47 protein-coding genes (2 of these 47 cut by a window edge) are annotated in these 57,671 nt (G+C 64.8%); 15 read left to right on the forward strand and 32 right to left on the reverse strand.

Annotated features, from left to right (window positions below):
* A protein-coding gene (locus tag ABD791_RS07145; protein ID WP_345063908.1) for an aminopeptidase P family protein crosses the window boundary here: on the forward strand, nt 1–1,474 show its 3' portion. The gene continues 68 nt to the left of window position 1, outside the view; only the last 1,474 of its 1,542 coding nucleotides appear in the window; its start codon lies beyond the left edge, outside the window; its stop codon occupies nt 1,472–1,474.
* 167 nt (nt 1,475–1,641) lie between these two features.
* Here ABD791_RS07145 and ABD791_RS07150 read toward each other — a convergent pair whose 3' ends face one another.
* From ABD791_RS07150 to ABD791_RS07180, 7 genes are all read right to left on the reverse strand, one after another.
* On the reverse strand, nt 1,642–2,307 hold the full coding sequence (locus tag ABD791_RS07150) for an N-acetylmannosamine-6-phosphate 2-epimerase (protein WP_345063910.1): 666 nt from the start codon (nt 2,305–2,307) through the stop codon (nt 1,642–1,644).
* Nucleotides 2,304–3,245 (reverse strand): ROK family protein, encoded by a 942-nt coding sequence (locus tag ABD791_RS07155; protein WP_345063912.1) that lies wholly within the window; start codon nt 3,243–3,245, stop codon nt 2,304–2,306. The genes ABD791_RS07150 and ABD791_RS07155 overlap by 4 nt, the downstream gene beginning before the upstream one ends.
* Nucleotides 3,242–3,949, reverse strand: a complete 708-nt coding sequence (locus ABD791_RS07160; RefSeq protein WP_345063915.1) for a GntR family transcriptional regulator — start codon at nt 3,947–3,949, stop codon at nt 3,242–3,244. Before ABD791_RS07160 ends, ABD791_RS07155 begins: the two co-directional genes overlap by 4 nt.
* A gap of 27 nt (nt 3,950–3,976) precedes the next feature.
* Entirely contained in the window at nt 3,977–4,882 is a 906-nt protein-coding gene (locus tag ABD791_RS07165; RefSeq protein ID WP_345063918.1) for a carbohydrate ABC transporter permease, read from the reverse strand.
* Complete coding sequence (locus ABD791_RS07170) at nt 4,879–5,766, reverse strand: carbohydrate ABC transporter permease (protein WP_345063921.1); 888 nt, start codon at nt 5,764–5,766, stop codon at nt 4,879–4,881. The genes ABD791_RS07165 and ABD791_RS07170 overlap by 4 nt, the downstream gene beginning before the upstream one ends.
* A 102-nt stretch (nt 5,767–5,868) precedes the next feature.
* Nucleotides 5,869–7,194, reverse strand: a complete 1,326-nt coding sequence (locus ABD791_RS07175) for an ABC transporter substrate-binding protein (RefSeq protein WP_345063924.1) — start codon at nt 7,192–7,194, stop codon at nt 5,869–5,871.
* Between the two features lie 237 nt (nt 7,195–7,431).
* Nucleotides 7,432–8,232 carry a YflT domain-containing protein gene (locus ABD791_RS07180; RefSeq protein WP_345063926.1) on the reverse strand — a complete coding sequence of 267 codons (801 nt, stop codon included), beginning with the start codon at nt 8,230–8,232 and terminating at the stop codon, nt 7,432–7,434.
* 56 nt (nt 8,233–8,288) lie between these two features.
* Here ABD791_RS07180 and ABD791_RS07185 point away from each other — a divergent pair, with 56 nt between their 5' ends.
* From ABD791_RS07185 to ABD791_RS07195, 3 genes are read left to right on the forward strand one after another with little or no spacing between them, the layout of a single operon-like run.
* The gene (locus ABD791_RS07185; RefSeq protein ID WP_345063928.1) at nt 8,289–9,650 is read left to right on the forward strand and encodes a magnesium transporter MgtE N-terminal domain-containing protein; all 1,362 of its coding nucleotides are present in this window, start codon (nt 8,289–8,291) and stop codon (nt 9,648–9,650) included.
* Complete coding sequence (locus ABD791_RS07190; protein ID WP_345063931.1) at nt 9,637–10,236, forward strand: DUF1003 domain-containing protein; 600 nt, start codon at nt 9,637–9,639, stop codon at nt 10,234–10,236. Before ABD791_RS07185 ends, ABD791_RS07190 begins: the two co-directional genes overlap by 14 nt.
* The gene (locus tag ABD791_RS07195; protein ID WP_345063934.1) at nt 10,229–11,380 is read left to right on the forward strand and encodes a P-loop NTPase; all 1,152 of its coding nucleotides are present in this window, start codon (nt 10,229–10,231) and stop codon (nt 11,378–11,380) included. Before ABD791_RS07190 ends, ABD791_RS07195 begins: the two co-directional genes overlap by 8 nt.
* A gap of 561 nt (nt 11,381–11,941) precedes the next feature.
* On the opposite strand, the gene ABD791_RS07200 is transcribed toward ABD791_RS07195, so the two are convergent.
* From ABD791_RS07200 to ABD791_RS07210, 3 genes are all read right to left on the reverse strand, one after another.
* Nucleotides 11,942–12,991: a CU044_5270 family protein gene (locus ABD791_RS07200; protein ID WP_345063936.1), complete on the reverse strand. Its 1,050-nt coding sequence runs from the start codon at nt 12,989–12,991 to the stop codon at nt 11,942–11,944.
* Entirely contained in the window at nt 12,988–13,572 is a 585-nt protein-coding gene (locus ABD791_RS07205; RefSeq protein WP_345063939.1) for an RNA polymerase sigma factor, read from the reverse strand. Before ABD791_RS07205 ends, ABD791_RS07200 begins: the two co-directional genes overlap by 4 nt.
* A 295-nt stretch (nt 13,573–13,867) precedes the next feature.
* Nucleotides 13,868–14,272, reverse strand: coding sequence for a PPOX class F420-dependent oxidoreductase (locus ABD791_RS07210; protein WP_345063944.1), 405 nt, complete (start codon nt 14,270–14,272; stop codon nt 13,868–13,870).
* Between the two features lie 357 nt (nt 14,273–14,629).
* Here ABD791_RS07210 and ABD791_RS07215 point away from each other — a divergent pair, with 357 nt between their 5' ends.
* Nucleotides 14,630–15,115, forward strand: coding sequence for a PGPGW domain-containing protein (locus ABD791_RS07215; protein WP_345063947.1), 486 nt, complete (start codon nt 14,630–14,632; stop codon nt 15,113–15,115).
* Here the strand turns inward: ABD791_RS07215 and ABD791_RS07220 are convergent.
* On the reverse strand, nt 15,085–16,017 hold the full coding sequence (locus ABD791_RS07220) for a cyclase family protein (RefSeq protein ID WP_345063950.1): 933 nt from the start codon (nt 16,015–16,017) through the stop codon (nt 15,085–15,087). The genes ABD791_RS07215 and ABD791_RS07220 overlap by 31 nt on opposite strands.
* A 145-nt stretch (nt 16,018–16,162) precedes the next feature.
* Between ABD791_RS07220 and ABD791_RS07225 the strand changes: the two genes are divergently transcribed.
* Nucleotides 16,163–17,758 carry a succinic semialdehyde dehydrogenase gene (locus tag ABD791_RS07225; RefSeq protein ID WP_345063953.1) on the forward strand — a complete coding sequence of 532 codons (1,596 nt, stop codon included), beginning with the start codon at nt 16,163–16,165 and terminating at the stop codon, nt 17,756–17,758.
* A 233-nt stretch (nt 17,759–17,991) separates the two neighbouring features.
* Here the strand turns inward: ABD791_RS07225 and ABD791_RS07230 are convergent, their stop codons facing one another.
* Nucleotides 17,992–20,517, reverse strand: a complete 2,526-nt coding sequence (locus ABD791_RS07230; RefSeq protein WP_345063956.1) for a hypothetical protein — start codon at nt 20,515–20,517, stop codon at nt 17,992–17,994.
* Between the two features lie 180 nt (nt 20,518–20,697).
* Nucleotides 20,698–21,096 (reverse strand): twin-arginine translocase TatA/TatE family subunit, encoded by a 399-nt coding sequence (locus tag ABD791_RS07235; RefSeq protein WP_345063958.1) that lies wholly within the window; start codon nt 21,094–21,096, stop codon nt 20,698–20,700.
* An 86-nt stretch (nt 21,097–21,182) separates the two neighbouring features.
* Between ABD791_RS07235 and ABD791_RS07240 the strand changes: the two genes are divergently transcribed.
* Entirely contained in the window at nt 21,183–21,815 is a 633-nt protein-coding gene (locus ABD791_RS07240; protein WP_345063960.1) for an O-methyltransferase, read from the forward strand.
* A 227-nt stretch (nt 21,816–22,042) separates the two neighbouring features.
* Here ABD791_RS07240 and ABD791_RS07245 read toward each other — a convergent pair whose 3' ends face one another.
* From ABD791_RS07245 to dapE, 3 genes are read right to left on the reverse strand one after another with little or no spacing between them, the layout of a single operon-like run.
* Entirely contained in the window at nt 22,043–22,219 is a 177-nt protein-coding gene (locus tag ABD791_RS07245) for a DUF3117 domain-containing protein (protein ID WP_345063963.1), read from the reverse strand.
* Between the two features lie 60 nt (nt 22,220–22,279).
* The gene (locus ABD791_RS07250) at nt 22,280–23,572 is read right to left on the reverse strand and encodes a hypothetical protein (RefSeq protein ID WP_345063966.1); all 1,293 of its coding nucleotides are present in this window, start codon (nt 23,570–23,572) and stop codon (nt 22,280–22,282) included.
* Entirely contained in the window at nt 23,548–24,600 is a 1,053-nt protein-coding gene (gene dapE, locus ABD791_RS07255; protein ID WP_345064566.1) for a succinyl-diaminopimelate desuccinylase, read from the reverse strand. The genes ABD791_RS07250 and dapE overlap by 25 nt, the downstream gene beginning before the upstream one ends.
* Nucleotides 24,601–24,713: 113 nt before the next feature.
* Between dapE and dapD the strand changes: the two genes are divergently transcribed.
* Together dapD and ABD791_RS07265 are read left to right on the forward strand one after the other, a co-directional pair.
* Complete coding sequence (dapD, locus tag ABD791_RS07260) at nt 24,714–25,694, forward strand: 2,3,4,5-tetrahydropyridine-2,6-dicarboxylate N-succinyltransferase (protein ID WP_345063969.1); 981 nt, start codon at nt 24,714–24,716, stop codon at nt 25,692–25,694.
* Between the two features lie 281 nt (nt 25,695–25,975).
* A complete protein-coding gene (locus tag ABD791_RS07265) occupies nt 25,976–28,723 on the forward strand; it encodes a penicillin acylase family protein (RefSeq protein WP_345063972.1) in 2,748 nt (915 codons plus the stop codon).
* A 239-nt stretch (nt 28,724–28,962) separates the two neighbouring features.
* Here ABD791_RS07265 and ABD791_RS07270 read toward each other — a convergent pair whose 3' ends face one another.
* From ABD791_RS07270 to ABD791_RS07290, 5 genes are all read right to left on the reverse strand, one after another.
* On the reverse strand, nt 28,963–30,267 hold the full coding sequence (locus ABD791_RS07270) for a citrate synthase (protein ID WP_345063975.1): 1,305 nt from the start codon (nt 30,265–30,267) through the stop codon (nt 28,963–28,965).
* Nucleotides 30,268–30,492: 225 nt separating this feature from the next.
* A complete protein-coding gene (gene dapC, locus ABD791_RS07275; protein WP_345063978.1) occupies nt 30,493–31,593 on the reverse strand; it encodes a succinyldiaminopimelate transaminase in 1,101 nt (366 codons plus the stop codon).
* Between the two features lie 14 nt (nt 31,594–31,607).
* Nucleotides 31,608–31,931 (reverse strand): ferredoxin, encoded by a 324-nt coding sequence (fdxA, locus tag ABD791_RS07280; protein ID WP_345063980.1) that lies wholly within the window; start codon nt 31,929–31,931, stop codon nt 31,608–31,610.
* 132 nt (nt 31,932–32,063) lie between these two features.
* Entirely contained in the window at nt 32,064–33,035 is a 972-nt protein-coding gene (locus ABD791_RS07285; protein WP_345063982.1) for a PIG-L deacetylase family protein, read from the reverse strand.
* Between the two features lie 41 nt (nt 33,036–33,076).
* Nucleotides 33,077–33,790: a M23 family metallopeptidase gene (locus tag ABD791_RS07290; protein ID WP_345063985.1), complete on the reverse strand. Its 714-nt coding sequence runs from the start codon at nt 33,788–33,790 to the stop codon at nt 33,077–33,079.
* A gap of 309 nt (nt 33,791–34,099) precedes the next feature.
* Here ABD791_RS07290 and efeU point away from each other — a divergent pair, with 309 nt between their 5' ends.
* The 3 genes from efeU (at nt 34,100) to efeB (ending at nt 37,602) form a co-directional block, all read left to right on the forward strand.
* A complete protein-coding gene (gene efeU / locus ABD791_RS07295; protein WP_345063988.1) occupies nt 34,100–34,957 on the forward strand; it encodes an iron uptake transporter permease EfeU in 858 nt (285 codons plus the stop codon).
* 132 nt (nt 34,958–35,089) lie between these two features.
* The gene (efeO, locus tag ABD791_RS07300) at nt 35,090–36,271 is read left to right on the forward strand and encodes an iron uptake system protein EfeO (protein WP_345063990.1); all 1,182 of its coding nucleotides are present in this window, start codon (nt 35,090–35,092) and stop codon (nt 36,269–36,271) included.
* Nucleotides 36,272–36,279: 8 nt separating this feature from the next.
* On the forward strand, nt 36,280–37,602 hold the full coding sequence (gene efeB, locus ABD791_RS07305; protein WP_345063992.1) for an iron uptake transporter deferrochelatase/peroxidase subunit: 1,323 nt from the start codon (nt 36,280–36,282) through the stop codon (nt 37,600–37,602).
* Between the two features lie 291 nt (nt 37,603–37,893).
* Here the strand turns inward: efeB and ABD791_RS07310 are convergent, their stop codons facing one another.
* The 3 genes from ABD791_RS07310 to ABD791_RS07320 form a co-directional block, all read right to left on the reverse strand.
* A complete protein-coding gene (locus tag ABD791_RS07310) occupies nt 37,894–38,337 on the reverse strand; it encodes a hypothetical protein (protein WP_345063994.1) in 444 nt (147 codons plus the stop codon).
* Between the two features lie 128 nt (nt 38,338–38,465).
* Nucleotides 38,466–40,376, reverse strand: coding sequence for a translational GTPase TypA (gene typA / locus ABD791_RS07315; protein ID WP_345063997.1), 1,911 nt, complete (start codon nt 40,374–40,376; stop codon nt 38,466–38,468).
* 205 nt (nt 40,377–40,581) lie between these two features.
* Nucleotides 40,582–42,378 carry a dipeptide ABC transporter ATP-binding protein gene (locus ABD791_RS07320; RefSeq protein ID WP_345064000.1) on the reverse strand — a complete coding sequence of 599 codons (1,797 nt, stop codon included), beginning with the start codon at nt 42,376–42,378 and terminating at the stop codon, nt 40,582–40,584.
* Nucleotides 42,379–42,467: 89 nt separating this feature from the next.
* On the opposite strand from ABD791_RS07320, the gene ABD791_RS07325 reads away from it, so the two are divergent.
* Entirely contained in the window at nt 42,468–43,091 is a 624-nt protein-coding gene (locus tag ABD791_RS07325) for a PH domain-containing protein (RefSeq protein WP_345064003.1), read from the forward strand.
* Between the two features lie 17 nt (nt 43,092–43,108).
* Here the strand turns inward: ABD791_RS07325 and ABD791_RS07330 are convergent, their stop codons facing one another.
* The 7 genes from ABD791_RS07330 to ABD791_RS07360 all read right to left on the reverse strand — a co-directional run bounded on the left by ABD791_RS07330 (nt 43,109) and on the right by ABD791_RS07360 (nt 53,243).
* Nucleotides 43,109–44,149, reverse strand: coding sequence for an ABC transporter permease (locus tag ABD791_RS07330; protein ID WP_345064006.1), 1,041 nt, complete (start codon nt 44,147–44,149; stop codon nt 43,109–43,111).
* Nucleotides 44,149–45,687 carry an ABC transporter permease gene (locus ABD791_RS07335; RefSeq protein ID WP_345064009.1) on the reverse strand — a complete coding sequence of 513 codons (1,539 nt, stop codon included), beginning with the start codon at nt 45,685–45,687 and terminating at the stop codon, nt 44,149–44,151. Before ABD791_RS07335 ends, ABD791_RS07330 begins: the two co-directional genes overlap by 1 nt.
* Before the next feature lie 111 nt (nt 45,688–45,798).
* A complete protein-coding gene (locus tag ABD791_RS07340) occupies nt 45,799–47,568 on the reverse strand; it encodes an ABC transporter family substrate-binding protein (protein ID WP_345064569.1) in 1,770 nt (589 codons plus the stop codon).
* 321 nt (nt 47,569–47,889) lie between these two features.
* Complete coding sequence (locus tag ABD791_RS07345) at nt 47,890–49,638, reverse strand: dipeptide ABC transporter ATP-binding protein (protein WP_345064012.1); 1,749 nt, start codon at nt 49,636–49,638, stop codon at nt 47,890–47,892.
* Nucleotides 49,635–50,582, reverse strand: a complete 948-nt coding sequence (locus ABD791_RS07350) for an ABC transporter permease (protein ID WP_345064016.1) — start codon at nt 50,580–50,582, stop codon at nt 49,635–49,637. Before ABD791_RS07350 ends, ABD791_RS07345 begins: the two co-directional genes overlap by 4 nt.
* Nucleotides 50,572–51,501 (reverse strand): ABC transporter permease, encoded by a 930-nt coding sequence (locus ABD791_RS07355; RefSeq protein WP_345064018.1) that lies wholly within the window; start codon nt 51,499–51,501, stop codon nt 50,572–50,574. Before ABD791_RS07355 ends, ABD791_RS07350 begins: the two co-directional genes overlap by 11 nt.
* 128 nt (nt 51,502–51,629) lie before the next feature.
* On the reverse strand, nt 51,630–53,243 hold the full coding sequence (locus ABD791_RS07360; RefSeq protein WP_345064020.1) for a peptide ABC transporter substrate-binding protein: 1,614 nt from the start codon (nt 53,241–53,243) through the stop codon (nt 51,630–51,632).
* A 343-nt stretch (nt 53,244–53,586) separates the two neighbouring features.
* Between ABD791_RS07360 and ABD791_RS07365 the strand changes: the two genes are divergently transcribed.
* Both ABD791_RS07365 and ABD791_RS07370 read left to right on the forward strand, forming a co-directional pair.
* A complete protein-coding gene (locus ABD791_RS07365) occupies nt 53,587–54,249 on the forward strand; it encodes an alpha/beta hydrolase family protein (protein WP_345064023.1) in 663 nt (220 codons plus the stop codon).
* A 37-nt stretch (nt 54,250–54,286) separates the two neighbouring features.
* Nucleotides 54,287–55,087 (forward strand): CPBP family intramembrane glutamic endopeptidase, encoded by an 801-nt coding sequence (locus ABD791_RS07370; protein WP_345064026.1) that lies wholly within the window; start codon nt 54,287–54,289, stop codon nt 55,085–55,087.
* Between the two features lie 292 nt (nt 55,088–55,379).
* Here the strand turns inward: ABD791_RS07370 and gcvP are convergent, their stop codons facing one another.
* On the reverse strand, nt 55,380–57,671 hold the 3' portion of the coding sequence (gene gcvP / locus ABD791_RS07375; RefSeq protein WP_345064029.1) for an aminomethyl-transferring glycine dehydrogenase. The gene runs 672 nt beyond the window's last position; the window shows 2,292 of its 2,964 coding nt (coding positions 673–2,964); its start codon lies beyond the right edge, outside the window; its stop codon occupies nt 55,380–55,382.

The raw sequence follows: 57,671 nt of genomic DNA on the forward strand, positions 1-57,671 counted from the left end.
GAGCTCCGAAGGCTTCAAAGACTTCATCTCCACCGGTTGGGCCGAACGCACCGACGTTCTGCCGTCGGCCAGGGAGCAGGCTTCGTTCGCTGCAACGCGCCGCGCGAAGCTCTCTGCGCTCTACCCGGGAGTCCGGCTGATCATTCCGGCCGGGCGACTCAAGCAGCGCTCGAACGACACGGACTACGCGTTTCGCGCCCACTCCGGCTTCTCCCACCTCACCGGCTGGGGCAGCGATTCAGAGCCGGGTGCTGTGCTCGTTCTCGAACCCGCCGACATGGGTCACACCGCAACTCTCTACTTTCGGGAGCGTGCCGGCCGCGATTCCGATGAGTTCTACGCGAACGCCGAGATCGGTGAGTTCTGGATCGGCCCGCGCCCGTCGATCACCCAGGTCGCCAGCGACCTCGACCTCACGGTGCGCGGCATCGCCGACCTGGCCGAGGTCTTCGCCAGCATCGACAGCTCCACTCTCGTCATCCGCGAATCCGACCCGGCCTTCACCCTCAAGGTCGATGAAGCGCGACTGCGCTACGCCGCCGAGAAGGTGCTGAGCAACAACGCGTCGGACAGCCCGTTCAGCCTCGAGATCAACGGCGAGCACGAGCCAGACGACCAGCTGGCCCGCGACGTGTCGGAGTTGCGCCTCGTCAAGGACTCCTACGAGATCGAACAGATGCGCCTCGCCGTCGCGGCGACCGCGCGCGGCTTCGACGACGTCATCCGTGACCTGCCGCGTTCGAGCACGCACCAGCGCGGTGAGCGTTTGGTCGAGGGCGTGTTCAACACGCGTGCCCGCGTCGACGGAAACACCGTCGGCTATGACACCATCGCCGCCTCCGGCTCGCACGCCTGCATTCTGCACTGGACCCAGAACGACGGACCGGTGAGCCCAGGCGACGTCATCCTGATCGACGCCGGCGTCGAACTCGACAGCTACTACACGGCCGACATCACCCGCACGCTTCCGGTCAACGGCACGTTCAGCGAGGTGCAGCGTCGGGTCTACGACGCGGTCTGTGAAGCAGCGGATGCCGCATTCCTCGCCGCCCGCCCCGGCGCAATCTTTCGTGAGGTGCACGCCGCCGCCATGACTGTGATCGCCCGGCGCACCGCAGAGTGGGGCATGCTGCCCGTCACCGCCGAAGAGGCCTTGGAGCCGAGCAACGGCCACCACCGCCGGTACATGGTGCACGGCACCAGCCACCACCTCGGCATCGACGTGCACGACTGCGCGCAGGCCCGCCGCGACATGTACATGGACGCCGTGATCGAGCCCGGCATGGTCTTCACCATCGAGCCCGGTCTCTACTTTCAGCCAGATGACCTCACGGTTCCGGCCGAGTACCGCGGCATCGGAGTGCGCATTGAAGACGACATCTTGATCACTGCCGATGGCGCCGAGAACCTCTCGGCCGCCATCCCGCGCACCTCAACGGATGTCGAAGCCTGGATCGCGACGCTCTCGAAGTAGCACGAGCACGAGCACGAGCACGCAACACACAACACGCAACAGCAGCGGCAGGGCTGTCGTCGCGAACCGGTGCGGGAACCGGTTCGCGCGCAGTTCTCCGCGAACGCCCCGAGCAGAGCCGGTCACCACTCCACGTTCAGTGGGGTCTCCCGGTGCTCGGCAGCGCCCTAGGCCCGAATTGCCTCAGCGAACCATGAGGTGATCGTCGCGGGGTGCGTGATGGCCGTTCCCACCACCACCGCAAAGGCGCCGGCGTCGATCGCCGCTCTGGCGTGTTCAGGGGTGTGGATGCGCCCCTCGGCGAACACCGGCACGATCAATCGATTCGACAGGGTGGCGACGAGCTCAAGATCGGGCCCGCTGGAGGTGGGCCCTTCGTCGGTGTAGCCCGACAGGGTGGTTCCCACGATGTCGGCCCCGGCATCCTGTGCGGCCAGACCGTCATCGAAACTTCCGGCATCTGCCATGACGAGCGCACCGGTCTGTTCGTGGATCGCCGCAATCGTCTCCGCCAGACTGAGCCCATCGGGGCGCGGCCTGCGCGTGCCGTCAATCGCCACGATTTCGGCACCGGCGGCGACAACGGCCAGCGCGTGCTCGAGCGTGGGGGTGATGAAGACACCGCCGGCGCCCACCTTCCAGAGACCGATCTGCGGCAGCGCGACGGCTTCGTGAATCAGGCGGATGTCGTCGAGGCCCTGTGCCCGGATTCCGACGGCGCCGCCCTCTGCGGCGGATTGGGCGATCAGCGCCATCGCTCGGGGATCCCGCAGGGGTTCGCCGGGGTAGGCCTGGCAGGAGACGATGAGACCCCCGCGTAGCGACTCGATCATTCGTGTGCTCCTTGTAGATCGAAGGCGCGGTGTGCCGCGCCGATGAGTGCCGCATCGTCGCCCAGTTGGGCGCGCACGATGTCGACGTCGTTCAAAATGGGCATGACGTTCTCGCGCACACCGGCATCCATGGAGTCCCACCACAGCGCGCCGGCATTGATCATGCCGCCGGCCAGAATGACCACGCCGGGGTCGACCATGTTGATCACACCGCCGAGTGCCCGGCCGAAGGCCCTCGCCGAGGTGACGACGGATGCGTGTGCGATCGGATCGACATCCGTGCGCGCCACAATCTCCCTAGTGCCCTGCACCGATGGGTCTCCCCCGTTCCGCAGATAGAGCAGGTGGAGCGCCGTGCCAGACGAGATCGCCTCGACGTGCCCGAACTTTCCGCACGGGCAGAGCACGCCGTCGGCTTCGGCGATGGGCACATGACCCAGGTGACCCGCGATGCCGCGGGTGCCCAGCTCCGGCTGCCCGTCGATGACGACTGCCCCGCCGATCCCGGTTCCCACCGCTGCAACGAGCACGGTGCCGTGCCCGCGACCGGCGCCGACGAATGCCTCGCCGACCGCGTGAGCGTGAACGTCGTTGCAGACGAAGACCGGGAGGCGAAACGCGTCAGAGAGGTCGCGGCCGATCTCGGTTCCGGCCCAGTCGCTCAGGTGATCCGTCGCCGACAGCACACGACCGGTGCCTGGATCGATGACGCCGGCGGAACCGACGCCGACGCCGACGACCGTGTGAAAGCCGTGGGGATCCAGTCCGTCACGGAGCGTTTGCCCCAGTTCGGCGGCGGCCTCCAGAATGCGAGCGCCCCCTTCCCGAGCCGGGGTGGCGATTTCGGCGCGGGCGATCACCGTTCCGGCGGCGTTCACCAAACCGGCGGCGATCTTCGTGCCCCCGATATCGATGCCGAGTACAAGTTCAGACGTCATTTTTCGTTGTCCCTGGTGACAGCGATGTGAAAGCTGTAGCGGTCGGACCGGTAGATGGTGCGGGCGAACTCGATGACAAGACCACGCCGTGAGGTGCTCACACGCTCCACGCTCAGAGCGGCAGACCCGTTCGGCACGCCGAGGAGCCTGCTGTCTTCCTCGCTGAGCATGATCGCCTGGATCTCCTGCTCGGCGCGGTGCACCTCATGACCGGCCTCGGTCAGTTGCACATAGAGCGACTGGTCGAGGTGAAGCTGCTCGATCTCCATCACGGTGCGCGGAAGGTAGACATCCTCGATCGCCATCGGGTTGTTGTCGGCGAGCCGGAGACGCCGCAGATGCGTGCACTCGGTGTCGACCGGCACGCCCAGACGACGGGCAATGTCTTCGTCGGCGTCGATCCTGGCCAGGGCGAGGGGTCGTGACGAGGCGACATATCCCCGGCTCGTCATGTCTTCGGTGAACGAGGTCAGCTTGGGCGTCTTCGAGAAGAGGTCGATCGAACCGACATAGGTGCCGGAGCCGTGCACGTTATAGACACGGCCCTCATCGACCAGCTTCGCGATCGCCGCGCGCACCGTCATCCGGCTGACGTCATATCGAGTCATCAAGTCGCGTTCGGACGGCAGCGCATCGTGCGGAGCCAACGACGTGGAAATGATCTCTCGGATGTCCGCTGCGACGGTTTCATATTTATGCGCCATGGGCACTCAATCTAGTGATGAACAACATCAGCCCTTGACCGCCCCGGCGGAGAGTCCGCTCACCAGATATTTCTGGGCGAACACCGCGAACAGCAGGGGTGGGAGTGTCGACAGGAATGACGCGGCCGAGATGTCGCCCCAGCGGATGCCGGTGCTGGTGATGAAGTTGGCGGCGCCCAGGGTGACGGGGGTCGCGTTCGACGTCGAGAGCACGAGAGCGAACAGGTAGTCGTTCCAGCTGAAGATGAAGACGAGCACCGAGACGGCCACGATCGTGGGCGCGAGCATCGGAAGCACGATACGCGTCAGGGTTGCGAAGACGCCGGCACCGTCAATGGCCGCCGCCTCTTCCATCTCCTGCGGAATGTCGCGCAGTCCTGCGGCCAGCAAGATGATCGCGAGCGGCAGGTTCAAGAAGGTGTTGGCGATGATCAGACCCGGAATCGAGTCTTCAAGTCCCATGTTTGAGAACAGGATGAAGAACGGAACGACGAAGAAGATCGCCGGGAGCAAGCGGAGACCCGATGCCCCGTCGATGATCCACCGGCCGCCGAAGCGCAAGCGCACGATGGCGTACGTTCCAGGGATTGCGATCACGAGCACCAGAAGCACCGTGCCGATCGCGATCATTGCCGAGTTGGCGAAGAACTTCGGAAAGTCGTAGCCGGAGGCGTAGAGCACATTGGCGTAGTGGTCGAGCGTGGGGTTGGTGGGCAGGCCCAACGGGTTCTGGGCGATCTCGCCGTCTGGCTTGAAGCTCACGAGAATTGAGTTCAGCAGCGGGATGTTGATGATGATCGCGATGATGCCGATGATGGCGGTGAACAGCCACATCCGGCGAGGCGTCACACGCGTGCGCTTCGCGCGCTTCGTCGTGTTCTCGGTCTGAGCTGCGGCGGGGCGCCTGCGTTCAGTGTGAGTGTCGATGCTCATTTCTTTCCCTCACTTCCGGTCGAGGCGATTCGCTTGACGATGAATGGCACGAACGGGAGCAGGCAGATCAACACGACGAGCGAGGCTGCCGCCGCCTTGCCGAAGTCACCCGACTCGAATGCGGCCTTATAGATGAAGATGCTCAGTGTGGTCGTGCTCGTGCCAGGGCCACCGGCGGTGAGCACATAGATCACGTCGAATGTGCGGATGGCGTCGATGGCTCGCAGGAAGAACGCGGCGAAAAGAATCGGTTTCAACACCGGCAGCACAATGTGCCAGAGCGAGCGAAAGAACCCGGCGCCATCCATCGACGAGGCCTCGAGCAGTTCGGTGGGGAACGACTGGAGTCCGGCGTAGATGATGAGAAAGGTGAACGGGGTCCACTGGAGCACGTCGAGCACGACGAGCAGCGGAACGATGGTGCTCGGTGCGAAGAGCGAGACGCTCATGCCGAGTCCGTCAAGCAGCGCGGGGATGGCGCCGATGTCGCCGTTGAGCAGCAGGCGGAACATGATGCCGAGCAGGGCCGGCGCGACCATGATCGGCAGCAGGATCAGGGTGAAGAAGAGCTTCTTACCCGGAAATTTGCGGTTCATCAACAAGGCCAGGCCGAACCCGAGCACCATCTCGACGCTGACGACGATGGCGGCGAAGGTGAGCGTGAATCCCGCCGACTTCGAGAAGCCGTTGGTGGTGAACAGGCTGATGAAGTTCGAGATTCCGTTGAAACTCGCGTCGGGATCGAGCAGCGTCTTGGATTGGAACGCGGTGAGCACGCCCGACAACAGCGGGTACGCCACGAAAATGAGTGCGAAAACAATGAGGGGAAGACTCAGCATCGTCGCTGCGATGGTGTTCTTGCGTTGTGCGGTGGTCTGAGCCACGACGGGTTCACCTACTTCTGAGGAGCGTTTGGAGCGAGTGGAGTAAGGGGGTGGGTGGGGCGCGGACCTCGTCAGCGCCCCACCCGGGGGAAGACTCGGCGACTAGCCGCCGAGCAATTGCTGCAGTTCGTCGTTTGTTGCCTTCACTGCTTCGTCGACCGGAGTCTGTCCGACCCACGCGCCGCTCAAACCCTCGGCGAGCTTGCTGTAGGCCTGGAAGGTCTGCGGGAAGACGGGCTCGGCGAAGCCGTTCTTGGTGATGGTCTCTGAGACCTGAGCGAACGCGGGGTTGATCGCGGTCTGCGCCTCAAGCACCTGCGGCATGGCGGGGATGCCGCCGGCCTCGGCGTACTGGGTCATCGCTTCGGGCGTGGCCAGGTACTTCAGCCAGGTCTTCGAGGCTTCCTTGTTCTCGCTGTACTTGTTCAGCGAGACGGCGAGGGCGTGCACGTGTGTCTTGCCACCGGGAACCGGTGCGATCGCAATCTTGCCCGCGACATCCGGCGACTGGGCCGGGTCGTTCAGCGCGGCGAAGGCAGCGGACCACTGGATGGCGAATGCCACGTTGCCCGACTGCAGGGCAGCCTGGGTTTCGGGGAATTCGGCCTGAGCGCTGTCGGGCGAGGTCCACTTGTTCTTGTAGATGTCGGCGTAGAGCGCGACGGCCTTCTTGCCGGCCTCTGAGTCGAGCGTCGCGGTGCCGTCCTTGGCCCAGTTTCCGCCGTAGCCCCACAGGACGTCGTCCCAGATCATCGTGTTGTAGAGCAGGTTCTTGGCCTGGAGGATGGTTCCGAAGTCGGTCGGCGAGCTCGGGTTCTCCGACTGGGAGAAGTACGCGGCCATGGCCTTGTAGTCATCCAGGTCCCACTCATTCGGGTCCTTCGGCTCGCGCGCGGTGCCGAGCACCGATTCGCTGACCTTGGCGTAGGCGGCGCGAGCGGCCGGGTCGTTCAGCAGGTTGTCGATGAGGTCCTGACGGTACAGCAAGAAGTGGTTGCTCACGTCAAGCGGCAGAGCGTAGAGCTTGTCCTTGTAGGTGAGCCCGTCGACGGCGACCGGAAAGTAGTTCGAGGTGTCGACGCCGTCCAGCGCATCGAGCGACGGCGAGTACTGCCCGACGTTGTACGACGCTGTCCAGTAGATGTCCATGTCGCTCGACTTCGACGCCATCAGCGCCGTCTCCTTCGAGAAGGTGTCCTGGCGAGAGAGGAGGACCATATCGACAGTGATGCCGTCCTTCTTGCCCTGGTCGGCGTTGTAGGCCTTGACGACCTTCGCCATTGCGTCACCCTCGGGTCCGGGCCAGGACACCATCTTGATGGTGCCCGTTCCGTCGCCCTCGCCTCCCTTGGTCGCGGCAGAGCATCCGGCCAGCAGCGTTGCTGACAGGACGATGGCTCCAATTGCTGTGATGCGCTTGTTCAGCATCGTTCCTCCATAAGTGGTCTATACCAGTTGTGAGTAGAGACTGACATTCTGACTAGCCGATGTCAAGGAGAAGTTTGATTTGGTAACACGCTCGTTACAACTGGTCCGTACCTCACGCCAATTGTTTCCGTTGCGTGACGCAGTGAACGCAACGAAAAACGCGCCCCGAGCGTGATTGCACGGGCAATCAGGCTCGGGGCGCGTATGCGGTGAATTCGCAGCAACGCCGGCAAATGGTTACGAGGAGGCGCCCGGAGCGGAGGGACCGGCGGGGGTGGTGCCCGACGGGGAGGTGCCGGATGCGCCGGCGTCGGTGCCGGTGCCGGTGCCGGCGTCGGTCTCGGTGTCGGTGCCGGCATCGGTACCAGAAGGAGTCGCGCCGGACGGATCGTTGCCCGCCTCGTCTGTCCCCGACGGAGCGGCGCCAGTGTCAGCGTCAGCATCCGGTTCAGCCGATTCCCCGTACGCGCCCTGCTGGTGGCTCGGGGCCACGAAGGCGCGCGGCGGGTCAGACGGATGCGGCACGGCAGCGGTCTCGCTTGATGCCTCGCCCTGCCCGGCGAGCACGTTGCGGGCGCGATTGACGAGGGCGTTCTCAACGATCACCTGATAGTTCGTGGCGATGACCTGCATCGTTGAGGTGAAGTCGCGTCGGCGGCGGTTCAGCGCGTAGCTGACCAGCCCGAACAGCATGCCGAAACCCGCGCCGATCAGCACGGCGGCAAAGACGAATGGCAGGCTGGACCCCGTCGGCGAGAAGATGAAGAAGAGCAGGCCGAAGAAGATTCCGAGCCAGGCGCCGGATGCCGCGCCGCCGAGCGCAACCCGTCCGTAGCTCAGCTTGCCGGTGACCCGCTCGACCGTCTTGAGGTCGTTGCCGACGATCGACAGCTGGCGCACCGGAAAGTCGGCTTTCGCCAACACATCGACGGCTGCTTGCGCCTCAGCGTACGTCGCATAGGTGGCCACGACCTCCCCCGTCGGCATGACAGGGGAAACGAGCGAACGTCGCGAACCGAATTGACCCATATTGCTCATATCGCCATTCTTCCATGGCCGCCGGAGTTCACTGGTGAGTGGCCTAGATTTGTACTGTGAGTGCCTCCAGAGTCTTCGTCGCCCGTTTGGCCGGTTGCACCGTTTTCGACCCCGCCGGAGATCGGGTTGGAAAGGTGCGCGATGTGCTTGTCGTGTACCGAAAAAGCGACCCGCCCCGAGTCGTCGGCCTCATCGTTGAGATTCCCGGCAAGCGTCGTGTCTTTCTGCCGATCGGCCGCGTCACCAGCATCGGCAGCGGCCAGATCATCACCACCGGTCTGATCAATGTGCGTCGGTTTGAGCAGCGCGGCGGAGAAGTGCGCGTGATCGCCGAGATGCTCGGCCGCAAGGTGCTCTTCAACGACGGCTCAGGCCAAGCGAGCGTCGAAGACGTCGCCATCGAAGAGACCGACCAGGGCGAGTGGGCCATCAGCCAGCTGTTCGTGCGCCGTCCGAAGACGGGTGCCTCGCCGTTCGCCAAGGGTGCGACGGTGTTCACGACCTGGGGTGAGGTGCGCGAAACCTCGACGGTGGGCGAGGCCCAGTCAGCCGAGCAGCTCATCGCCACCTATTCAGACCTGAAACCGGCCGACCTCGCCAATACGCTGCGCGACCTGCCGGAAGGGCGCATGTACGAGGTGGCCGGCGAGCTCTCCGATGACCGCCTCGCCGACGTGCTCGAGGAGATGCCGGAAACCGACCAGGTCGGCATCCTCGCCACTCTCGGCGACGCGCGTGCCGCCGATGTGCTCGACCACATGCAGCCCGACGATGCCGCCGACCTGATCGCGCAGTTGCCAGCGGGGCGCGGCGAGCAGTTGCTCGACCTGATGGAGCCCGAGGAGGCAGAAGACGTGCGTTTTCTGCTCTCCTACGCTCCCGACACCGCCGGCGGTCTGATGACCACCGAGCCGATCATCGTCTCTGCCGACGCGACAGTGGCCGAGGGACTCGCTCTCATTCGTCGCCACGATCTGGCGCCCGCTCTCGGCGCCGCGATCTGCGTGACGCTGCCGCCGTATGAAGCGCCGACCGGCCGCTTTCTCGGCATGGTTCACTTTCAGCGGATGCTGCGCTACCCGCCGCACGAACGGCTCGGCACGCTGCTCGACTCGGGTCTCGAGCCCGTGACCGCTGACACGTCGGCCGCCGAGGTTTCACGCATCCTGGCCAGCTACGATTTAGTGTCAGTGCCTGTCGTCGACGACAGCCATCGCCTCGTCGGGGTGGTGACAATTGATGACGTTCTCGACTATCTGCTCCCCGATGACTGGCGAAGTCAGGACGGCAACGACGACGTGAGACGTCGCGCTGCCGCACGCACGATGCTGGCCACCGGCAGCATCCCGCTTCCGGGCGGACAAGACGAGAAGGGCCCAGTTCCGGGCGGAAGTAGGAGTCGACGTGGCACGAGCTAACAAGTCAGACATCCGCCTCGACACGCCCAAGGGGCTGCGTCAGAGCGCATTTCCCACCCGGGGACCGGGCAGCGACAGGTTCGGCCGTTTCACCGAGTCGATCGCGCGCGGCATGGGAACCCCCTGGTTTCTCGTCGGCCTGACTCTCTTCGCCGTCGGCTGGATGCTCTGGAACACGCTGGCGCCCGTTGAATGGCGCTTCGACTCGATTGCCCTCGGCTTCATCGCGTTGACCCTCGTACTCTCGCTGCAGGCGTCGTATGCCGCGCCGATGATTCTGCTCGCGCAGAACCGTCAGGACGACCGCGACCGGGTGCAGATTGAGCAGGACCGCCAGCGGGCCGAGCGCAATCTCGCCGACACCGAGTATCTCGCCCGTGAGGTCGTCGCCCTGCGACTCGCGATCAAGGACATGGCGTCGAAAGACTTCATTCGGGCCGAACTGCGCAGCCTGATCGAACACCTCGATGAGCGCGATCAGGTTGCCCTGGCCGAGGCCGGCGAGGCGGCGGCTCCTTCCGCTGCCTCCGCTGCCTCCGCTGCCTCCGCTGCCTCCGCGCTGACGGAGCGTCCGACGGGTGTCTAACGAACGTGTGCTGGCCGCGCTGGCCGGCGTGATCGACCCCGAGATCCGCAAGCCGATCACCGATCTCGACATGGTGGCCGGTGTGAGCGAGGATGCCGCTGGTCACGTGACCGTCGGCATCCGCTTGACGATTGCCGGTTGCCCGGCGGCGACGCGCATCGAATCGGATGTGCTGAAGGCCGCCGAGTCGGTGGCGGGCGTCGGCAATGCCACCGTCGAGGTGTCGGTGATGACGCGCGAGCAGCGGCAGGCGCTGACCGAGAAGCTGCGCGGCGACAAGGCAGTGCGCAGCAATCCGTTCGGGCCCGCTTCGTTGACCCGCGTCTATGCGGTGACGAGCGGCAAGGGCGGCGTCGGCAAGTCGACGATCACCGCGAACCTCGCCGTCGCACTGGCCAAGCGTGGCCTGGCCGTCGGAATCATCGACGCGGATGTCTACGGGTTCTCGATTCCCGGACTGCTCGGGCTCGTTGACACGTCAGAGGGCGGCTCGAGGCTCTCGGTCAAACCGACACAGGTCGGCGACATGATTCTGCCGCCGGTCGCCCACGACGTGAAGGTCATCTCGATCGGGATGTTCATCGACGATGCCGCCGCGGCCGTCGCCTGGCGCGGGCCGATGCTGCACCGCACGATCACGCAGTTCTTGACGGATGTCTACTTCGGCGATCTCGACATCCTGTTGCTTGATCTGCCGCCCGGCACCGGCGACGTCGCCATCTCGGTCGGCCAGCTGCTCCCCCACGCCGATGTGCTCGTCGTGACGACCCCGCAGCCCGCCGCGGCCGATGTCGCGGAGCGCAGCGGGATCGTTGCGCAGCAGACCGGCCAGACGATTTATGGCGTGATCGAGAACATGTCGGGGCTGGCCCAGGCCGATGGTTCTGTGCTGGAGCTGTTCGGCTCGGGCGGGGGTGAGGAAGTCGCCCGGCGGCTCTCTGCCGGCCAGGACACCCCGGTGCCGCTGCTCGCGCAGGTGCCGCTCAGCGTGGCGCTGCGCACCGGCGGGGATGCGGGCACTCCCGTGGTGCTGGCCGATCCGGCCGATCCGGCTGCGATTGCGATCGAGGCGGTCGCTGCGCAGCTGGCAACTCGTTCGCGGGGCCTTGCCGGCCGCAGTCTGGGTATCAGTCCGCGCTTGTAGCGCATGCTGCGGCTCGAATCGCACCGCATCGCATTGCATCGCATCGCATCGCATCGCATCGCATCGCATCGCATCGCATCGCATCGCATCGCATCGCATCGCATCGCATCGCATCGCATCGCATCGCATCGCATCGCACGATAATGTTCAGCCCTGAGCACCTGCAACCTCCCCGGGGACCTGTATCGCCCCACAGCTGGATCTCGCCGTCGCTCGTCAGCGTCGGGGCGCGACATTGTCGGGCGCAATCTCCGGAACGCATCCGTTTCGTCGACCGTCCATTTGCTCTCACCGCCGATTCGACGGAGATTTCTGTCGACACCAGCGCAAACTCAAGGCTCTTTCTCCCGTACACCTGCCCACAGAGCAGAATCTCCGTCGAATGGGGGCAGCTCGTCGCTACGTTCCACGAGCGGAGAGTGGCGAGTGGCGAGTGTGGAGCGTGCTACGGACTGAGACCCGATTGCATGGTCGGCGTGCTCGACGAACCGGACAGACGTAATCAGCGGCCGGAGGAAAGTTCTCCTCCGACCGCCGACTCCAGTCATGCTCCGTCGTGCCCTATCCGGACGGCTTCTGCTCGCGGTAGGGACCGGCCGGCGCCTCGCCGACGACCGAGGTTTTCACCGCCGTCAGTGTGAGCACAGTGCCGGCGGGGAGAAGCCCCTCCGCTTCGACGAGTTGCGACCGCATTCCGATCAGCAACCCCGTGGTCGGATCGATGATGATCTGGTCTGTGTACGACCGCGACGGGTCTTTTCGGCTGATCGCCACTCCGGTGTGCCCGTCGAGATTCACCTCTGCGTCAGAGAGGTAGACACCCGGAACCTGAGCGATCGCTTTGTACATCGCCGCTCGGAGTGGAGCCGGCACCAAACCGTCTCTCAGCAGATCGGCGACTCTCACGAAGACTGCCTCATCTTTCGACGACGACCCCTGTGCATGCTCGTAGAGGTAGGTCAGAAGTGCGTCGGGATCGGTCGGAAGCGCGGCGAGTTCCGCACCAGAACGATCGCCGAACATGATGAATTTTCCCCCCTGGGCGTCGAAAAGTTTGACGTCCTCTCTTCCGGTCGCGCTCCAGAAGCTGTCGATGTCCGCTTGCGCTCTCTCGGCGTCACCGTAGATCTTTCCCGGTGACAACCACTGTCGTTCCAGAACCCAGTGGCCTGCGCGATCGTGAGGGACGTACATCACCACCCGCTGGCTGTCTTCATAGGCGTAGCCGTCGGAGAAGCTCATCGCCGCCTCGGTCGTTTCCACGGCGAGATACTCGCCAGGGCCCACGACGGGGTCGGCGGATGTGATGGTTGCCGCCGCTGCGCCCCGGAGAAACTCTGCCGCCTCGGCCGTGGCCGCGCGCGGGCCGAGCGCACCGGTCACGACCAGCGTGGTGGTCACTCCGACGACAGCAGCGGCAGCGATCAGGCCGACCCAGCGTCGTCGTTTCGCCCGTTTCGGCAAACGCTTCCGAGACGCGCGGGGCACGACATGCTGCACGATCGGGAATGCTTCTTCTGCGTCGATCCGGTCGAACAGTTGCTGCTGCATCCGTTCGAACGCTGCATCGTCAGGGATGAGTTCGCTGGACAGGTCGGTGTGCGTGTTCATTCGGAATCCTCCTCGTGTGCGAGTTCGTGTCGAAGCTGTGCGCGCGCTCTCGACAGCCGGTTGCGCACCGTCGCGTGGCTGACGCCGAGTTTCTTGGCCGCCTGTTCGTAGCTGAGATTGTTGACGAGACAGAGCTGCACGATCCGCTGTTCGAGCGGGCCGAGCCCGGCGATGATCTCGTCGAGCCGCGCGGTGAGCTGGCGTTCCGCAGCGGTCACATCGGCACCGACCGAGGTGTGGGAGTCGATCTCGTCGTTGAGAGAGATCGCGGCCTCACGGAAGCCTGCACGTCTCCGGTTCAATGATTGATAGCGGGTGGTTGCGATCAACCACGGCAGCGCGGAGCCGTCGATGAATCCGACGGATTCCCTCTTGCGCCAGAGCGTGAGGAAGGTATCGGACAGCACCTCCTCGGCATCCGCCTGATTGCGAACCACCGTGATCGCCACCGCGTAGACCACTCGACTGTGCCGCCGGAAGATCGTGGCGAATGCCCGGCGGTCGCCCTCCGCGCACTGCTCGATCAGCTCGTGGTCGGACGGCGGGCTGGCTGTGGCCTCCCTCACAGTTGCCAGATGCATATGTTCATCACGCCTTCCCCCTTGTTTGTGACCTTTCCAAATAATGTCGGGAATGCCGCATTCGTCTCAGAACTGGTTCACCCGCGGGAGATTCGGTGGCGGTCGGCGGCCACAGCGATTCGTTCGGGCTCTCCGGTTCGTTCGGTGCTGGGATTGGCGGATGCGCCGGAATCAAGTCGTCGAGCTTGACACTTCCGGTCGAGCTTGACCGGCACGCCAGGGAGTTTCGACCGCAAGCGTCAAAGTCGGCGGGGTTCGCACCCCCGCAATGAACGAATTGGTCTGACAGACCGGGCTAGCCCTCCGGCGCGACCGTAATGCGCACCACGACATTGAGCTTGTCGGTACCGCGCAGCTTGCTTGCCGCGCGAATGAGCAAGTGGGGCAGACCGTATTTCTTGCGCAGGCCTGACTCAGCTGCCGCGCGACTCGGGCTGTCCGTAAGGACTTCAGCGGTCGCCGCCAGTGCTACAGCGTCGGTGCCGATGCCGCCGCGCATGTCGCACGGGGTCAGCTCGACTCGCGGGTTGGCGAGAATCCGCTTGACCTTGCCCGATGTGCCTGCCGTGTTGACGAGCAGCCGGCCGTCGCCACTGCCGACGACCCACACCGGGGTGGACACCGGCTCATCGCTCTTTCGAAATGTCGTCAGCAGTACATATTGTGTGCCCGCGAGCGCAGAGATGACGTCGGCACTCATGTGGTCACCAATTCAAACGCTTCATAGTTCCAGCCTAGGGTGCGATGCGCGACCAAACACCATCCGGATGCCGCGGCGAGGCTGACGAGGTCGCCGGCGGTGCGCGGTGGCTCGTTCACGGTGATCGTCGGACCGAATGCCTGAGACATCGTCACGGCGGATCTGGTGCATGACGTCTTCGGCATGCCGTGCCGGGTGATCACTGACCCGGATGACGGCACGCCGATCGTGTTGCCGCGCAGCCTGGTCAGTGGGGGGGGTCGGTCAGATCCACGGGTGACCCGGTTCGGAGTGGCTCTGGGCTCGGAGTGACTCTGGGTTCGGCTCGACCACACCTCCGATGGGTACGATGACGGCATGCAGTCACCTCAGCGTTGGTCGTCAGGCTCAGAATCCGGCGAGCCGCCGGTCGATGGACAGCCGGTCGACGGACTACCGGTCGATGGACAGCCGGTCGATGGACAGCCGGTCACTGACCCCCCGCGGAAAGGCCCGGCCGCGCGGGCCTTCACGAACGTGCGCGCCGGTATCGGGCGCCATCCCACGGCAAATCGTGTCTACCGCACGACGGTCGGAGTCACCGGAGCCGGAACCGTCGTGCTCGGCGTTCTGCTGATTCCGCTGCCCGGTCCCGGTTCTCTGATCGCCCTCGGCGGACTGGCTCTACTCGGCACGGAGTTCAGCGGCGCCAAGAAGGTCAGCACGACCATGAACAAGGCGGCGAAGGCCGCGGTGAAGCGCGCCAAGGAGCACCGGGCGGCGAAGGCCGAGTCCGCACGTGCGGCTGAGTCGACGGACGGCTCCCCCGCGCGCTACCCCTCCTCGACCGGCACCGCCGCATAGGCCCGCACCGGGAAGGTGCCGAAGGCTTCGATCAGCGGCGGGGCGGCAGTGAACGTGGCACCGTATGGCGGCACATCCGCCAGTTTGGTGAGATGTTCGACAATCGGGATGCCCGCGGCGAGCAGTAGGCTGTGCGCCGGTCGCGTGCCGCCGCTGGTGTCGTCGATGTTGACGGAGTCGATGCCGACGAGCGCCGCATGGTGGTCGACGAGCCACTGGGCGCCCGCTTCGGTGAGGTACGGAGCATCGACGGCATAGCTCGGTCTGCCCCAGTCGCGGTCGCCCCCGGTGTGCAGGAGAACGGCGCAGCCGGTGACGTCGAAGGCTGCAAGGTGCCCGACGTCGACGGCCCGACTCCCACTGCCGCCAGCGCGCACGACACGCACGGGCAGATCCACGAGCCGGGTGAGGGACACACCGGCCAGATCCGCGCCGTCGGGATAGCGATGATAGGGGCTGTCGAGATAGGTACCCGTGTTGCCGACCATCGAAATGCGGTCGATCGCAAACTCGGTGCCCTCGGCATAGTGGTCTCGTGACGCCTCCCGCGTCAGGTGCGGAGAGGTTTCCGGAGCGGGAAGACCCGGATAGGTCGTCTCGCCCGCCCGGATGACATGGCTCAGCTCGACGAACCGTTTCTGCGCCGGCGTAGCCGTGTCCGCTGCCGCCTGCGCGCTGGGTCCCCCGCGGGTGCCCTTGTGCGGTTCGGCCACGACCTGAACATTGTGCAGCACGACCGACTCAGCCATCAGCAAACCGAGAGAGGCGACGAAAAGCGCGCCGATCTCATCCGTCGACACGTTCTGAGCGGGAACATCGACTCGAAATCCCTCCGCGCGGAGGCTGCCGCCGTTGGCGAAGGTCACCGTGGCGTCGAAACTGGCTCGGTATTGGGTCGTCATGCTGAAATCATGCCGAACACTCGGTGCGTGCACAATCGACTCGGTCGTCGAAATCCTGCCATTCTTTGCGTCGCTCATCCTGACGCCGTCCGTCGGGCACACACTCTCTGCCGCCCTGTGGGTCAGTTGACCTAGACTGACCGTCATGCCCGCCTCACTGCGCGAAAATACGCTGCCGGAACACACGCTGCCGCAACACCCGTTGCTGGAACACACGCTCACCTCCGAGCTCACCCGCGACGTCACTACCACGTCGGGCGAGACGGTGCCGGTCATCGCTCCGTTCACCGGAACACTGCTGCACGACCTGCCGACGAGCACGGTGACCGATGTGCGGGATGCCTACTCCCGCGCTCGTCTGGCCCAGATCGCCTGGGCGCGGGCCGGCTTTGCCCACCGCCGCGCGGTTCTCCTGCGTGCCCACGATCTGCTGCTGCAGCGCCGCGAGCTGTTTCTCGACACGCTGCAGGCCGAGACCGGCAAGACGCGCGGACAGGCCTTCGAGGAAGTCTTTCAGGCCGCATCCGTCACCCGCTTCAACGCCATTGCCGCGCACGGAGTGCTGCGCGGCGGCCGCCGTCGGGCCGGTATTCCGCTGGTCGTGACCACCCGCGTCCGCTACCGGCCGAAGGGCGTCGCCGGCGTGATCACGCCGTGGAACTACCCGTTCAGCCTCGCCGCGATGGACGTCATTCCCGCCCTCGCCGCCGGCTGCGGCGTCGTGCAGAAGGCCGACAACCAGGGCGCGCTATCGATCCTGGCTCTGCGCCGCGCGTTCATCGACGCCGGCGTGCCCGAACACCTCTGGGCGATCGTCACCGGCGATGGCGCCTCGATCGGCGGTGCCGTCACTCAGGATGCCGACTACATCTGCTTCACCGGGTCCACCGCGACCGGCAAGGTCGTTGCTGCGCAGGCTGCGACGACTCTGACCGGCGTCTCGCTCGAGCTCGGTGGCAAGAACCCGCTGATCATTCTCGATGACGTCAACCCGACGAAGGCGGCCGTCGACGCGACATCCGCCTGCTTCTCGTCGCTCGGCCAGCTCTGCGTCTCGATCGAGCGCATCTATGTCGAGCGTGGCGTTGCCGCCCGGTTTCTCGAGGAGTTCGTGGCGACGACGAAGAATCTCGCGATCGGCTCGGCGTTCGACTACACGGCGGATGTCGGTTCGCTCACCTCGCAGGCCCAGCTCGACCGGGTCACGGCTCACGTGAAGAACGCCGTCGACCAGGGTGCCACCGTGCAGGCCGGCGGCCGGGCCAGGCCAGATCTCGGACCATTCTTCTTCGAACCGACGATTCTCACCGGCGTCACCCCGGCAATGGATTGCTTTGCAGGGGAGACGTTCGGCCCCGTCGTGTCGGTCTCGATCGTCGACTCGGAGCAGGAGGCGATTCTCGCTGCCAACGACAGCAACTATGGCCTCAACGCCTCGGTGTTCTCCGGCTCGGCGCAGCGCGGCCTCCGCGTCGCGACCGCGCTCGAAGCCGGCAGTGTCAACGTGAACGAGGGCTATCGCGGGTCGTTCTCGTCGGTTGCCGCGCCCATGGGCGGGGTCAAGCAGTCGGGTCTCGGCCGCCGCAACGGCGCGGAGGGATTGCTGCGCTTCGTCGACGCCATCACCATCTCGCGTGCGACCGGCTTGCTGCAGCTTCCGCGACTCGGTCACGAGTTCGCGACGCTGGCCGGGCCGATGCTGCTGCTGGCCGGCGTGCTGAAGGCGGTTCGTCGGCGCTAGGCGGAGCTGTTGGATGCCCCTCGATCAGCGAAATGGCTCAGAGCCACTCAGCGTCAGTCGCCGGCGGCAACCGGCGTCGTCGGCAGCGATCGTTCGGTGAAGGTCACAAAACCGTCGAGTTCGCCGGGGCGACGCCGTCGAACGCGACATCCCGCTCGCTCGCTACTGTTGCACTCGAGGAGTGTGCAGATAAGTCTGCGGATTGTCGAGTTCGACGGCCTCATACAGGCTGACTATTCGGTGACGATGAGGTTTCCGGCCCACAGATAGGTTTCGGTGTAGCCGTCGATCACGCCCGTTACCCTGACGACAACGTTCTTGCCGACCAGGTCTGCGGTGAGCAGCAGGCTCGAGTCGGTTGCGCCCTCAATCATGTCGTAGCCGGCGAACCACTGGTAGCTGAAGACCGCCCCGGTCGTCCAGACACCCGGAGTCACCGTCAACGTGGAGCCAACCTTCGGCTCGCCCTCAACGATCGGATCAACCGTCGTCATGTGCTTCATCGCCACTGCTGATTCCAGAGTGGCGGTACCGTAGCCGGCGAGCGTACCGGTCACCTGGGCGGTGACACTCTTGTCGTTCATGTCGTCGCCCAGTGTGATGAAGCGATCGGTCTCGCCCTCAATCTGAACGCCGTCGGCGAACCACTCGTAGGTGAACGTCGTTCCGGGCGTCCACACGGGCACCGGCACGTACATACCGCGGTTCGCCCCGGAGTCACCCACGATGGTGGGCAGCTCGGTGCGCAGCGCCTTCACCGAATGCGTTGCCGTCACCGTCTCCGATTCAAAGCCGTCCTGCGCGCTCGTGACCCTGACCGAAATCGTGGCCTCGGCCTGTTCGCTGGCCAGTGTCACGGTGCGGGAGGTAGCGCCGTCAATCGCAACGTCATCCGAGTACCACTGGTACGTGAAGGTCGTGATGCCCTCGGCCCAGGTGCCCGGGTCGACGCTCAACGTTCCGCCGATCCTGGTGTCGCCCGAAATGGTGGGCGCCGCCGTCGCTTCGACGTTCCCAGTTGCCTGCGACGTCTCGGTGAAGGTGGTGTATCCGGTGCGGCTGCCGGTCACCTTGACCGTAAGAACCATGCCGGCGTACTTCGGGGCGATGACCAGTGTCTCGTTGCGAGCCCCGGCGATCCCGGCGTTGCCGGCGTACCACTGGTAGCTGAGCTTCGTGCCTGTGGTCCACTCACCCGGCGTCGCCGTCAGAGTCTCGCCGACCTTGACCCGCCCGGTGATGGTCGGCACGGATGTCTGCGCCGTCTTCACTGTGAGCGTCGCGTTCGCGCTCACCTGCGCGTAGCCATCCTGTGCACTCTCGAGCCGCACCGCAATGGTCTTCGAAAGCTGCGCTCCGGTCAGCGTCAGGGTGCTCGACGTCGCGTCCTCGATCGGAGTGCCGTTCGCGAACCAGGTGTAGTCAAAGGTCGAAACCCCGCTGGTCCATGCGCCTGGGGTGACCGAGAGCGTTGCGCCGACCTTGGTCTGACCCGTGATCGTGGGCGTAGCCGATGAGACCACCTTCACCGTTGCCTTCGAGGTCTGGGCGACGGTAGCGTAGCCCGTCTGCGAACCGGTGACCGTGACCGTCAACGCCGTTCCCCCATGCTCCTTGGCAATCACCAGAGTGGAGGTCGTTGCACCAGAAATCGCAACGTTGTCGGCAAACCACTGGTAGGCCAGGGTCGCACCCGTTGCCCAGGTGCCCGGTTCTGCCGTCAGAGTGGAGCCGAGAGCGACTTCTCCCGAAATGGTCGGAACCGTCGACGCCACGGGCTTCAACGCTGCGACCGCCGAAGTCGTCTTCGACGTTTCGGTGAACGTCGTGAATCCCGTCAGAGAACCCGTGACCTTCACCGTGATCGCCTGACCCGCCTGCTTGGTCGCAAGCACCAGGGTCGACTTCGTCGCACCGGCGATCGCATCCTTGCCCGCGTACCACTGGTACTTCAACGTTGTACCGGTCGTCCACAGGCCCGGTGCCGCGGTCAGCGTGCTGCCGACCTTGGCGGTTCCGCTGATCGTCGGCACGGATGTGCGTGCCGGCTTCACCGACGTCGTCGACTTCTCGGTCACCTTCGCGAACCCGGCCTGAGCACTGGCGACATTCACCCGGATCGTCTTGGCCGTCTGCGCGCTCTTCACGACGAACGTGCTCTTCGTCGCACCGGAGATCGCGGCACCGTTGGCGGTCCACGTGTAGGCCAGCTTCACGCCGCTGGTCCAGGTGCCCGGCTTCGCCGTGAGCGTCGCGCCGACTTTCGCCGTTCCGCTCACCGTCGGAATCGCGCTCTTCACGATCTTGCTGGTTGCCGCGGAGGCCGTCGTCGCCGAGGTGTATCCGGTCTTCTTTGCGGTCACTTTCACCGTGACGGCCTTACCCGCCTGCGATGAGGTGAGCAGCAGTCGGGATTTGGTGGCCCCGGAGATTTTCGAGCCGGATGCGTACCACTGGTAGCCGAGGGCCGCACCCTTCGTCATGGTCTTCACCGACGCCTGAAGAGTCGCCCCGACCTTCTGCGTGCCGGTGATGGTCGGAGCCGCCAGTGCCACCTTCGGTGCGGCGGCGAATGTGATGCTCTCGACGGCACCCGACGCCGACGCCGCGGCGACCGCCGCAACGTGCATCGGTGCGGCTGTCGCGGCCTGTGCCGGCGCGGCCGCAAGCAGAAGTGAAGCGGCTACAGCTGCCGAGGCCAGGATGGCCGTGACAGTGGCGTGTTTCGTGTGAGTGGCGTGTTTATGGACGCGACGCATTGTTCCCCCAGGGTGCAACCGAACGCGCGCCTCCGATTGAGGCGCATCTGATCGGAAAACTTCCAATATCAATGCACTATCGGCACGAGTCATCGATGCGTCATTCGTTCCGACTTTGCCCGTCGAGGCCGCTGCGAGGCGCGGCTGCTCCACGGCGCGTCTGAGTTGCGACGGAGTGGCTTAGGTCGCCTCAGAGTCGAACGGCGCCGGCTCCGAGGCCGCGAGGGCTGCGTCCTTGGCACGCTTGCGCTGCAGGTAGGCGCCCTCGGGGTTCGGGCTGCGAGTGATGACGGCGGCCTCGGTCGCCGCAGCGGTCACGGCCGGGTCATCCTCGGTCAACGCCTCACGGATGATGCGGCGCGGGTCATATTGACGCGGGTCGAGTTTCTTCCAGTCGAGGTCATCGAACTCGGGGCCCATCTCGTCGCGCATGCGATCTTTGGCGCCGTTGGCCATGTCGCGCAGGCTCCGCACCAGCCGAGCCAATTGGGCCGTATAGTGCGGTAACTTGTCTGGTCCGATCAGGAAGGCGGCGATGACCCCGATGATCAGCACCTTCTCGAACGTCAAACCAAACATGAGTTCAGAATAACCCGCGGCGAGGCCTCCCCGAACCATCGACCCGGCGGCAATAGGCTTGTCCCATACATCTACTGGAGTGCGACGTGTCTGAAAAAGAACTGAACTGGAAATTTTCCGACGACCTGGTCGTCGAATCCGATGCGGTGGCCCGCGCCAGGGCGCAGTCGCTGGAACTCGGAATCGACGCGATCTCACCCGCCGTCGGTGCGCAGACGGCAGTGCTTGCCGCAGCCACCGGCGCCATGAATATCCTCGAGGTCGGAACAGGTGCCGGCGTCTCGGGCATTTGGCTGCTCTCCGGCGCACCGGGCGCCACGCTCACCTCGATCGATACCGAGGTCGACCACCAGCAGCACGCTCGTGCGCATTTTCTCGATGCCGGCATCCCGGCCAAGCGCGTGCGCCTGATCACCGGCAAGGCCGCAGAAGTGCTGCCGCGCATGAACGAGAACTCCTACGACATCGTCTTCATCGACGCCGACCCGCAGTCAGTCATTGAGTACGTCGAGCACGGTTTGCGGCTCGCACGCCCGGGCGGAACTGTGCTCGTGGCCCACGCCCTGTGGCGTGGCCGGGTGTCCGACCCCGCGCAGCGTGATGATGTGGCGACCGGCTTCCGCACACTCGTGACTGAGATCGCGGCGTCGAACGCCGTCGTCAGCGCGCTCTCGCCCGTCGGCGATGGCCTGCTGCAGATCACCAAGATCCGCGCCTGATCCCCGACACGAAAAACGGCTGCGCGTCATCGTGCAGCCGTTTTTCGTGACTCGTGTGTGTCTTTCTGGTGAATTGTGTGAGTTCGCCGCGCCCGGGCACAAAAAAACGGCTGCGCATCCATCGCGCAGCCGTTTTTCGTGAATTGTGTGGCTATGAGTTCGCCGCGCCCGGGCACAAAAAAACGGCTGCGCATCCATCGCGCAGCCGTTTTTCGTGAATTGTGTGGCTAGGAGGCCGGGGTCACAACCCCAGCAAGTGCATCGTGAAGCTCCTTGGCCTCAGCGTCGTTCACAGAGACGACGAGTCGGCCTCCCCCCTCGAGCGGTACACGCACGATGATGAGACGCCCCTCCTTTACAGCCTCCATTGGCCCGTCTCCGGTCCGTGGCTTCATGGCCGCCATGAACTCCCCTTCCATTCGTGTTTGGTTCTATTATCGACCATCCCGGGCGCTAACCGATAATCACGGCGGTGTCCAGTCGGCTCCGTCGACACCCCAGGCGATGAGAAGCCAGCCCCACTGGCCTGCGATTCCGAGTACAACAAGCGAGATTCGATAGGCGAGGTTGCGGGGTACGGCGATCGCCCCGAGCAGCGGAAACATCGGCATGAGCAACCGGAACGTGCTCGACTGAGGAAAGAAGACGGCAAGCAGGTAGAGGGCGTAGCTCGCCACCCAGAAGCGCAGATCGACGCCGAGCCGGCGCACCGGCGGCGAGAACATGAACAGGGCGAACGCCAGAATGAGGGCCACCACCACGATGAAGCCGAGCGGCTCCCCCAGCCACCAGGCCCCGCTTTGAAACCAGGCCGTGAAGGGCACGAGCTCCTGGTAGCCGATGTAGGCCGAGCGCCAGGCGAGCTCCGTGTCGGTGTAGGCCGTCGGCGACCCGGTGACGGCCCAGGCCGCCACCAGCCAGGCCAGGCCCATCACCCCGCTGAAGACGGCGACGGATGCGGCGAGCATCCGTTCGCGCATGGGGAATGGGTCGCGTCGCCGCGTGACGAAACGGTAGATCACGTGCAGGCCGAGCGCCAGGGCGAAGGCGAGGCCGCTTGGCCGCGTCACCGCCATCACGGCGATCACCGGAAAGAGCAGGGCGTAGCGCCGGTCGAGCAGCAGCATCAACGCGAGCGTGAGCAAAAAGAGGTACATCGACTCGGCGTAGCCGAACTGCAGCAGCGGCGACAGCGGGGCGACGCAGAACAGCACCACCGAGAACAGGGCCGTCGATGCGGGCAGAACGCGCAGCATCAGCTTGTAGAACAGCAGCGCGGTGCCGAGGCTGAAGGCCAGCGATACGAACGCGGCGAGCGGAGCCCAGCCGAGCCCGGTGATCAACATCAGCAGGCGCACCAGCATCGGGTAGGCGGGCATGAATGCCCACGCGTTCTCGGCAATGTGGCCGGTTTCGGTGACGGGCAGCACCGACGGATACCCGGAGACGGCCACGATGTTGTACCAGAGGCCGTCCCACATGTTTGCGAATTGCGCGTAGCTGGGGTGCGCACTGGTCCACGGGTTGTCGCCCTGAACGCTGGCCAGAATGAGAATCAGGGTCGTCGTGACGATGCGAGACAACGCCCAGATCGCAATGACCTTGGCCCACCACGGAGTCAGCCGGTAGCGGGCGCGCCAGCGGGCCGGCAGGGCGGACGCCGCGGCCGAGGTCGCCGGCGAGCTCAGGGACGAGGTCACTGGCGAGGTCACTTCTTCGCGCACTGCCTCGGTCACCGGGTAGCGGCGGTCAGCCACGTACGCAGGCCACGCTCGCACTCGTCGATCTGGGCGATCGCCACTCGCTCGTCGTCGGCATGCGCTTTCGACGGGTCGCCTGGACCGTAGTTCACCGCGGGGATGCCCAGTGCGGAGAAACGCGCGACATCCGTCCAGCCGTATTTCGGTCGGGGCTCCGCACCGACGGCGGCCAGAAACTCGAGCGCCAGGGGCGCGTCGAGGCCCGGACGAGCGCCCTCTGACTCGTCGATGACGGTGACCTCGAAGCCGTCGAACAGCTCACGCAAGTGCTCGATGGCTTCCGCGGCGGTGCGGCTCGGCGCGAACCGGTAATTGACGTGCACCATCGCCTCGTCTGGAATCACATTGCCGGCAACCCCGCCGCTGATGCCGACCGCATTCAGACCCTCGCGATAGATGAGGCCCTCGACCTCGACCTCACGCGGCGTGTAGGCGGCCAGGATGTTCAGAACGGGCGCGATCTTGTGGATGGCGTTGTCGCCCATCCAGGCCCGTGCCGAGTGCGCCCGCAGCCCGAAGGCGCGCACCTCGACCCGGAGCGTGCCGTTGCATCCGCCTTCGACCTGGCTGTTGCTCGGTTCGCCGAGAATCGCGAAGTCACCGACGAAGAGGTCTGGCCGGTTGCGCGCGAGCCGGCCGAGACCGTTGAGCGACGAGTCGACCTCCTCGTTGTCGTACCACATCCAGGTCAGGTCGACGGTGGGGTCGCTCAGTTCGACGGCCAGTTTCAGCTGCACGGCGACGCCGGCCTTCATGTCGACGGTGCCACGGCCCCAGAGGTAGTCGACACCGTCGATGACCTCGGTACGGGTGGGCAGGTTGTTGTTCAGCGGCACGGTGTCGATGTGACCGGCGATCACCACCCGCTGAGCGCGGCCGAGGCTCGTGCGCGCGACGATCGTGTCACCGTCTCTGATCACCTCAAGGTGGTCGTAGCCGGTCAGGGCCTGCTCGATGAGATCGGCCAGGAGCGTCTCTTGGCCCGACACCGACTCGATGTCACAGAGCGCCCTGGTGATCTCCACCGATGAAGCGGTGAGGTCGAGGGCGGCCGGGGCGGCCGGGGTCCTGGCGGCTTCGGACGGGGACGCGGAGGCGCTGGGCGCAGTGTTCTGGGGCACTCTACTAATCTAGAGCTATGGTCACAGCTTCCTCTTCAGGTTCCCCCGTTTCGTCGCACGCCTGGGGGTATGGCCTGGCCACGATCGCCCAGGATTCCACCGTTTTGGACACCTGGTTTCCGTCGCCGCAGCTCGGTGAGCTGCCAGCCGGGCGCGACCGGTGGATCGTTCCGGCCGAACTCGAAGAGCATGCCGGCGACGACGCCAGACGCGCCGTGCGCATCGAGGCCATCACCGTCGAGATCGACCTCACCGAGGCACCGCGCAGCACCTCGGATGCCTACCTTCGGTTGCACCTGCTGTCCCACCTGCTCGTCGCGCCCAACAGCATCAACCTCGACGGCATCTTCGGCCACCTGCCGACCGTCGTCTGGACCAACGCCGGCCCGATGCTGCCGGCCGACTTCGACCGTCTGCGTCCGGCGCTCGTGCGCCACGGCATCCAGGCCAGCAGCGTCGACAAGTTTCCGCCGCTGCTCAACTACGTCACCCCCGACCGCGTGCGCATCGCGGACGCCTCGCGCGTGCGCCTCGGCGCCCACCTGGCCCCCGGCACCACGGTCATGCACGAGGGTTTCGTCAACTTCAACGCCGGAACGCTCGGTGCTTCGATGGTCGAGGGCCGCATCTCGCAGGGTGTTGTCGTGGGCGACGGCGCCGACATCGGCGGCGGTGCGTCGATCATGGGCACGCTCTCTGGCGGCGGAACACAGCGCGTGGCCATCGGCGCCCGGGCGCTGCTCGGTGCGAATTCCGGTGTCGGAATTTCGATCGGCGACGACACAGTGGTGGAGGCCGGACTCTACGTGACGGCCGGCACCAAGGTTGTGCTCCCGGCCGAGCCGCGCACCGCCGATGGCGCACTGCGCACGATCAAGGCCGTCGAGCTCTCGGGCGTGCCGAACCTGCTCTTCCGTCGCAACTCGATCAGCGGTGCGGTTGAAGCGCTGCCGCGCTCGGGTGGCGGCATCGAGTTGAACGAGGCGCTGCACGCCTAACCTGCTGCGCCTCCTCGTAGCCTGCTGCGCCTCCTCGAAGCCTGCTGCGCCTCCGTGCGCCAGAAACCGTTCGGATTGCACTCCTGTCGCCAGAGACCGCTCCGATCGTGCGGCATCCGGCGGCGCGTGCGGTTTCTGCAGCGGTGAGCGGATGCTGAGCGTGCGCCGCTAAGGGCGGCCTTCTGCAGTCGGTGCTCGTTTCGGCAAACTGCGCCTTGCCTCTGCCCCCGTCGTCGGTTCTTCTGTAGTCTCCTTAGACCTGACAATCACGAAGGAGTGATGTGGGAACTGATGTACCGCGCAGCAGGCGCCCCCGGCGGCTCAGGGCGCTGTTCATCACGCTGGGAATCGTACTGAGCCTCGCGCTCATTGCGGCCGGCCTCGGTGTCTGGACGGTGACGCGGTCGTTCCCCACACTGGCCGGCACCCTGAAGCTCGGTGGGCTCGACGGCGACGTCACGGTCTATCGCGACGACGCCGGCATCCCGCAGATCGTCGCATCGAGCGCCGCAGACCTGTTTCTCGCCGAAGGCTATGTGCACGCGCAAGACCGGTTCTGGGAGATGGATTTTCGGCGCCACGTCACGGCCGGGCGATTGTCTGAACTTTTCGGCGAGAGCCAGGTCCCCACCGATACGTTCATTCGAACACTCGGATGGCGCGCCGTGGCCGAACAGGAAGTGAAACTCCTCGACCCCACGACGCTCGGCTACTACACGGCCTATGCCCGCGGAGTCAACGCCTACCTGGCCGACCGTCAGGGCGCAGAACTCTCGCTCGAATACGCCACCCTGGCCCTGCAGAATCCGGGCTACACGCCCGAGCCGTGGACCGCCGCCGACTCGATCGCCTGGCTCAAGGCCATGGCGTGGGACTTGCGTTCCAACCTTGACGAAGAGATCGATCGGGCGCTTCTCCTCCCCACCTTGTCCGACAACGACATGGCGCTGCTGCATCCGGACTACCCGTATGCGACGCATCCCACGATCGTCGGAGGCGCGGCGCCCCAGGCCGAGAGCCAGCCAGCCGCGAATCCAGATCCAGAGGCAGATCCAGAGGCAAATCCAGGGGCAGACTCCGACGCCAACGCCAACGCCGACGCCAACGCCGACTCCGACGCCGACTCGACTGCAGAACGCACCACGTCGCTCGCGCTCAGCACTCCCCTGGCCGATCTGCGCGCCGCCCTGGCGAGCGTTCCAGAGCTGCTCGGCCCCGCCGGCGGCGAGATCGGCTCCAACTCGTGGGTGGTCTCCGGCGAGCACACCGACACCGGCAAGCCGATCCTCGCCAACGACCCGCACCTCGGCGCGGTCATGCCCTCGGTCTGGTACCAGGTCGGGTTGCGCTGTGAGACGGTCAGCGCCGAGTGTCCATTCGACGTGGCTGGCTACAGTTTCTCCGGCCTGCCCGGCGTGATCATCGGCCACAACTCCCGCATCGCCTGGGGGTTCACCAATCTCGGTCCCGATGTCGCAGACCTCTACCTGGAACGGGTCACCGGCGACAGCTACGAGTACGACGGCGCGCTCAAGCCCCTGACCGTACGTGGCGAGAAGATCAAGGTTGCCGGCGGCTCCGACGTCAAGATCGAGATTCGTTCGACCGAACATGGCCCGATCGTCAGCGGGCTGACCCCGGAATTCGGCAGCATCGCAGCGGACTATCCCGACGTCGAAGGCGTTCCCGCGCCCCCGGACATCGCCCCAGCCGCCGACGCAGCAGCCGACGCAGCAGCCGACGCAGCGGCCGCTCCCGATGCCGATGCCGACGCCGACGCCACAACTGACCCCCCGACGACGAGTGCCGAGCTGTCGCTGCAGTGGACGGCCCTCACACCGGGGCGCACGGCATCCGCCATTTTCGCCCTGAACAAGGCGAGCAGCTGGGCCGAATTCCGCGCCGCGGCGTCGCTCTTCGACGTGCCGTCGCAGAACCTCATTTACGCCGATGTCGACGGCAATATCGGCTATCAGGCCCCGGGGCTGATCCCGATTCGAAAGGCGGGTGACGGCACGCTGCCGGTTCCCGGCTGGACGAGTGACTATGGCTGGACCGGTTTCGTGCCGTTCGACGCGATGCCGCAGAGCTACAACCCGCCGAGCGGCTACATCGTCACCGCCAACAACGCGGCCGTCGACGCGGCCTACCCGGCAATGCTCACCCAGGATTGGGATCTCGGCTACCGTGCCGAGCAGATCACCGTGCGATTGCAGGCTCTGCTCGACTCCGGCACGCCGCTCACGACGGCCGACATGAGCAGCATCCAGGCCGACAATTACAGCGCGGCTGCCGCAACGCTCGTGCCGGTGCTGAAGACGTTGACGGTGACGGACGCCACCGCTGACGCCCTGGCCCTGTTCACGAACTGGGACTACACCCTCGACTCCGACAGCGCCGCCGCCGCCTATTTCAGCATCGTCTGGCGCAACCTGCTGGCGGATGTCTTCGACTCGCTTCCCGCCGGAACCGCACTCACCGGGGGCGATCGCTCCTTCGCTATCATCGCAACGTTGCTGGACCGACCCGACGATCCCTGGTGGAACAGCGAGACACTCGGCACCGTCGGACGCGACGACACCCTGGCGAAAGTGCTGGAGAAGGCGTCAACCGAGGGGGTCACGCTGATGGGCGCGAAGCCTGCGCGGTGGACCTGGGGATCGATCCACACGCTTGAGCTGACCAACGCGAGCTTCGGCGAATCGGGCATCGGGCCGATCGAGTGGCTCTTCAACCGCGGGCCGTATGAGGTGGCCGGCGGGTCATCGGTCGTCAACGCGGTGGGATGGGATGCCACCGTTGGCTACACGGTCGACTGGGTGCCGTCAATGCGGCAGGTGGTGAGCTTGGGCGACTTCGACAGCTCAAGCTGGGTGAACCTGACCGGGGCCTCCGGGCACGCGTTCCACCCGAACTACACCGATCAGACGCCGCTCTGGCAGCATCATCAGACTCGGCAGTGGCTGTTCAGCCTGGATGCAGTGAAGAAGGCGGCGACGAACACGCTGACGCTGTCCCCGACTCGGTAGCAGCATCCGCTCTCAGCCATCGCGAACTCTGTGCGACTGTCACACCCCCATTCGACGGAGATATTGCCAAAAACGGGCCCTTTCGGGCCCGAATTGGGCGAATCCGCGAAAATCTCCGTCGAATGGGTATGTGACACGCGTCGAATGGGCGCGTGACACGCGTCGAATGGGTATGTGACACGCGTCGAATGGGCGCGTGACACGCGTCGATTGGGTCGGGGCCGGGTGAGACGAGCGAGTTAGCGCGTCGGGTAGTCCCGCGCCGGCGAACCCACGTACAGCTGCTGCGGGCGACCGATCTTCGTGGCCGGGTCGGTGTTCATCTCGCGCCAGTGGCCGATCCAGCCGGGCAGGCGGCCGATGGCGAACAGAACCGTGAACATCCGTGTCGGAAAGCCCATGGCCTTGTAGATGACGCCGGTGTAGAAGTCGACGTTCGGGTAGAGCTTGCGCTCCTTGAAGTAGTCGTCGTTGAGCGCGTAGTGCTCGAGTTCCATGGCGATGTCGAGCAGGTCGTCCTGCACGCCCAGAGCGGCGAGCACCTCGTGGGCGCTCTCCTTGACGAGCTTGGCGCGCGGGTCGTAGTTCTTGTAGACGCGGTGTCCGAAGCCCATCAGCTTGACGCCGGCCTCTTTGTTCTTGACGCGCTCGACATACTTCGCGACGCCTTCGCCGGAGTCCTTGATGTCCTGGAGCATCGAGAGCACTGCCTCGTTGGCGCCGCCGTGCAGCGGACCGAACAGGGCGTTGATGCCCGCCGAAACGGAGGCGAACAGGTTGGCTTCGGTCGAACCGACCAGGCGCACCGTCGACGTCGACGCGTTCTGCTCGTGGTCCTCGTGCAGCATGAGCAGACGCTCGAGCGCACGGCTGACGACGGGATTGACCTCGTACGGCTCGGCGAGTGTGCCGAAGTTGAGCTTGAGGAAGTTGTCGACGAAGCTCAGTGAGTTGTCGGGGTAGAGGAAGGCTTGACCGATGCTCTTCTTGTGCGAGTAGGCAGCCATCACCGGCAGCTTGGCGAGCAGGCGAACCGTTGAAATCTCGACCTGGGCCGGGTCTTTCGGGCTGAGCGAGTCCTGGTAGTACGTCGACAGGGCCGAGACACCGCTCGACAGCACCGACATGGGGTGCGCGTTGGTCGGGAGCGCGTCGAAGAAACGACGCAGGTCCTCGTGAAGCAGCGTGTGACGACGGATGCGATTGTCGAAGTCTTCGAGTTCGCTCGCGGTCGGCAGCTCGCCGTAGATCAGCAACCAGGCGGTCTCGAGAAAGTTCGAGTTGTGCGCGATCTGCTCGATCGGGTAGCCGCGGTAGCGCAGAATCCCCTGCTCGCCGTCGATGTACGTGATCGCAGAACGCGTCGCTGCGGTGTTCACGAAACCGTAGTCCAGGGTGGTCAGCCCGGTCTGGCGGGTCAGCGTGGAGATGTCGAGGCTGGATGCGCCATCAACGCTTCGCAGGATCGGAAACTCGGCCGTGCCTCCGGGGTACGTGAGCGTTGCCTTCTGCGGCTCGTTGGATGTTGTTCGCTCGTCGCCCACGGGGTCTCCCTGGTAGTAGTGCCCTGTAGAGGCAACCGATTAATTCTCTGGCGATCCGCAGCAAACACTCATGGTGGGTGGCGCGGCAACCGACTACAGCCTAAACCGCTCAGCAGCCTACTGTTGCATCCACCAAGAGCCTGCGGTTTCCTTTAGATATAGTCCACAGTTGCCCGTCGCTGGTCGAGGGGCGCCCGATGGAGTCGGACGCAGCTCGAGACCCGACTACGCGCGCAGACGCTCCGCCGCAGCGGCGATCCGCTCGTCAGTCGCGGTCAGTGAGAACCGCACGTGCTCCGGGTAGAAACTGCCGTAGAACGGGCCAGGACCGGCCAGGATGCCCCGCTCGGCCAGTTCGGCGATCGTCTGCCAGGCGTCAGCGCCCCTGGTCGCCCAGAGATAGAGGCCGGCCTCGCTGTTGTCGATGCGAAAGCCGGCGTCCTGCAGCGCGGGAAGCAGCACAGCGCGTCGGGCCCGGTAGAGCTCCTTCTGTGCGGCGACGTGCGCGTCGTCGCCGAGGGCGACGACCATGGCGGCCTGCAGAGGGGCGGGAAGCATCAAGCCGGCATGCTTGCGCACGGTGAGCACCCGATTGATCAGCGAGCCGCAGCCGGCTACGAAGGCCGCCCGGTAGCCGGCGAGGTTCGACTGCTTGCTCAGCGAATAGATGGCCAGAATGTTGTGGCGGCTGCCGTCGGTCACACGCGGGTCGAGGATGCTCGGAATCGGTTCGGCGTCCCAGGGCGCGTCCCAGCCGAGCTCGGCATAACACTCGTCGCTGACGATCACGGCGTCGAGCTCTCGCGCACGCGCCACTGCGGTGCGCAACTCAACGACCGACAGCACCCGGCCGTCGGGGTTGCCAGGGCTGTTCAGCCAGATCAGTTTCGTCGAGGCCGGCCATTCGGCCGGATCGTCGGAGGCGAGCGCGGTGGCGCCGGCGATAGCGGCGCCGATCTCATAGGTCGGGTAGGCCGCGCGCGGGTGCACGATGGTGTCGCCCTCGCCGATCCCGAGCATGAACGGCAACAGCGCCACGAGTTCTTTCGAGCCGATCGTCGGCAGCACGTTCTTCGCAGAGAGTCCGACGACGCCGCGACGACGCGCGTACCAGTCGATGATGGCCTGCTGCAGAGCCGGCGTGCCGACGGTTTGCGGGTAGGCGTGGGCATCCGTCGCCTCGGCGAGTGCCTGCCTGATCAGCGCAGGCGTCGGGTCGACCGGCGAACCGATCGACAGGTCGACGATCCCACCGAAGTGGGCCCGTGCCGTCGCGGCGAACGGGGCCATCTGGTCCCACGGGTAGTCAGGAAGCTGCTTCAGCATGAAAAGCCGGCGCGCTAGTGCTGAACCTGCGGCGGCAGCACGGCGATCACCGGGTGGTCCTTGGGGATCACGCCGATCTTGGCTGCTCCACCGGGGGAACCGATGTCGTCAAAGAACTCGACGTTCGCCTTGTAGTAGTCAGCCCACTGTTCAGGAAGATCGTCTTCGTAGTAAATAGCCTCGACAGGGCAAACCGGCTCACATGCACCGCAGTCGACACATTCGTCGGGGTGGATGTAGAGCGAACGTTCACCCTCGTAGATGCAATCGACCGGGCATTCATCGATGCAGGCACGGTCTTTCACGTCGACACAGGGAAGAGCAATGACATACGTCACGGTGGTGAGATTCCCTTCACGAGCTGGATATCCAGTCTATGCCTCGAAGGAGGGTCTACCTTGAACTCTCCGCAGCCCGGGCGCGGCTCAGAGCGGCTCAGCCCGGCTCAGCTCAGCGCGACTCAGCGCGGCTCAGCGCTTGGCCGGCAGTTTCGGCCAGGCGATGACGAGTGCGGCGACGAGGGTCGGCACGATCGTCCAGATCATTCCGCTCATGCCCTCCGGGATGAGAACCGAGCCACCCGTGCTGCGCAGGGAGAACAGAAAAATCGAGCCGAGCATCCCGATCGCACACAACAAGACCATCAGCCTGTCGTGCAGAACCATGCGCAGGCCGATCAGCAGAGCGGATGTCGCCACCAGCGCGAGAATCAACCCGTAGGGAATCTCCAGGGAGCCGATCGTGATCGTCGCCTGGTGCGCCAGGGTTCCGAGCAGGCCGAACAGACCACCGAGAACCAAGGCGAGCACTCCCCCACCGACACGTTCGAGCGGCGACGATGACGCGGAGGCGGTCGGGATGCCCGCAACTGGCGCCGCGCCGATCTGCACGAACGCTTCAGTTCCGCTGACGGCGAGCAGCGTGCCGTCAGGCTGCCTCACGGCGTGGTCGATCACCGACCAGCGGCCGGGATAGGCGGCGAGTGCCCGGAGTTTCGTGTCGATCTGGTCACTGACATCGATCGCGGTCACTCGTTGATTGACGTCGGCCGCGACCCGTCGGCTCAGAAAGACCGGAGTGCCCGTCTTCTCGGCCGCCAGCAGACTTGCGGATTTCAACCGATCGTCGTCGGTGCCGATCACGACGGCGGTCGCTCGCATTTCGGTGAGCATGTCGACGAGAAGCAGATCGAGATCGCGGTCTTCGTCTTCGATCGACCGGCCGGATGCGGCGGGCACGATCATCCAGTCGTTGACGTCGAGTTCGGTGAGGGCCGCGCGTGTCGCCGACGGATCCTCGGTGCCGGCCTGACCGAAGAGCACCGCGACGGCCGACCCCTCTGAACGCAGCCGGGCGATGGTTCCGCCGGTCATCAGCGATTCATCGCCGGGGCGAGCAAGAACAAAGACGACGCGCTCGTCGCTGCCGGACATGACCATCACACCCGAAGCCTAGTCGGCGGGCCCTGGCAACAGGGTGTGGCCTAGCCGGCGTGCTGGGTCAGCCAGGCGTCTGGGTCGAAGCGCACGCCGTCGGCATAGAACAGCTCGAGGTGCAGGTGCGGTCCGGTTGCTTGACCGGTACTGCCGACGAGGCCGACGAGCTGGCCGGCCGTCACGCTTTCGCCGACCGAGACCCCGCGGGAACCGAGTTGCATGTGCGCATAGAGGGCGGTCACCGTCTGCCCGTCCACAACCGATTCGATCTCGACATAAGCGCCGTATCCGCCACCGTCGTCGGTCGAGGTGATCACCACGCCATCGGCGATCGAACCGATGGAGGCGCCGTCGCCGGCATTCATGTCGAGGCCGTCGTGAACGCTCGAGCATCCGGCACAGGGTGCGCTGCGCGGGCCGAAGCCGTCACTGATGCGAACCGCTTGCGGGAACGGCCAACGCACGCTACCGCCGACAGCGGCAGCCGGAGCTGCCGCGGCTACCGGAGCAGCCACCTCGGCAACAGGTGCCGGCGGTGGCGGAGCGGCCTCCGCACTGTAGCCATCACGCACGATGGTCGCCCCGTCATAGCCTGCAAGCGCAACGCTCTGCACTCCGACCGTCTCGGCCCTGATCTCTGACGTCGTCGACAGCGGCAGGGCCAACGTCGTCGCGGCAGCCTCTGACGCCGAAAGCGCCGTTGCCGGAAGCGACGGGGCCAAGGTCAGCGATCCGACGACGACCATTCCGACCCCGGTCAAAACCGCGGACGTGAGGGTGGGAGAAAACCGTGGAGCGCGACGAGCGGAAGAACGGGCAGTATGAAAAAGAGGCATAAAGTTTCGGGTTCATCGGCTGCCGTTCGGCATCCTGGGTTCGGGCAATAAGTGAGCCACGCTAGCCCGGCAACCTCCGTAGAACCGGCACAGCACCCGTGCATCACCCGAGTGAGAGCACACGCGCTTGCTCGCGCACGCTCTCGAAAAGTGGACAGCCCCGAATCCACCGGTTACAGTTAGCCTGTAAGGTTAGCCTTACCATCCCCCCAGCAAACATTCCCAGGAAGCCCCGTGCTCGCAAACTATCTGATCGGCCTGCGCGAAGGTCTCGAAGCCGCACTCATCGTCACGATCTTGATCACGTACATCGTCAAGATCGATCGCAAAGATGTTCTGCCGCGTATCTGGGCCGGCGTCGGACTTGCCGTACTTCTCGCCCTGGGCATCGGCGCTCTTCTCACTTTCGGCACCTATGGCCTCACCTTCGAGGCGCAGGAGACCATCGGCGGCTTGCTCTCGATCATCGCAACGGGCCTCGTCACCTGGATGGTGTTCTGGATGCTGCGCACGGCCCGTGACCTCAAGGGCCACCTGCACGGCAACATTGACAAGCACCTCATCGGCTCGGGCCTCGGCCTCGTCTTCGTCGCATTTCTCGCCGTCGGCCGCGAGGGCATTGAGACGGCACTCTTCATCTGGGCGGCGGTTCAGGCAACCGGCGAGACCACCCTTCCACTCCTCGGCGCCGCACTCGGCATCGTGACGGCAGTCGTTCTCGGCTGGTTCGTCTACAAGGGCATGCTCCGCATCAACCTGTCGAAATTCTTCACCTGGACCGGCGCCATCCTGATCGTCGTTGCTGCGGGAGTCCTCTCCTATGGCGTGCACGACCTGCAGGAGGCCGGGGTTCTTCCCGGGCTGAACAACCTGGCCTTCGACGTGAGCGGCATCATCCCGCCCGGCAGCTGGTACGGAACCCTGCTCAAGGGAACGGTCAACTTCTCGCCAGCCACCACTTGGCTTGAGCTGACGGTTTGGACCCTGTATTTGGTTCCCACGATGACGCTGTTCATCGTGAAGAGCCGCGCCGGCCGCCCCGCACCACGCGTGGCGGCACAGAACGCACCGAAGGTTCCGGCATCCGTCTGATTCGTGTCGACCCGCATGTGTGTCGACCCACGCCAGCGGATGCCGCGGCCGAGCTTCACCCCGCACTCACCCCCTGAAACCCTCAGCACCCCACTGCCCAACAGCCCCACAGCCCAACAGCCGGAGAAACCCTTGAGAAATCGCGCCATTTTGTTCGCTGCACCGCTCGCTGCGGCCACCCTTCTGCTGTCAGGCTGCGTGGCGAACACGACCGCAGCCGAGGACGGCTCCGGCCTCACCGTCAGCTCGACCGCGAGCGATTGCGCCGTGTCGGCGAACACCGCGGCCAGTGGCACGCTCTCGTTCAGCGTCTCGAACGCAACGGATGAGGTCAGCGAGTTCTACCTCTTGGCCGAAGACGGTCTCCGCATCGTCGGTGAGGTCGAGAATGTCGGCCCCGGCGTGACTCGCACCCTGGTCGTGCGCGCTCAGCCGGGCAACTACTTCACCGTGTGCAAGCCGGGCATGGTCGGCGACGGCGTCGGCAAGACCGCATTCACCGTCACCGGCGCCGCGGTGGCGCTCGAGGGCAACGAGCAGGAACAGATTGACGCCGCGGCCACCAACTACGTCGCCTACATCAAGGACCAGGTCGGCCAGCTGGTCACCGGCACTCAGACGTTCCTCGACGCCTACCTCGCCGGCGACGACGAGACGGCACGCGCCCTCTACCCGACCACCCGCGCCAGCTACGAGCGCATCGAGCCGGTCGCCGAGTCGTTCGGTGACCTCGACCCCGAGATCGACTTCCGTGAGGCAGACGTTGCCGAAGGCGACGAGTGGACCGGCTGGCACCGCATCGAGAAAGATCTCTTTCCGCCGGCAGCCGCAGACAACGGTGGTGCGGAATACGTCGCCCTGACGTCCGACGAGCGCACCTACTACGCCGACAAGCTCACCGCCAACACGCAGGAGCTCTACGACGCCGTGCACGACGCCGACTACAGCGTCACCATCGACTCCATCTCGAATGGTGCCATCGGCCTGCTCGAAGAGGTTGCGAGCGGCAAGATCACCGGAGAAGAAGAGATCTGGTCGCACACCGACCTCTGGGACTTCCAGGCCAACCTCGAAGGCGCCCGCGTGGCCTACGAGGGCGTTCGCGACATCGTCAAGGAGAAGGATGCCGACCTCGTCAGCACCCTCGACACCCGGTTCGACAGCCTCGAGAAGCAGCTCGCGACCTACGGCACGCTCGACACCGGCTTCACCTACTACAACGAGCTCTCGACCGCACAGGTCAAGGACCTCGCCGACGGCGTGAACGCCCTGAGCGAACCGCTCAGCACGCTCACCGCCGTTCTGGTTGGCTAGTACCTGAAATGACCGACGACCAGACCCCGGCGACACCCACGCAGCCCACCGACCCCACGCCGACGAGGCCGACGCTGTCTCGGCGGGGTCTGTTCGGCCTGGCCGGGGTCGGCGTCGGTGCGGGTCTGGTCGGGGTCGCGGCCGGCGTGGCCGGCGACCGCGCGGTCAGTGCCGCCACGAGTCACACAAGCGCGTCGACGGTCTATCCGTTCTACGGCCCGCACCAGGCCGGAATCACCACTCCGGCCCAGGACCGCCTGCACTTCGCCAGCTTCGACGTGGGCGATATCAGCCGCGACGAGCTCATAGAACTCCTGACCGACTGGACGGTCGCAGCAGCGCGGATGACGACCGGCGGCTCAGCCGGCACGTACGGCCCGGCGAGCGGCCCGTATGACGCTCCCCCTGACGACACCGGCGAGGCGCTCGACCTGCCGGCGTCCGGCCTCACCATCACGTTCGGGTTCGGACCCAGTCTCTTCACCACGGCTGCCGGTGTCGACCGTTTCGGCATCGCGTCCCGGCGGCCGGCCGCCCTCGTCGACCTCCCGCACTTTCAGGCGGATGCCCTCGTCGAAGCCCAGACCGGGGGCGATCTGTGCATCCAGGCCTGCAGCGACGACCCCCAGGTGGCCGTGCACGCCATCCGCAATCTCTCCCGCATCGCGTTCGGCCGGGCCTCCATCCGCTGGTCGCAGTTGGGCTTCGGGCGCACCTCGTCGACGAGCCGCTCGCAGGTCACCCCCCGCAACCTCTTCGGGTTCAAGGACGGCACGGCCAACGTGAAGTCCGAAGACACGAAGGTGGTCGACGAACACATCTGGGCCAATGCGGCCGACGGCGCCGCTTGGATGGCCGGCGGCTCGTATCTCGTGGCCCGGCGCATCCGCATGACGATTGAGACCTGGGATCGCACCGCGCTTCGCGAGCAGGAGAACATCATCGGGCGCACGAAGGGCGAGGGTGAACCGCTCTCCGGCGGCACCGAATTCACCGAGCCGAACTTCGCGATGAAGGGGAGAGACGACGCACCGATCATTCCGGTCGACTCCCATGTCGCGCTGTCTCATCCCGACCAGAACGACGGCGCGGTGCTGCTGCGCCGCGGCTACAACTTTGTCGATGGCAATGACGATCTCGGCCGTTTGAACGCCGGACTGTTCTTCATCGCCTTCCAGCGCGATCCGCGCACGCAGTTCATTCCGATCCAGAAGCGGCTCGCGGCCAACGACACGATGAACGAGTACGTGCGCCATGTCGGATCCGGCATCTTTGCAGTGCCGGCCGGCGTGACCAAGGGCTCATTCGTCGGGGCAGAGCTCTTCGCCTAGTCGCCCACGCTGGCCTCTCGTTGGTCGAGGAGCAGGCTCGCTGGCGCTCGCTCCTCGACCAACGAGATGGGGCACCACGCGGGTCGGATGCCGCCACGCGGGTCGGGCACCGCCCCTCCCAGAAGCCGATTCCGCGTCACGCTAGTCGGGCGCCGCTACGCGGGTGGGCGCCAACGCGCGCAGCGGCACCCGACCAGCGCAGCGACAGCCGCGGCCGATACCGCCGACCTCTGCGCGGGCATCCGCCTCGGGAACAGGCTGAAGAGCTCAGCCGCCGCCAGAAATCGCCGACTACTTCGCAGAGAGCGGCGTCACCGTGTAGATGACCCCGTCGGCGTTGCCCGCCACGAGCACCGTGTAGTTGTCGTTCTTCAGTGCAGCGGCACCGTTCCCGCCTGACGAACCGCTGGCATCAGCGACGAACCCTGCAGCTTCAAGCTGCGCCGTCGCGTCGGCAACCGGGTCCGCCGCCGCCGACTTGATGGTCACGACCCAGCCGGTCTGGCCGTCGGCGCTATTGCCGGCGCCCAGCAGGATTTCTCCGTCGATCACCGGGACTTCTTCTGGCCAGCCCTTCGGCAGCGCTCCGCCGAGGCTCACCTTGCCGTCTGAAGCTTGCTGCACCGCACCGTTGACCAACCCACCGACGCTGGAGCATCCGCTCAACACCGGGGCGGCAGACAAGGCAAGCACGAGAGCGAGAGGGATGCCGATGGCCGGTCGAATTCTGGTCATGGTTCTCTTCTTTCGTCGTGAGGTCAGCGCGAGGTCGATCCGAAGGGTCTCATCACGTGCGTCCAGTTAAACACAGCAGCCCCTCCCGAACCTGGGAGGGGCTGCTGTCAACAATCAGCGAAAAGCTGTTAGTTGGCGTCCTGCTTCTTCAAACGCGAGGTGTTGCGCGCACGAGCCTGAGCGGCGAGCTCAACCTTGCGGATACGCACGACCTCTGGCGTGACCTCGACGCACTCGTCTTCGCGAGCGAACTCGAGGCACTGCTCGAGCGTGAGCTGCTTCGACGGGGTCATCGACTCAAACGTGTCGGAGGTGGACTGACGCATGTTGGTCAGCTTCTTTTCCTTGGTGATGTTCACGTCCATGTCGTCGGCGCGCGAGTTCTCGCCGATGACCATGCCTTCGTAAACCTCTTCGGTGGGCTGCACGAAGAACGACATGCGCTCCTGCAGAGCGATGATGGCGAACGGGGTGACAACACCTGAGCGGTCAGCAACGATCGAGCCGTTGTTGCGCGTGTTGATGGTGCCGGCCCAGGGCTCGTAACCGTGCGAGATCGCGTTGGCGATACCGGTACCACGCGTGGTGGTGAGGAACTCGGTGCGGAAGCCGATGAGCCCACGCGACGGAACGATGAACTCCATGCGAACCCAGCCGGTGCCGTGGTTCGCCATGTTCTCCATGCGACCCTTGCGGGCGGCGAGGAGCTGAGTGATGCCACCGAGGTACTCTTCCGGGGCGTCGATCGTGAGGTGCTCGAACGGCTCGTGAACCTTGCCGTCGACCTTCTTGACAACAACCTGCGGCTTGCCGACGGTCAGCTCGAAGCCTTCGCGACGCATCTGCTCGACCAGGATGGCGAGAGCGAGCTCGCCACGTCCCTGAACTTCCCAGGCGTCGGGGCGTCCGATGTCGAGAACCTTGAGCGAGACGTTACCGACGAGCTCCTTGTCCAGACGGTCCTTGACCATGCGGGCGGTGAGCTTGTGGCCCTTGACCTTGCCGATGAGCGGCGAGGTGTTGGTTCCGATGGTCATCGAGATGGCCGGGTCGTCAACCGTGATGGTCGGCAGCGGGCGCGGGTCTTCCGGGTCAGCCAGGGTCTCACCGATGGTGATGTCGGCGAAACCGGCAACGGCAACGATGTCGCCGGGGCCGGCGCTTTCGGCCGGGTAGCGGTCGAGAGCCTTGGTGATCATCAGCTCGGTGACGCGCACGTTGTGCACGGATCCGTCGTGCTTGATCCAGGCCACGGTCTGACCCTTTTTGATGGTGCCCTGGAAGATGCGCAGCAGCGCGAGGCGACCGAGGAACGGCGAGGAGTCGAGGTTGGTGACCCACGCCTGCAGCGGGTGCTCGTCGTCGTAGACCGGAGCCGGGATGTGCTCGAGGATCGCTTCGAAGAGCGGCTCGAGGTCATCGTTGTCTGGCAGCTCGCCGTTGGCGGGCTGGGTGAGGCTTGCGGCGCCGTTACGGCCAGAGGCGTAGACGACCGGCACGTTGAGCACCAGGTCGAGGTCTAGGTCGGGAACGTCGTCAGCCATGTCGCTGGCGAGACCGAGGAGGAGGTCCTGGCTTTCGCTGACGACCTCTTCGATGCGCGCATCCGGACGGTCGGTCTTGTTGACCAACAGAATGACGGGCAGCTTGGCTTCGAGCGCCTTGCGCAGCACGAAGCGGGTCTGCGGCAGCGGGCCCTCACTGGCGTCGACGAGCAGAACAACGCCGTCAACCATTGACAGGCCGCGCTCGACCTCGCCACCGAAGTCGGCGTGGCCGGGGGTGTCGATCACGTTGATGGTGATCGGGCCGTCGGTGGCGTGCTTGCCCTTGTACGAGATCGCCGTGTTCTTGGCGAGGATCGTGATGCCCTTTTCGCGCTCGAGCTCGTTGGAGTCCATTGCACGCTCTTCGAGGTGCGCGTGCTCGGCGAAGGAGTCCGTCTGGCGAAGCATCGCGTCAACGAGCGTGGTCTTGCCGTGGTCAACGTGGGCAACGATAGCTACGTTTCGAAGGTTATTGCGCGTGGCAATCGCCATAAAAGAGTTCCTCACAAAGAATTGCTGCCGCAAAATGTCGCGTGCGACTAAGAATGGAAGTGTGGCCAGAAGGTGGCCCGACTGACAATCTTACCGCACGGTTCCTGAATATTCGCGCGGAGCTCGCAGAAGTGGTAGGCACTGCAGCGCTTGGCCCTGATGGCTAGCCACTGCAGCGCCCGGTGCCTCGGCACCGGGCGCAGAACTACGAGGTTCTGTCACCGACCGCACGCAACTCCTGACGGAGCAGACGACGCTCGCGCTGTTTGGCCGGGTCGGGCAGCGGCACCGCGGCGAGCAAACGCTGGGTGTACGCCTCCTTCGGGTTGCGCAGGATCTCGTCTCTGGTTCCGGTCTCGACAAGTTTGCCGTGGTGCATCACCGCAATCCGGTCGGCCAGCACATCGATGACCGCCAGGTCGTGGGTGATGAACAGACAGGCGAAGTTCATCTCTTTCTGCAGTGCTTGCAAGAGCACGAGAACACGCGCTTGCACCGAGACGTCCAGAGCGCTGGTCGGCTCATCGGCCACGAGCACCTGCGGTCCCAGCGCCAACGCCCGCGCGATGCCGACCCGCTGCTTCTGCCCGCCGGAAAGCTCGTGCGGGTACCGACTGCGGTAGCTGCGCGGCAATTCGACGCTGTCGAGCAGACGCTCGACCTCGGCGTTCAGCGCTGCCCCGGCAAACCGTTTCGCCAACAGCAGCGGCTCGCCGATGCTGGCACCGATCGGCAATCGTGGGTTGAGGGAGGAAGACGGGTCTTGAAAAACGATTCCGACGTTCTTGTGCAACCGACGGATGTCCTCGCGGCCGGCGTGCGAAAGGTCCTCACCGGCGACGACCAACCGCCCCTCTGTGATGGGTAGCAACCCGATCGCCGCACGCCCCAGCGTGGTCTTGCCCGAGCCGGACTCCCCCACGAGACCGACCACCTCGCCCTCCCTGATGCGGAGGTTGATGCCGTCTGCGGCGCGGAATGCCTGCACATGGCCGCTCTTGGGGTATTCGATCGCGACATTGTCGAACTCGACGACGACACGGCGGGTGTCGACCGCGTCGACCTGTGCGGCGACTTCCGCCAGACGCTCATTGATCTCGACGCGAACAGCGAAGTCGACACTGGTCTCGAGTTCACTCCCGATGGCCAGCGAGGCAGTGGTGTCGATCTCCTCATTGTCGCGCTGCCCCAGAAACGGAACGGCCTGGAGCAGGGCGATCGTGTACGGATGCTGCGGCGCCGCAAAGATCTGTTCGCTCGTGCCGGCCTCGACGATCACTCCCTTGCGCATGACCGCGATGTGGTCGGCCAGGTCGGCGACCACGCCCATGTCGTGGGTGATCAGCAGAATGGCGCTGTCGAGGCGGTCACGCAGGTTGCGCAACAGGTCGAGAATCTCGGCCTGCACCGTGACATCCAGTGCAGTGGTCGGCTCGTCGGCGATCAGCAGCTTGGGGTCGCAGGAGATCGATTGGGCGATCATCGCGCGTTGCAGCTGCCCGCCGGAGAGCTGGTGCGGGTACGACCTGAAGGCCTTCAGCGGGTCAGGGAGTTCCACCATCTCCAGGAGTTGCAACGCGCGCTCCTTGGCTTGGCTCGGCGACATGCCGAAGTGCAGACGCAGCGTCTCCACGATCTGGAATCCGATCGTGTACACCGGGTTGAGCGCGGTCATCGGCTCCTGAAAGATGACGGCCACCTGACGGCCGCGCACCTTGCGCATCTGTGCAGGGCTGAGGCCGCGAAGCTCACGCCCGTCAAGCTTGACGCTGCCCGAAATTCGGCTGTTCTGCGGCAAGAGGTCGAGCACGGCCATCGAGCTCGCGCTCTTGCCAGAACCTGACTCCCCCACGATCGCCAGCACCTCGCGCGGTTGGATCGAATACGTGAGTTTCGACGCAGCGGGAATCCAAAAGCCGTCGACGCCGAAATCGACGCTGAGGTCGGTGACCTCCAAGACGGGGTGTCCCGTCCTTGTCTCGGTCAGGAGGGTGTCGGTCATGAGTGTGTGCTCCCTTTCACGTCGTGCGCTGGTGCGCCAGACGCCGTCGTGCATTTCCGCACAGCTCCGGATGCTGTCAGCATAGAAAAATGCAGACCACTATCCCCGGAGACCGCGTCGAGATCGCTTCGCGCTTCAATCGCTTGCTTGCCGTCTGTGTGTGGGTGATTGCCGCTCTGATCGCGGGAAGCCTGTTCTTCGTCGGACCAGGAGCTCCGTTGCTCACCCTGATCCCCGCCGCGTTCTTCAGCCTTCTGGCGTGGGAGGCCCTGTGGCGCCCGTACACCGCCGTCACCGACGAGGGCGTCGAGCTGCGCAACGTCTTTCGCACGATCCGCATCCCCTGGGCTGCCCTCATCAACGTTGACACGAAGTACGCGCTGACTCTGTACACCCCTGGCCACAAATACGTGGCCTGGTCGGCCCCCGCTCCCGGCCATGTGACAAGCCTGCGCAACTCGCGATCGACCGGCTCCGAATCCCAAGCCGGGCTGTCGGCATCCGCCGAAGTGCGCCCCGGAGATCTCATCAACACCGAATCCGGTCAGGCCGCCGCTGTGGTGCGCAGCCGGTGGACCCGCCTGCGTGACCTCGGCTTGGTCGAAGCCGGAGTCGCCGATGAGACCGCGGTTGTGATCACTCGCCACACCCTGATCATTGTCGTGTTGAGCGTGCTGGCCCTGGCCACCATGGTGGCGTCGCTCAGCAGCTAGGAAGCGTGGCGCAACGGTCATACCTGCTCCTCCTCTGGCTCGAGCAGCTGCTCCTGCATCAGTCTCAGCTTGAACCGGCGGTGCCGCGGGTCGAAGGCGTCGCGCAGGCCGTCGCCGACGAAGTTCACCAACAGCGCCAAGGCCACGATGAAGAATCCGGGCCACCAGAACAACCAGGGCCGGGTTTGGAATGCCGACTGGTTCGAGCTGATCAGCAAACCCAGCGACACATCGGGTGCGCGGATTCCGAACCCCAGAAAGCTCAGCGCCGTCTCCAACAGAATTGCGGAGGCCATGATCAGCGTCGAGGAGACGATGACCACGCCCATGGCGTTCGGCAGGATGTGCGTGAAGATGATGCGCCGGTCAGAAGCACCGGCGACCCGAGCTGCCTCCACGAATGGCCGTTCTCTCAACGAGAGGAATTCACCGCGCACCAGGCGGGCGATCCCCATCCAGGAGAAGAGGCCGAGCATCAGGGACAAGAGAAACGCCCCGAGGTTGCCGGCGAAGTAGCCGACCACCGAACCGACCACGAGGGCCGGGATGACGATGAACACATCGGTGATGCGCATGAGAATCGCATCAACTCGGCCCCGGTAGTAACCGGCGATGGCCCCGACGACGACGCCGAGAACGCTGGCGATACCGCCCAGAACGACCATGACGAGCGCGGAGTTCTGGATTCCTCGCATTGTCATGGCGAAGTAGTCCTTGCCGATGCGGTTCTGCCCGAACGGATGCTCCCCGAGCGTGATGCCGGATCCCCCGAGCCAGGTCGGAATCAGGCTGAGAGTGGGCGCCCCGTTGTTGACCTGAGGGTTCAGCGCGGTATAGCTGTACTTCCACCACCCGGGGATGGGGCCGAGCCCGATCGCCGAGATTGCGAACAGAATGATGACGACCGCCAGCACGCCGGAGGTCACCGCGATTCTATTTCCGCGGAAGCGCCGCCAGATAAGGCGGCCCTGACTCTCCGGGGCTTTTGCCGCCGGTACGGTGCCCTCGCCGTTTCCACGGCCATTGCCGTTGCCGTTCACGTGCGTGTCGAGTGCCATTATCGAACCCTCACCCTCGGGTCAAGGCTGGCATACGCCAGGTCAGCCAAGAAGTTGAACAGGATCGCCATCGTGGCGATCACCAAGAAGTAGCCCATCACCGGGTTGAGATCGCCGCGCCGAAGCCCAGTGCTGAACAGCAGCCCCATTCCGGGAATCGCGAACACGGTTTCGGTGATGATCGCCCCACCGAGCAGCGCGCCCACGTCGAAGGCGATCAGGGTGGTGATGGGGATGAGCACGTTGCGAAAGGCGTGGCGCACGATGACGGTGCGTTCCGGGAGCCCCTTGGCACGCGCGGTGCGGATGTAATCCTGGTTCAGCACCTCCAGCATCCCGGCCCGTGAATACCGGGTATAGCCGGCGAAGGAGATGAGCAGAAGCGTGATCGTCGGCAGCAGCAGGTGGGTGAAACTGTCGATCCCGCTGATCCAGAAATCTCCGCCCAGGTTCGGTGTGACCGAGCCGACCGTTGCGATCGGACGTCCGTTGATCTGGCTTTCCGCCAGGTAGGCGGGCCAGGACTGCATAAAGCGGTCGAGCAGAATGAGCGCCGCCGAGAGCACAGCCGTCAGCACGCCGACTCGCATGTTCTGTCCCCGGTCATAGCCGCCCACGAGATATCCGCTGAGCAGTCCGACCGCCACGGTGACGAGCCCGAGAATGGCGATCGTCCCAAAACTGGAGATATCAAGGAGCGGCTGCAAAGCGAAGTAGCAGATCACGGCAATCGCCGCGTTGATCCCCGCCGTCAGCACTGCCCGGCGTTGGCGGATGCCGGCCACGAGGGCGGCGACGCCCACAGCGATCGCCGCGACGAGCACGACCATGGCCACCGGCCCGATTCCCGGGGTCATGAACCATCCGGTGGCGGACATGAACCAGAGCAGCAGCGACGTGCTGGCGCCCGAGACCACAAACACCGCGAGGCGTTGCCGACGTGCTCCGCCGATGAGGGACTGCCAAATTGCTCCGACGACCACACCGATCCCGAGCGCCCAGAACGCCGATACCACCGGATCACGGAGGAAGTTGTTGAAGGAGATCGCGACGAACTCTTTGAGCAGCACCGCGACCAGGAACGCCGGGAGCGAGTAGAGAAAGAAGCTGATGAAGGTCATCGTGTTGTCGAGGCCGCTGTACTGACGCAGGGCGGTCACGATGCCGATCGTGATTCCAAAGATGATGGCAAGCAGTAGCGCCAGGGTGACGAGCTGCACCGTCGAACTCAAAGCATTCGGCAAGAGGTCGATGACCTGTGCGTTGGCGACTGTCGGCCCGAGATTGCACGCGTTGGCGAAGGGGATCAGACACCCGGCAACGCCGCCGAGCCACATGACCCATCGCAGCGGAGGCGGAACCTCAAGGTTGAGAAGCTGGATCCTGGCTGTGATCAGCTGATCTTTGTTGGCCGCGCTGCTGCTGCGCAGATCCTCGAGCGGATCGACAGAGAACGCCACAAGCATGTACATCAGAAACGATGCGGCAAGAAGAATGAGAATGGAGACGAGAACTCGTCTCAGAATGAAACTCGCCATTGATGGGTTACCTCACTGGAGCGGTGGGTGATCACTGCGGGGCGGTCTCTGCCCGCAGTCGCGAAAGCCGGTCCTCGCGCCCTAAGACGCGAGGACCGGCTGATGTCGCGATTACTTGATTGACCACTCCCAGAAGTTCCAGAACGGTCCGGTCTGGTTGCCCATGAACTTCACGCCGTCGATCTTGCTGCTGGTTCCGAAGATGCCGGGCAGCTGGAACAGCGGCAGTCCATACGCGTCGCCGAAGGTCTGCTTGTCGATCTGCAGCTGCAGGTCGAGAAGCTTGTCCTTGTCGAGAGTCGACTGAGTCTCGATGGCCAGGTCACCGGTTCCGGCGTAGTTGTTGTAGTTACCACCGCTGCCGACCGGTCCGAAGATCTGCGGGATACCGGAGGTTCCGGCACCGGGTGCGATCCAACCGAACAACACTGCATCGTACGAGCCGTCGCCGAGCTTCTTGCTCCAGTCCGGTGAACCGGCATCGACAATCTTGAAGCCGGCCTCGGTGGCCGAGGCGAGAATCGCCTGGTACTCGTCGACCCGGTTCGGGTTGGTGGTGTTGTACATCAGCTTGACCTCGGGGGTCTTGCCGGCCAGCAGCGCCTTGGCACCTTCGATGTCAACGTCGCCGTAGGCGCTGGATCCGTTGTTCTTGACGGTGTCTGCGTACTCGGCCTGGTTCGGCAGGAAGAGCTGCGAGTCGAGCACCTTCGCGTCGGGGTTGACCGGGGTCACGATCGCGTCGAGGATCTGCTGGCGCGGGATGGTCTTCAGGAACGCCTCGCGCACACTCTTGTCGGCGAAGACACCGTCGGTGCTGAAGGTCAGGTCGAGGTGGTCGTATGAGACCTGGTCGCCGGACAGGATCGTGGCGTTGGCGTTCTTGAGGGCCGCGAGAGTGTCCGCAGAGGCCTGCGGGTTGATGATGTCCACCTCGCCGTTCTGCAAGGCCGTCACCTGGGCGTTGGCGTCACCGATGATGCGCATGACGATCTTGTCGACCTTCGGTGTCAGGCCGGCCGCATAGTGCTCGTTGCGCGTCATGGTGAGCGACTGGCCAGGGGTCCAGGCAGACAGCACGAACGGTCCGCTGGCCACGAGCAGGTCGGGGTCGGTCGGGAACGCGGTGACGTCATAGCCGGTGTTGACGAAGTCAGCAGCCTTCTTGAAGTCGGCGTTCGGCGTGGCCGGTGCTGTCGGGTCACCCTTCGGCAAGCTCGCGATGAGCTTGGTCAGGTCGGCTGCCGAGGCGAGTCCGGCCTTCTTGGCCACGATGTGGGCCGGCTGGGCGATCGGGTTGACCAGCTCCCAGTCGACGTAAGGCTTGGAATAGACCAGTTCGATCGACTCGTTGTCGTCGCCCACCGTCGGGTAGGCAGTGGTGTCGACGCCGGCCGTGCTGGCGGCGATCGAGAAGTATTGGTTGCCGCTGGAGACCTCGCCGCTGGCGGGGTCGATGGTGGCGTCGTCGTAGTAGCCAGACGCGATCGCCCAGGCCAACACCATGTCGTCGGCCGTGATCGGCTCGCCGTCAGACCACTTCAAATCTTTATTGAGGGTGTACTTGACCGTCAACGGGTCGTCAGAGGTCTTCTCCATCGTGCCGAACTTGTCGTCGTGAACGATCTTGAATTCGTTGTCGATGTACTGGAACCCGGTGCCGTACGAACCGTTCAGGTATCCGACCTGGCCGTTCGTGTCGAGGTTGCCCTGGGGGGTCTGCGAGTTCAGCGATGTGAACTCATTGACGACAGCGACTGTCGCCGTTCCCCCTGCTGCAGCCGTCGGCTCGGTCTTTGGTGCGGTAGTGCAGCCGGACAGCGAGAGTGCTGCTACCCCGGCGATGGCGATCGCAGTGACCGCCAAACGAGCCTTTCCCATAATGCGCACAGTTCCTCCTCGTAAGAGAGCGTGACGCCAGGCGCAACGAGTGCACCTGGCGTTCGATTACAGATGACCCTAGTTTCAACGGCGCGAAATTGACCCCAACCGGGGGCCAATCGTTACCAAGCAGTGACGTGGACGCCGCATTGTTGCGCCTCTTCGACAAAAGAAGCAACAAACGGCCACCTGGTTACGGTGAAACGCTACAAAGCGCCCAAGTCTGTGGTAAAAGGCACCGCGCCGTCCCCCTCAACGCCGCTGGGCGGCACCACGATGTGGTGCCGCCCAGCGGTTTCAGATGACTCTTTTGAGCGCGGCTTAGCGCCCGAACTCGAAGTTGCCACCGGGGATGGCGGCGAGGAGTTCCTGCGTGTAGATCTGCTGCGGGTTGTCGAAGACCTCGTCGGTCGTCGCCGCCTCGATGATCGAGCCCTTCTTCATCACGCAGACGTTGTCTGCGATCAACCGCACGACCGCGAGGTCGTGGGTGATGAAGAGGTAGGTAAGACCGAGTTCGCTCTGCAGTTCGGTGAGCAGGTTCAGAACCTGACCCTGCACCAACACATCGAGCGCCGAAACCGCCTCGTCCAGCACGAGCACGTCGGGCTTCAACGCCAGGGCGCGCGCCACGGCGATGCGCTGACGCTGCCCGCCAGACAACTCGCTCGGGTAGCGGTACCGGGTGGATGCCGGCAATGACACCTGGTCGAGCAACTCGAGTACGCGCGCCTGGCGTTCCTTCGCCGTGCCGACGCGGTGCGCCAGCAGCGGTTCAGCAATGGTGTTTCCCACGTTGTACTGCGGGTCAAGTGAGCCGTACGGGTCTTGGAAGACCGGCTGCACGCGACGACGGAACTTCAGCAGGTCTGCACCCTTGAGCCCGGCGACATCCTGACCGTCGAATTCGATGCGGCCGCTGGTGACGCTCTCCAGCTGCAGAATCATCTTCGCGACCGTGGACTTGCCCGACCCGGATTCGCCGACGATAGCCGTCGTGGTGCCGCGCTGAATGCCGAACGAGACATCGTCGACCGCCTGCAGCTCCTTGTATTTGAATCCCTGCTGGCGAATGCGGTAGGTCTTGGAGACCGACTGCACCGAGATCAGGTCGGCTGCAGGGGCCGACTCCTCGCGCGAGGCCGCGCGAGCGATCAAGGTCTCGTCGAGTGAGCCTTCACCGAAGATGGCCGGGTCGATGGCGCCAGCGCTCTTCGCCGTCTGGATGCGACGCGAGGCCAGGCTCGGTGCCGCAGAAACCAGCCGCTGAGTGTACGGATGCTTCGGGTTGGCCAGGATCTCCTGTGACGGTCCCGACTCGACGACCTTGCCCTTGTACATCACCACGAGCTGTTCGGCACGTTCCGCGGCCAGGCCGAGGTCGTGCGTGATGAACAGCACCGAGGTGCCGTAGTCGCGGGTGAGGGTGCCCAAGTGATCGAGGATCTGCCGCTGCACTGTGACGTCGAGCGCGCTCGTCGGCTCGTCGGCGATGAGCAGCTTCGGACGCGAAGACAGGCCGATCCCGATCAGCACCCGCTGGCGCATGCCGCCGGAGAACTGGTGCGGGTACTGCTTGAGTCGTTCGGCAGCATCGCTGAGGCCGGCCTCCTGCAGAACCTGAATGGCGCGCAGACGCACATCCTTGCCCTGGGCGACGTTGTTTGCCCTGATCGCCTCTTCAACCTGGAAGCCAATGTTCCAGACCGGGTTGAGATTCGACATCGGGTCCTGCGGCACGTAGCCGATCAGGCGACCACGCACATCCTGAATCTCTTTCGGAGACAGTTTGGTCAGGTCGCGACCTTCGAAGAGAATCTGACCGCCGGTCACCTGCCCGGTGCCGGGAAGCAGGTCGATGATCGACTGTGCGGTCGTTGACTTGCCAGAGCCCGACTCCCCCACGATGGCGAGCGTCTGACCGGCGTAGAGAGTGATGTCGACACCGCGCACGGCGGGCACCAGCCCACGCTGCGTGCGGAAGCCGACCTCAAGGTTGCGGATCTGCAGGAGAGGTGAGTTCGAGGTGTCAATTTCTTGACCCTTGGTTTCGTTGAGCAGAAGTGTCATCGTCGGGCCCTCGCCGCCGGGTCAAGAGCGTCGCGAACCACGTCGCCCAACATCAGAAATGAAAGCACTGTGATCGACAGCGCCGCAGACGGGTAGAGCAGGATCTGCGGGTTCGTGCGAATCGATGTCTGTGCCTGAGAAATGTCGTTGCCCCAGGACATGACACTCCCCGGCAATCCGATGCCCAGGAACGACAGGGTCGCCTCGGCGACGATGAACGTTCCGAGCGAGATGGTCGCGACCACGATCACCGGGGCGATCGAGTTCGGAACCACGTGCCTGAGGAGGATACGGAACTTTGACACCCCGAGGGCTGTCGAGGCCATCACGTAGTCGGAGTTGCGTGCGCTCAAGACCGCTCCACGCATGATGCGAGCGATCTGCGGCCAAGCGAAGACCGCCAACACCAACGCCACGGTGACCGGCGTGCGCTCCGGCAGCACCGACATCAGAACGATCGCACCGAGCACGGTGGGGATCGCGAAGAAGATGTCGCCGATGCGCGAGACGAACGTGTCAAGGAACCCGCCGTAGAACCCGGCCAGTGCTCCGACGATCACACCGGTGATCGTCACGAGCAGCGTGGCCAGCACACCGACAATGACCGAGGCCTGAGCCCCAAAGATGATCCGCGAGTAGACGTCACAACCCTGGCGGGTGAATCCGAGCGGATGCCCGGCCTCCGGCCCCCCGTTGCTGTTGGCCAGCTGGCAGCTGGTCGGCGAGACCTGGGCGAACAGCCCGGGGAACGCGGCCACGACCAGGATCAAAACGATCAGGGCCGACGAGATCCAGAAGGAGGGACGCCGACGCATCGAATCCCAGGCATCCGCCCAGGTGCTGCGGGCTTTCTCGGAATCGTCAAGACGGTCGATCGGAGCGATCGGCGTGTCTTCGAGTGGCGCGACGTAGTGTTCCTGGGATCGGTAGTTTCTATTTTGCATAGCGGATCCTTGGGTCAAGCAGTGCGTAGAGCAGGTCGACGAGCAGGTTCGCCACGACGAAGATGATGACCATCACCGCAATGAACGACACAACCGTCGGGCCTTCGCCGAGCTTCACTGCTCGGAAGACGGTGCCGCCCACTCCGTTGATATTGAAGATTCCCTCTGTCACGATCGCACCGACCATCAGCGAACCCAGGTCAACACCCAAGAACGTCACGACGGGTACGAGCGAGTTGCGCAACACGTGCACGGTCACCACGCGGGGGCGGGAGAGGCCCTTCGCCGTTGCGGTGCGCACGAAGTCGGCGTTGAGGTTGTCAGACACACTCGCGCGGGTGAGCCGCACGATGTAGGCGAACGAGACGGATGCGAGCACGATGGCCGGCAGGATGAGCTCGCTGTATGGCGCATCACCACTGACTGTCGTTCTGGCCCAGCCGAGCTGAATGCCGAAAACGAATTGCAGCACGAAACCGATGACGAACGTCGGCACCGAGATGAGCAGCAGGCTGACGACGAGCGCACTCGCATCGAACCATTTGCCCTTGCGGAGACCGGCGATCAGACCGATGGTGATGCCGGCTACTGCCTCGAAGAACAGGGCAAGAGTCGCAAGTCGCAGCGTAATCGGGAAGGCCGAAGCCATCACGTCGGAGACTGCGCGGCCGGAATACGTGGTTCCGAGGTCGCCCTGGAAGAACCCGCCGATGTACAGCAGGTACTGAACGATGAACGGCTTGTCGAGGTTGTACTGGGCCCTGATCGATTCGATCACATTGGGGGCCGGGGGGTGGTCGCCGTAGAGCGCGGCGATCGGGTCGCCCGGCAGCGAGAACACCATGAAGTAGATCAGGAAAGTCGCGCCGAAGAAGACGGGAATCATCTGGAGAATACGTTTGCCGGTGTACCACAGCATCAGCATCCTCCGTAGTTTGGAAGGAGCATAGAGGTCACAATCGCTGAATGAGACAGGTCAGCCTGCTGTCCGGGAGCGCGAACGCCCCGGACAGCAGGACTAACTCAGAATCGGGTTAGTAGGAAGGACTAGCCCTTGGTGATCTCGCTGTACATCGGCACGGAGTCCCAGCCGAATACAACGTTGCTGACGGTGTCAGCCCAGACGCCGACAGCGTTGGCGTTCCACAGGGGAACCGTCGCCAGGTCGCTCAGCAGAACTTCCTGTGCAGCCTGGAACTTCTTGTTCGCATCCTCGGGCGTGGGGGCGGCGAGGCCGTCCTTCAGCAGCTGGTCGAACTCGGGGTTGCTGTAGCCCTCGTAGTTGTTGCCTGCACCCGTCGGGTACAGCGGCGAGAGGAAGTTCGAGACCGACGGGAAGTCACCCTGCCATCCGGAACGCACGGCGCCGGTCAACTTCTGCTGCTCACGGTCATCGAGCGAGGCGGCAAAGGTCGGGTACGGCTTGCCGACGGCCTTGATGCCCAGCGTGTTGACGATGCTGTTTGCCACAGCGTCGACCCAGGCCTGGTGTCCGCCATCGGAGTTGTACGCGATGTCAAACGTGCCGGTGTACGGGGAGATGGCGTCGGCCTCTGCCCACAGCTTCTTTGACTCGGTCGGGTTGAACTTCAGAACCTCAGCACCCTTGAGCTTGTCGGAGTGACCGGGGATCACCGGGGAGGTGAAGTCGGTCGCCGGGGTGCGGGTGCCCTGGAAGATGACCTTGGTGATCTCGTCGCGGTTGATCGACATCGAGATGGCGTGACGGCGGAGCTTTCCTTCTTCACCGCTGAAGTGCTCGATGTAGCCCGGGATGTTCATCGCCTGGAAGATGGCGGCCGGCTGGTTGACCGTACGGTCACCGAACTCTGCCTGGTAGGTCTCGAACGCGGAGTCCGGAACCGTGTCAAGCACGTCAAGGTTTCCACCCTGAACGTCGGCGTAGGCCGGGTCCAGCGTGCCGTAGAAGATGATGCTCAAGCCACCGTTTTTCGGCTTGCGCACACCGTCGTACTTCGGGTTCGTGACGAGGTCGACCTTCTCGTTGTGAACCCAAGCCTTGTCGGAGGCCAGCATGTACGGGCCGTTGCCGATCGGGTTCTCGCCGAACGCCTTCATGTCGGCGAGGCCGGCCTTCGGGATCGGCATGAAGGCCGAGTAGCCGAGGGTCAGCGGGAAGTCAGCCTGAGGGGAGACGAGGTCGACGGTGAACGTCGTGTCGTCGACAACCTTGAGGCCGGTCAGTGCCGAGTCTGCCTCAGCTGAGTAGCCGACGACGTTCTCGAAGAAACCTGAAGCGCCCTGGGCGTTGCTCGCCAGTGCTGCGTAGTTCCAGGCATCGACGAACGAGTTCGAGTCGACGGGCTCGTCGTTGGTGAAGGTCCAGCCGTCATTCAGAGTGACGGTCCAGTGCTGAGAGTCGTCGGACTCGATCGACTTTGCGACCTCGTTGACGATCTCACCCTTGCTGTCGTATGCCACCAGTCCGGCGAAGATCGACGTGACGATCTTGCCGCCACCCGTCTCGGTGGTGTTGGCGGGGAGCAGCGGGTTCTGCGGCTCCGAGCCGTTGGTGGTCACGATAGCGGTGGCGTCACCGGCAGATGCCGGCTTCTTCTCGCCGCTGGCGCAACCGGTGAGCGCGAGCGCTCCTGCCGTGGCCAGAGCGATGGCGACAATGCCAAGTCTCCTGTTTTTCAAAATTCCTCCAGTGCAAAAGTGTGCGCGGGGGCGTCGCTTGTGGCAAAGCTCCCACGCTTGATAGTTCGAACCCTCAATGAGGGCGACCCAAAAGAGGGCGACCTGAAAGAGGGCGACCTAAAAGGGGGATGGTTAATGACCCTAAAGATCGCTCAGCCGATTTCCAAACTGAGAGAGAAGTTGTTACCCGCTGGCAACGATTTCGCAGGTTTCGTGCAGCTATTCCACCAAAATCACGATCTGATGCGGCTAAACGCAACGATATGCAGTAAGACCTTGTGACTTACCGCACGTTCGGTCTGAATCGTCGTCAACGGGCGGGCGCGTTGATAGCGTCGGAGGTATGGAAATCGCCGCCCCCACGTCGCTCGGGTTGGGGCGTCTGACCGTTGATCTCGCATCCGATGCCTCGGCCGTACTGTGGCTGGGTCATGGCGCCGGCGGCGGAATTAACGCGCGCGACCTGACCGCTGTGGCAGCAGAACTCCCCCGGCATGGCATCACCGTCGTGCGGCACGAGCAGCCCTGGCGGGTCGCAGGCAAGAAGGTGGCGCCGCGTCCGGCGGCGCTCGATGTCGCCTGGCTCGAGACTGCTCCGCTGGTCGCCGAGCTCGCAGGCGGACTCCCCCTGCTCGTCGGTGGTCGCAGCGCCGGTGCCCGGGTGGCCTGCAGAACAGCGGATGCCGTGGGCGCGGTCGCCGTCGTCTGCCTCTCCTTTCCGTTGCATCCTCCTGGCAAACCCGAGAAGTCGCGGCTGGATGAGCTTCTCCTTCCTGCTGTTCCGGTGCTCGTCATGCAGGGCGACCGGGACACGTTCGGCGATGCCGAGCTGGTCACGGCGGAGCTGGTCAAGTCGGAGACTGCCGGCCGGGAAGGCATCCGCGTGGTGGCCGTGCCAGGAGCCGATCACTCGATGGCCGTGCTGAAGTCGTCACCGATCGACGCCGACGGAGTGGCAGCACTCGTGGTCGAGTCGGTGCTGGGGTTTATTCGCTCAGTGGCGTGACCGCAGATATGACGCGAGAGGTGCGAAACTGACCTTCGTGACTTTCGCGCCCGAACTGAACAAGACCCGGCTTCGCTTCGAAGTGATCATCGTGCTCGGGCTGTCGCTCGGCGCTTCGGCGGTGTATTCGATCGTCTCGATCATCGCGCGGCTGACCGCCGCGACTCCGCTTTCGCAGCAGTCGGCGACACTGAACGCGTCGCAGTCACCACGGGAGTGGCTCGACTTCACCTACCAATTCCTTGCCATCTTCTTCGACCTGTTCGCTGTCGCCTTGGTGCTCTATTTGCTCTGGCTGCCCGGAAAAAGCGCATTTCGCCAGATCGGTTTCGACTTCACCCAGCCGGGGAAAGACCTGCTCGGCGGGCTGTCCCTGCTGCTCGTCATCGGCATCCCTGGTCTTGCGCTCTACCTCGCCGGTCGCGCTCTCGGCTTTACCGTCGCGGTGGTGCCTGCCCCGCTCGACACGTTTTGGTGGACGATTCCGATTCTGATTTTCTCGGCCCTGCGCTCGGCTCTGACCGAGGAGCTGATCGTGGTGGGTTATCTCTTCACCCGGCTGAAAGAGCTCGGCTGGTCGAAGTGGACGATCATTTTGTCGTCAGCGACATTGCGCGGCAGCTACCACCTCTACCAGGGCATCGGTCCATTCTTCGGAAACGTCGCGATGGGCGTCGTCTTCGGCTGGTTCTACACCCGTTGGGGACGCACGATGCCGCTGGTGATCGCGCACTGGATCATCGACATCGTCTCGTTCGTGGGCTATCCCCTGGCGCTGATGTGGTGGCCTGGCCTCCTCGCGCCGACTCCGACCCCATCCCCGACCCCGACGAACTAGCTCTCACCGCGCCTCACGCGAGCCGCCCTCCACACGAGCCGCCCTCCACACGCGGCCAGTCACATCCCCATTCGACGGAGATATGTCCCGCTTCCGGCCGAATCGGGCCGATAACGGCCGAATCGGTGAAAATCTCCGTCGAATGGGTGGTCTCGAGACACACAGCTTCGCTCGCTCGAGCTCGACCAACGAGATTGCCGGGACGCAAGAACCGGAGCCGCAACCGCCCTCAGATGAGAAAGCAGTTGCGACTCCGGTCAGGATGCGCAGGCGCAGGTTCTGCGGCGCAGGTTTACTCGAACGCCTCGGGCGGCGGGCACGCGCAGACCAGGTTGCGGTCTCCGTAGGCCTGGTCGATGCGACGCACCGGCGGCCAGTACTTGTTGCGCACCAGGGTGTGCACCGGGTAGACGGCGACGGCGCGCTCGTACGGGTGCTCCCACTCCCCCTCGATCACGGACTGCGCCGTGTGCGGCGCGTTGCGCAGCGGGTTGTCGTCGGCCGGCCAGACTCCAGCAGCCACGGCATCCGCTTCGGCCTTGATCGCGATCATCGCTTCGATGAACCGGTCGATCTCGCCGAGGTCTTCGCTCTCGGTGGGCTCTACCATCAGGGTTCCGGCAACGGGGAAGCTCATGGTCGGCGAGTGGAATCCGTAGTCGATGAGGCGCTTGGCCACGTCGTCGACGGTCACGCCGGTGGCTTCGGTCAGCGGGCGCACATCGAGAATGCACTCGTGCGCAACCAGGCCGTTGTCGCCGGAGTAGAGCACCGGAAAGTGGCCCTCGAGACGCTTGGCCACATAGTTCGCGGCGAGAACCGCGGCACCGGTGGCCTGCTTGAGACCCTCGGCACCCATCATGCGCACGTAGGCCCAGGAGATGGGCAGGATGCTCGGGCTGCCGTAGGGCGCGGCCGAAACCGGTCCGCCGCGGTGCTCGATCGTCGTACCAGCAGCATCCGTCGCGGCATCCGCTGAGCCGGCGACGAGGTAGTGATCGCTCGACTGTGCGAGCGGGTGCCCGGGCAGGAACGGGGCGAGGTGTGCCTTGGCGGCGACGGGACCGACACCGGGGCCACCGCCACCGTGCGGGATGCAGAACGTCTTGTGCAGGTTGAGGTGCGAGACGTCGCCGCCGAAGTCGCCGAAACGGGCGAAGCCGAGCAGGGCGTTGAGGTTGGCGCCGTCAACGTAGACCTGACCGCCCGCCGCGTGCACGGCGTCGGTGATCGCGGTGACCTCGTGCTCGTAGACGCCGTGCGTCGACGGGTAGGTGATCATCAGCGCGGCGAGGTTGTCGGCGTGCTCCGCGATCTTCGCGCGCAGGTCGGTGAGATCGACGTTGCCGAGCTCATCGCAGGCCACGACGACGACCTTCATGCCGGCCAGAACAGCGGATGCCGCGTTCGTGCCGTGCGCACTCGACGGAATCAGGCAGACGGTGCGCTGGGTGTCGCCGTTGGAGAGGTGGAAGCCACGGATGGCCAGCAGTCCGGCGAGCTCTCCCTGGCTGCCGGCGTTCGGCTGCAGCGAGACCGAGTGGTAGCCGGTGACGTCGGTGAGCCAGGTTTCGAGCTGATTGACGAGCTCGAGGTAGCCCTCGACGTCGGCGCGCGGCGCGAACGGGTGCACCCCGGCGAACTCGGGCCAGGTGACGGCCTCCATCTCTGTGGCGGCGTTGAGCTTCATGGTGCAGGAGCCCAGTGGGATCATGCCGCGGTCGAGCGCGTAGTCGTAGTCGGCGAGACGCTTGAGGTAGCGCATCATGCTCGTCTCGGAGCGGTGCGTGTTGAACACCGCGTGGGTGAGGTACTCGCTCGTGCGGGCGAGCTCGGCCGGCAGACCGGACACGACGGCGGTGAGCTCGACGTGACCGAAGGCATCCCTGGCACCGAACGCGCCGAGAACGAGACTCACGTCGGCGATGGTCGTCGTCTCGTCGACGGCGATGCTGATCGTGTCGGCGTCGACCTTGTGCAGGTTGACGCCGGACTCGGCGGCCCGGGCGACGATGTCGGCGGCGCTGCCGGCCGCCGTCACACGCACGGTGTCGAAGAAGGTGTCGTTGATGACGGTCACTCCAGCGGTGCCGAGGGCGGCGACCAGCTGGCCGGCTCGCTCGTGCACGCGCTCGGCGATCGCCTTGAGGCCCGACGGGCCGTGGTAGACGGCGTACATGCCGGCCATGACGGCCAGCAGCACCTGGGCGGTGCAGATGTTCGAGGTGGCCTTGTCACGACGGATGTGCTGCTCACGCACCTGCAGCGACAGGCGGTAGGCAGGGTGACCGGCGGCGTCGACGCTCACGCCGACGAGGCGACCGGGAAGCTGACGCTCCAAGCCCGTGCGCACGGCCATGTAGCCGGCGTGCGGGCCGCCGAAGCCCATCGGAACACCGAAACGCTGGCTCGTGCCGACAGCGACATCCGCACCCAGCTCACCGGGCGAGGTGATCAGGGTGAGGGCGAGCAGGTCGGCGGCGACGACGGCGAGGGCGCCCTGCGCCTTCGACGCGGCGATGACGGCGGCCGGGTTCCAGACGCGGCCCGACGCACCGGGGTACTGCACGAAGATGCCGAAGTG

Source organism: Glaciibacter kafniensis (genome assembly GCF_039538945.1).
GTDB lineage: Bacteria > Actinomycetota > Actinomycetes > Actinomycetales > Microbacteriaceae > Cryobacterium > Cryobacterium kafniensis.

What these genes read in the sequence shown, in the direction of transcription:
- dapC (WP_345063978.1), bottom strand. Translation starts at nt 31,593, where the DNA reads ATGCTGAAGCAGCTTCCTGACTACCCGTGGGACCAGATGGCCCCGTTC.
- ABD791_RS07345 (WP_345064012.1), bottom strand. Translation starts at nt 49,638, where the DNA reads ATGACACTTCTGCTCAACGAAACCAAGGGTCAAGAAATTGACACCTCG.
- ABD791_RS07220 (WP_345063950.1), bottom strand. Translation starts at nt 16,017, where the DNA reads ATGACGACCCAATACCGAGCCAGTTTCGACGCCACGGTGACCTTCGCC.
- ABD791_RS07160 (WP_345063915.1), bottom strand. Translation starts at nt 3,949, where the DNA reads ATGGCGCATAAATATGAAACCGTCGCAGCGGACATCCGAGAGATCATT.
- efeB (WP_345063992.1), top strand. Translation starts at nt 36,280, where the DNA reads ATGACCGACGACCAGACCCCGGCGACACCCACGCAGCCCACCGACCCC.
- ABD791_RS07320 (WP_345064000.1), bottom strand. Translation starts at nt 42,378, where the DNA reads ATGACCGACACCCTCCTGACCGAGACAAGGACGGGACACCCCGTCTTG.
- dapD (WP_345063969.1), top strand. Translation starts at nt 24,714, where the DNA reads ATGGTCACAGCTTCCTCTTCAGGTTCCCCCGTTTCGTCGCACGCCTGG.
- ABD791_RS07155 (WP_345063912.1), bottom strand. Translation starts at nt 3,245, where the DNA reads ATGACGTCTGAACTTGTACTCGGCATCGATATCGGGGGCACGAAGATC.
- ABD791_RS07200 (WP_345063936.1), bottom strand. Translation starts at nt 12,991, where the DNA reads ATGAACACGCACACCGACCTGTCCAGCGAACTCATCCCTGACGATGCA.
- ABD791_RS07245 (WP_345063963.1), bottom strand. Translation starts at nt 22,219, where the DNA reads ATGGCGGCCATGAAGCCACGGACCGGAGACGGGCCAATGGAGGCTGTA.
- ABD791_RS07325 (WP_345064003.1), top strand. Translation starts at nt 42,468, where the DNA reads ATGCAGACCACTATCCCCGGAGACCGCGTCGAGATCGCTTCGCGCTTC.
- typA (WP_345063997.1), bottom strand. Translation starts at nt 40,376, where the DNA reads ATGGCGATTGCCACGCGCAATAACCTTCGAAACGTAGCTATCGTTGCC.
- ABD791_RS07165 (WP_345063918.1), bottom strand. Translation starts at nt 4,882, where the DNA reads ATGAGCATCGACACTCACACTGAACGCAGGCGCCCCGCCGCAGCTCAG.
- ABD791_RS07350 (WP_345064016.1), bottom strand. Translation starts at nt 50,582, where the DNA reads ATGCAAAATAGAAACTACCGATCCCAGGAACACTACGTCGCGCCACTC.
- ABD791_RS07355 (WP_345064018.1), bottom strand. Translation starts at nt 51,501, where the DNA reads ATGCTGTGGTACACCGGCAAACGTATTCTCCAGATGATTCCCGTCTTC.
- ABD791_RS07180 (WP_345063926.1), bottom strand. Translation starts at nt 8,232, where the DNA reads ATGAGCAATATGGGTCAATTCGGTTCGCGACGTTCGCTCGTTTCCCCT.
- ABD791_RS07205 (WP_345063939.1), bottom strand. Translation starts at nt 13,572, where the DNA reads ATGCATCTGGCAACTGTGAGGGAGGCCACAGCCAGCCCGCCGTCCGAC.
- ABD791_RS07210 (WP_345063944.1), bottom strand. Translation starts at nt 14,272, where the DNA reads ATGAGTGCCGACGTCATCTCTGCGCTCGCGGGCACACAATATGTACTG.
- ABD791_RS07225 (WP_345063953.1), top strand. Translation starts at nt 16,163, where the DNA reads ATGCCCGCCTCACTGCGCGAAAATACGCTGCCGGAACACACGCTGCCG.
- ABD791_RS07175 (WP_345063924.1), bottom strand. Translation starts at nt 7,194, where the DNA reads ATGCTGAACAAGCGCATCACAGCAATTGGAGCCATCGTCCTGTCAGCA.
- ABD791_RS07230 (WP_345063956.1), bottom strand. Translation starts at nt 20,517, where the DNA reads ATGCGTCGCGTCCATAAACACGCCACTCACACGAAACACGCCACTGTC.
- ABD791_RS07310 (WP_345063994.1), bottom strand. Translation starts at nt 38,337, where the DNA reads ATGACCAGAATTCGACCGGCCATCGGCATCCCTCTCGCTCTCGTGCTT.
- ABD791_RS07365 (WP_345064023.1), top strand. Translation starts at nt 53,587, where the DNA reads ATGGAAATCGCCGCCCCCACGTCGCTCGGGTTGGGGCGTCTGACCGTT.
- ABD791_RS07150 (WP_345063910.1), bottom strand. Translation starts at nt 2,307, where the DNA reads ATGATCGAGTCGCTACGCGGGGGTCTCATCGTCTCCTGCCAGGCCTAC.
- ABD791_RS07330 (WP_345064006.1), bottom strand. Translation starts at nt 44,149, where the DNA reads ATGGCACTCGACACGCACGTGAACGGCAACGGCAATGGCCGTGGAAAC.
- ABD791_RS07235 (WP_345063958.1), bottom strand. Translation starts at nt 21,096, where the DNA reads ATGTTTGGTTTGACGTTCGAGAAGGTGCTGATCATCGGGGTCATCGCC.
- ABD791_RS07335 (WP_345064009.1), bottom strand. Translation starts at nt 45,687, where the DNA reads ATGGCGAGTTTCATTCTGAGACGAGTTCTCGTCTCCATTCTCATTCTT.
- ABD791_RS07340 (WP_345064569.1), bottom strand. Translation starts at nt 47,568, where the DNA reads ATGGGAAAGGCTCGTTTGGCGGTCACTGCGATCGCCATCGCCGGGGTA.
- ABD791_RS07215 (WP_345063947.1), top strand. Translation starts at nt 14,630, where the DNA reads ATGCAGTCACCTCAGCGTTGGTCGTCAGGCTCAGAATCCGGCGAGCCG.